Here is a 57671-nt window from a genome sequence, read left to right on the forward strand (position 1 = left end):
CTGTCATATTTTTGATGGTGAGACAGAACAAAACCTAACCCTATAAGAGACAAGCCGCCTTAACCAAGGTGGCTTTTTTAATAATGAAAACAGTCATTTCGCTCTGCGGAAAGGACTCTTGCGCCCTGAATTCAGGGATAACAATAACGTGAAGTAGGAAAATAAAAATGAAACACAAGCTCGTGCTGCTGTCGACATTGCTTGCCTCACTGCCTGCCATGGCAGATTGGAACCAAGCGTATTTTCGTGGAACCGCCAATGATTGGCAAGCGGAAGCTATGGTGAAAGTTGGGGCCAACCACTGGCAGATTACTAAGAAATTTAACACTGGTGATGGTACCAACCCACCAAGCTTTAAAGTGGATAGGTTCGGCGATTGGTCGGAGAACTACCCACTCAGCAACTATTTGGTTGATCCGAACAAGTCTTACGAAATCAACTTCTATGACGATACCAACACGGTCGTTGTCCATGAGAAGCTGGGCTTCGACATGCGTGACGAAACCATGTACTTCGTCTTTTTGGACCGCTTTGCCGATGGTGACTCATCAAACAACATTGGCAACAACGCCAGCACTTACTCTGCTGATAAGTCAGACTTCAAAAAATACTTTGGTGGTGACATCAAAGGATTACTAGGCAAGTTAGATTACCTAAAAGAGATGGGCATTACTGCTATCTGGATTACGCCACCAGTCAACAACGTAGATCAGCTTAACAAAGATGGTTCTGCAGGCTACCACGGATACTGGGGAAGAGACTTTTTCCAAGTTGATGAACACTTAGGCACCATTGAAGAGTTTCGTGCGCTGAGTACCAAAATGGAAGAGTACGGCATGAAGCTAGTCTTAGACTACGCACCAAACCACTCAAATCCGAACGATGAAAACGAATATGGCGCGCTGTACAAAAATGGCGTTTTCCAAACCGACTTTAACAGCGATACAGAAAACTGGTATCACCACAATGGCGGCGTGACCAATTGGGACGACTACTATCAGGTACGAAACCACAATCTATTTAACCTTTCTGATTTCGACCAAAGCAATGAAAAAACTTATCAATATCTTGCAGAGGGCGCTAAGTTTTGGATCGATCTAGGTGTTGATGCGATTCGCATTGACGCGATTAAACACATGGATAAGTCGTTTATTCAGCGTTGGACATCAGAGTTGTACAGCTACGCGAAATCAAAGGGCAAACCGGGTTTCTACTTCTTTGGCGAATGGATGGATGCGGGCGCTGGCGCGACGGGTATCAATGGCTTGTCTGTCGATTTTGCCAATACCTCTGGCTCGGCACTGCTTGATTTTGGTTTAAGAAACATCATCGAAGATGCGTTGATTGGCCATCATGGAACGGGCATGTACGCCATCAATAATTACATGAAGTTGCGTGACCAAGAGTTTACCTCAAGCGATTGGCAGGTGGTCTTTTTAGATAACCACGATGCGCCGCGTCTATCGACGGTTCTTCGTTCAGATGCGACCAATTTTGGCCCAGGCAAAGATAAGTGGGGCGGTCGTCAGAGCATTCCATTTGCCCAAGATCGTTTAGAGCTCGGTTTGGCCCTGATCATGACGTCTCGCGGTATTCCTTGTATCTATTACGGCACAGAGCACTATGCAGCGAACTTTACGACGAATGGCTTTGGTCAAGTCGGCAACGATCCGTATAACCGCGAGATGATGCCAAGTTTTGATACGACAACTCCCGCGTTCCAAATCATCAAAAAGCTAAGTAAGTTGCGTAAAGAGAGTTACGCAATCCAGCAGGGCAGTTACATCGAACGTTGGGTCAGCAATGACGTGTTAGTGTATGAACGTAATGCGGGTGACGATGTTGTTGTCGTGGCGATGAACATCGGTGGCAATACTTCTGTCAACGCGATCAACCTTGGTTTGGCGAACGGCACTTATGACAATGTGATTGGGGGCGACCAAGTCGTGGTAGCGAACGGTCGCGCAACCTTTAATCTTGATCAGAATGAAGTGATCGTGATTCGTAGCAAATAATTCGATCTTAGTTACGAACTGAATAAAAATGGCCGACAATCGTCGGCCATTTTCTCTTTTAAACGTTTTGCGTCTTTAACTCCGATTCGTTGGATTTGTCTCCAAGCAAACGACTAGTAATGGTACCCGCTGTCATTGCACCCGAAACGTTTAACGCCGTGCGCGCCATGTCGATCAATGGTTCAATCGAGATAAGCAGAGCCGCGATCGTCACCGGCAGCCCCATTGCAGGAAGAACAATCAGTGCCGCGAATGTTGCTCCGCCACCTACACCGGCAATACCGAATGAGCTGATCACAATCATCGCAACGAGCGACAGAATGAAATTAATTTCCATTGGGTTGATACCCACCGTTGGCGCAACCATTACCGCCAGCATTGCAGGGTAGATACCGGCACAGCCATTTTGACCAATGGTGGCGCCAAAAGATGCGGAAAGGTTAGCGATCGCTGGTGGGACATTGAGTTTGTTAATTTGTGCTTCCACATTGAGAGGAATGGTCGCAGCTGAACTGCGTGAGGTGAAAGCGAACGTCAGTACTGGCCAGATTTTCTGGAAGTACTCTTTTGGATTCACGCCAACGAATGAAACCAATAAACCATGAACAACAAACATAAGTGCGATAGCAACGTACGAAGCGACGATAAAGCCAAGCAAATTAAGAATGTCTGATGCGCTAGAGGTTGCAACCACCTTCGCCATTAAGGCTGCGATGCCATAAGGTGTTAGCGCCATGATCATTTTTACTAAGCGCATCACAATGGATTGAGCAGCTTCAACAAAAGTACGAATCGGTGACTCGAGTTCTTCTTTTTCCGCCATCACTTTGCGCGCAGCGATGCCCGTAAGCACGCCAAAAATCACTACAGCGATAATCGAAGTCGAGCGAGAGCCTGTCAGATCGGCAAATGGATTGGTTGGAATGAAACTGACTAGCATTTGAGGAATGGTAAGATCGCTGACACGATCCGCGCGTGTCTCTAGTGCCGCTAAGCGTGCGGTCTCTCGCGCACCTTCAGTGAGACCTTCAGCGGTTAAACCGAATGCTTGAGTTACCATGATGCCGATAATGGCAGATATCGCCGTGGTTGCGAGCAATACAGAAATCGTCAAACCAGAAATTTTGCCAAGCGACCCGCCTTTTTCAAGTTTAACGACGGCGGCAATCATAGAGACCAAAACTAACGGCATGATGATCATTTTCAATAGACCAACGTAGCCTTTGCCCACGACGTTTACCCATTCTAACGTTTGCGAAATGGCTGCGTTTCCTTCACCAAAAACCAGTTGAAGCGCCAAACCAAATGCACTGCCCAATATGAGTCCTAGCAGAACGAGTCGTGAGAGAGTGTGCTGATTACTTTGCTGTTTGTATAGAAACAGCAAAATACCCGCAAATATTGCCAATGAAGCAATAGAGGCAACTGACATAATCGAAATCCTTATATTTATAGGTGACACATTTCAAGAGTGAATGTGTTACAGAATGTGGTTCGAAGGAACGATAATGATTCCAAAGCCTGCTTTAAAGTGACGATTGGGAATGGATTAGAACGAAAGGTTATTTACGTGAGAAGGTGCTACGAAAACAACCTTATTGAAGAAATTAAACTCAGATTATTGATACTTTTTCAGCAGCTTACGCATCAAAACACTATCAAGGAACTGAACTTTTTTATTTGAGTGAGCAAAAATACTGTACTGCATTGCTCGGGCGACGAGCCCCGCTTTAATTGGAATCAACTTAGCAAGCGGACCAATCATTATCGGGCGTAAGATCGTCGCGATCGCTTGAACGATCCGCTCATCAGTTCGCGGCTGTTCACGCAGGCCAACCAACGGCCCTGGTCGGACAAACGTGACGTGTTCAAATTCGAGGCGCTCGATGGCCATTTCCATTTTGCCTTTGCACCTTAAGTAGTGTGAAAACGAATGAATGGAAGCGCCGACACTTGACACTACACAGAGTCGTTTAACACCAATGACCTGCATTTGCTGAGCGACCTTGCACACCAATTCATAGTCGATTTTCTCTAACGCTTCGTTACTGCCTGCTTGCTTTTTGGTTGTGCCAAGGCAGATAAACCCGTAAAGCGGGACTGGCTTGACATCATCCCAATCGTGGATGTCTAAGGTCTGATTTTTGATGACTTCAAGTTTTGAATGGAAAAATGGCAGATCTTGTCGACTTAAGGCATAAATATGCTCGATTGGCTGCTCGTCTAACATCTGCTTGATGAGTTCGGTACCAATGAGCCCGGAGCTACCGGCGATGATCACAATGGGTCGGTCTGTAATGTACAAGTGGAAGCACCAATTACGTTAAGTGATTGACGGGATTTGAACGAGAGCATCGCTTAAATGCCATAAAAAGTCTGTGATCAACGCTTTACTTGTCAAATGGCTTGTTTTCATAAATGGCATCTCTAGTTGAATCGACTAACTTTATAAAAAGGTCATCAACGAAAGCATAAGGCGCTGAGTTATGAAAATTAAACAAAAATTACTACTAGGGCTTGTTGCTGCAACTTTGCTGCCAGTGGCGATCATTTCATATGTCGTGATATCAAGCTCCAGAAGTGAGGCGGTAACCGACTTTATCGAACGAAGTCGCGGAGAAATTAGTCAGGTCGACAACGCGATTCGAATCTACTTTGACGCCATAGAAGATAATGTTCGCATGTTGTCCGAACACCCTGCTATCAAAGCAGCCAATGAGTCCATAACCACATACACAGATAAGCCTTCAGTACAGATGACACCAGACCAAAATAGTCCGGTTGAGCAGCAGATCTATCAATTGCTGGCTCAATTGGGTAACTCGCATTCTGGTTACTCCTACGTCTACATGGGAACTCAAAAGGGTGGATACATTCAATGGCCTAAGGGGAAAACCACCGCAGGCTACGATCCAAGAAGTCGTCCATGGTTTACAACTGCCCAGTCTTCCCCCGGTAGTGTGGGTAGAACCTCCGCTTACTATTGGGCAGCAGACGATGCCACCATAGTTGGCACAGTAAAGTCGTTCACCGCCAATGACACTTCGGCGTCTGGGGTGGTGGCGATTGACGTATCACTCAAGAATCTGACTGATATTGTGAAACAGATAAAACTGGGTGAGACCGGGTATTTGATGATGATTGAGGACTCAGGCAATGTGCTGGTCGATGCCAACAATCCAGACAACAATTTCAAGGACGTGAATTCTCTTGGTCAAGCATATCAACAGATCGGTCAGACTCGCGAAGGGGTGTTAGATGTCACCCTAAACGGCGAACACTACATGGCGAACGTGTATCACTCAGAGAAACTGGGGTGGAAGTTTGTGGGTTTGATTACCTATGACGAGGTGATGGAAGATAGCCAGAGTCTTCTAAGCTACATTTCAGTCATCGTCATTGTTTTGGTGGTGATATTCATTGCGGGAGCCATTTTCCTTGCGAACTTGATCGCTAAGCCTCTTACGCTTGTTTCTACAGGCTTAAAGGAAATCTCTGAAGGGGAAGGAGATTTAACCAAAGAGCTGCAAGTTCGATCTAGTGACGAAACGGGTGAGTTAGCGGGTTACTTTAATGCGTTCCTGAAAGCGATCAGACAACTGATCCAACAGATATCACAAGCGGGTCATGCGATGGGTGAATCAGCTTCCCGTGCTTTGACCGTGTCTGAAGATCTTGCGCAGGTGTCCGAACGTCAAAACCAAGCGGTAGAAATGGTGTCGACCGCGTTTAACGAAATGGTTGCCACGGCTAACGAAGTCGCGACATTGTGTACTACCGCTGCCCAAGCCGCAGACAGCAGCCAAGCGCTTGTTACTCAGGGACAAAAGGACATTAACCAAGCGGTCTCAAGCGTGAATGAGTTGGCACAACTTATCTCGGCATCTTCTGAAACCATTGCAGAGTTAGAGCAAGACAGCCAAGGCATCACCGCGATTTTGGATACGATTCGAGGTATAGCAGAACAAACCAACTTGCTAGCATTGAACGCAGCCATCGAAGCGGCAAGGGCGGGCGATCAAGGGCGCGGTTTTGCGGTTGTGGCTGATGAAGTGAGAGCGCTTGCTAAGCGTACCCAAGACTCCACCGAAGAGATCAACGAGTTGGTCATGCGCTTGCAAAACCGAACCAAAGAGGTCACACAGCAGATGTCTGTCAGCTTAAATGCCTCAAACGAAACGGTTGAAATGACCGAGTCAGTCAACACCAGCTTCAGTGGCATTTCCGAGTCAGTCTCTTCGATTCACGATATGAACACTCAGATCGCGACTGCAGCGGAAGAGCAGCATTTAGTGGCAGAAGAGATCAATCGCAACATTCAGCAAGTGCACGAGGACACACAAAAAGTCGATGACGTAGCGGGTCGAGCTCAGTTGAACTCGCAGTCGATGCAGCAATCGGCAGATGAGCTTAACGCCTTAGTTACCAAGTTTAAAACCGACTAATTCCCCCCAAACAACAAAGACCTCGCCTGTTAGCGAGGTCTTTTTCTATGAGAGAAAGTGATTAAACGTTAAGTGAGAGACAATGGCACGCGCTTTTGAGTTTTTTGGCCATTCTTAACTGGTTTTTGTTTTTTGGAACGTTGATTGGCAAACATAACTACCTCCTTTGCTATCAACTTGAGCGCACATTACGCGTCAACATTTCTCCCTTGCACTTTTGGTGCCATGGGGTGTTAGGCTCTGTATTAAGTAAGGTTTATGAGCCATAGGAGAACGTCAATACTTATAAGGATAGTATCAATTTTGGATTTCTTTCATATTGATTATCAAAATGAAACGTCTTACTAGGGTCTGTTGATCTTTCGAGCTGATTTTTGCAGCAGTTTGTGGGAAATTTATACAAGGAAGAGGCTTTGAAGTGTAGCTAGCCTACATGAAAAGCCGATAACACAGTAGAAATGAACCACAAATGCTGCCCGAAGGGTTCGGCTAAAATCGTTTTATGCTTTGTTAAGGGGTATTTACTTAGAATGACTAGGCTACACACCCCTTGCCGCGCCTAAAACGATTTTATCTCGAACAAAACTTAACCGCGAAAGGTCAACAGACCCTAACAAACGTACGGGTTTCATGTTTAGGAAAAGTAAAAGTGGATGTCTAGGCTAAGATTTCGCGATACACTCATATCCAATCAAGGACTTAGCCACTAAGGAAAGACAATGAATCTCGAGATGAGTACCCTTTCGCCGACTCAAATCTATCATTTGATGACCCAAACGATCATTCCGCGTCCCATCGCTTGGGTACTCACAGATTCAGGGGAAGCAAACTATAACCTTGCACCTTTTTCCTATTTCAGCCCAGTTTCAAGCAATCCGCCATTAATGATGTTCTCCGTTGGGAAAAAGCCCTCGGGAGAAATCAAAGACACGACACGCAATGTGTTAGAAACCGGAAAAATGGTAATTCACATCGCCAACGTTGATTTGGCGCAGCAAGTGACACAGAGCGCGGCAACACTAGAGCATGGCGTCTCCGAAGTTAAAGCGAGTGACATTGAGTTGGTGGAATTTGAGGGCTTTTCATTGCCGAGAGTGAAAGCGTGTCCAGTCGCGTTTGGGTGCTCACTATTCGAGGTGAAAGAGATCGGCAATACACCGCAAAGCCTGATCTTTGCCGAGATCGAGACCATGTATATTGACCCGTCAGTCATCGGTGAGCGAAGTGATCGAGTTGTGGTCGATGCTCTAAGTATCAACCCTTTGTCACGCTTAGGAGGCTCGGAATACGCTGTGCTTGAGAAAACCTTTTCTGTCGCGAGACCACAATAATGAGCTTAAACACCCAACACTCTGAAGCAATCTGGCATCGCATCAATAACAAAACCAAACCTTTGGGCTCGTTAGGTCAGCTTGAAGCGTTAGCGCACCAACTTGCTCTTATCCAAAGCCAATCGAAACCAGAAGCGGCTGAACACATTGATATCAAAACGCCGACCGTGGTGGTTTTTGCTGGCGATCACGGGATCGCGGAAGAAGGTGTCAGCATTGCCCCAAGCGTGGTGACCCAGCAAATGGTAATGAACTTTCTAGCGGGTGGTGCCGCGATCAACTGTTTCTGCCGAGCGAATGAGATTGCACTCAAAGTGGTCGATTGTGGGATCTTGTGTCCAGTCAATCAGCAACGCGAAGACTTTATTATTCAGCGATTGGGCGAACGCACCAACAACCTTGCCAACGAAGCCGCGATGAGCATGGCGCAAGTCAATGAAGGGATAGCATTCGGGCGCCGAGTCGTTCAGCAACTGACAGAGCAGGGCAGCAATTTGCTTATGTTTGGTGAAATGGGCATAGGGAACACTTCAAGTGCGGCTGCGATACTGGCGGCGATTTCTCAGCGTCCTGTTGAAACGTGTGTTGGTTTGGGCACGGGAATTAGCCAAGAGCAGCTAGAGAAGAAAATCACCCTCATAGCAAAAGGTGTTGAGCGCTGTGTTGGTCAAGATGTTCATACCATTCTTTCCCATGTGGGCGGTTTCGAAATTGTGCAAATGGTCGGCGCGTTTCTTGAGTGTGCCGAGACAAAAACGCCCGTGCTTGTCGATGGTTTTATCGCGACAGCCGCTGCGTATGCCGCGTACCAAATCAATCCAGATTGTCGAGCATTGATGATTTTTGCGCATAAGTCGCATGAAGCTGGGCATCAATATCTACTGCAAGAGCTTGATGCAACGCCTCTTTTGGATTTGTCATTGCGCCTTGGTGAAGGCACAGGTGCAGCGTTGGCTGTCCCTTTAATTCGAGCTGCGGCCGAGTTTTATAACAACATGGCGAGCTTTGAAGAAGCAGGAGTGGAGGTTGAATGACCGCCAAAGCTAGATACCAAGCAGAGCTCTTTTTGTTAGCGCTGGGCTTTTTCTCCCGTCTCCCAATCCCGAAAGAGACGCCATACAGCGAAGAGCGGATGAATCAAGCTGGGCGCTACTTTGCCTTGGTTGGGTTGTTACTTGGCGTGCTGTGTGCAGGCGTTTATACACTCTCGTATCTTCTGTTTAGTGCCGAGGTGTCGCTTTTTCTCACCATGGCTTTTAGTTTGTTGCTCACAGGGGCTTTCCATGAAGATGGATTGACCGACATGGCGGATGGTATTGGTGGAGGGATGACGCAGCAAAAACGTCTGACCATCATGAAAGACAGCCGTATCGGCACCTACGGAGCAACGGCTCTGATGATGGCACTGCTAGGCAAGTACCTGTTTTTGTCTGAGTTGGCTCAACATGCTGTCTTAATCCCAACCTTGATCGCGGGCTACGTGGTGAGCCGCGCGCTCGCTGCGTCACTGATCTACGACATGCCCTATGTTACGGACTCCGACACAAGTAAGAGCAAGCCGTTGGCAAACAAGCAAAGTAAGGTTGAACTGGGCATCTTGATACTGTCTGGACTTATCCCAGCGCTATGGTTAGGCGTTCCCTTGATGCTCGCTGTGTTGTTGGTGTTATTGCTGTTTCGTTTTCTGTTTAAGCGTTGGTTGATAAAACGCATCGGTGGTTTTACTGGTGATTGTTTAGGCGCCGCTCAGCAAATCAGTGAATTGCTCGCTTATTTGGTCGTACTTTGTTGGTTGGGAGCTCATTGATATGACTGTGCATTTGATTCTTGGAGGCGCTCGCTCGGGTAAATCGAGCTATGCTGAGACGCTTCTTCTCAACGAACAAGGCAACCGACATCGGCATTATGTCGCAACCGCGCAGGTCTTTGATGAAGAAATGAGTCGCCGAGTCGCTCATCATCGGCAGCGGCGCAGAAATAACTGGCAAGAACACGAATGTCCCTACGACCTGCCTTCATTGTTGGCGCGTTTTACCCATAACGATATTGTGCTGGTGGATTGTTTGACCTTGTGGATGAACAACGTCATATACAACCACGGAGAGACGGCAAGTGAAGCGCAAATTCGATCGCAAGTTTCACAGTTGGTCGATGCGTTGAACAAATCCACAGCGACTTTTGTGATAGTGTCCAACGAGGTCGGTTTAGGCGTTATCCCAATGGGCGAAGTCACTCGGCTGTTTGTCGATCACGCAGGGTGGATGAACCAAGCGGTGGCGAAAGTTGCAGAGAACGTTACTTTTATCGCCGCAGGTTTACCTATGCAACTGAAGGGCGCACATGGATAAGGTTGTTAATATTTATCTTCTGCGCCATGGTAAGACCGTCGGAGCGCCTGCCTTGTATGGTCATACCGATGTGGCGGTAGACGATCAAACGCAGCAACAGATATACGAGCGTATCAAGGCAAGCGCAATGAACATTGAGCGGGTGATTTCGTCACCACTAAAACGCTGCGCACAATTAGCTCAGTTCTTTGACGCGTCACCAGCCAATATTGACGTTGCCATATGGCCTGCGCTAAAAGAAATGCACTTTGGCGAGCTAGATGGGGTACCATTTGACGCTGCCAAATCTTTTTGGTCAGAGCTAGAACAATTTTGGCGCTCTCCCGCAGAGAATACGCTTCCTGGGGCTGAGAACCTGGGCGACTTTTATACAAGAATAACCAAGAGCTGGGAGCAGCTTGTAACAGATGTCGAACAAGACACATTAGTCATTTGTCATGGTGGAACTATCAGGATGATTCTCGCGTCGCTACTGCCACTTGATTGGCAAGACTGCCGCTTGTATTCAACGTTACAAATAGGGCACCAGACAATCAGTCACATTCAGATCATTAAAGCCGATGCGATTTATGATCGTGTGTGCTCTATTGGCGCACCCATCGAATCATCGTGAGGGCAAGGAATATAACAATGACGACACCAAATTGGGATTTGTCGATCGCTTACCAAGGATTAAGCGACAGCAAAATCACTCAAGATATTGAACTAATCCAACAATGTATCCAGACGTTAATTATTCACGCTGACTCAAGGACCTCTGTGTCTGTCGTGCAAAACGCGATTCAAACCAGCGAAGCGGCAGGTAAGCTTCTCGCCACGATCAACACCTTCGCTAACTGTCACGCATCAACAGACGCGACCAACAGTGAGGCAAAAGCGCTGATTGGTCGAGTTGCCAAACTGAGCTCAGAGTTGAGCCAAGCGTTTACTCCGTTCCAAGATATTTTGGTAACGTCACCGGATAGTTTTGTTGAACAGGTACTTAGCCACGAGAGTACGGACGTTTCAGGACAAAGCTTCCAAATAGAGTCGATGCGCAAACTGGCTGATACCAAGCTAAGTATTGCTGAAGAGCAATTGCTGTCGGCGATGGAAGTAGACGGCAAAGATGCGTGGGGCCGCCTTTACGATAACATCACCGGTTCACTGCAAGTCACCTTGGAAGATGGCATCAAGACTCAAGTGGGCTTTTCTCACGCAGCGAGCACCTTGTATGGCACCGAGTTTAATGCTCAGGAGCCAGCGTGGCGTGGTATCCAGAATGCGATGCGACAAAATCAAGAGTCGTTCGCTGCGATCTTAAATGCCTTGGCGGGATGGCGTTTAACCGAATACCAAAAACGCTCTAAAGTTCGCGATGTCCATTTTCTAGAACCAAGCCTGCACGATAGCCGTATCCAAGCCGAAACCTTGGATGCCATGATGAGCACTGCCAAGGCCAATCGTCATGTTGGGCAGAAGGCGGGTAAGCTAATGGCTCGCGTTCATGGCTTAGCGCAGATGGCACCTTGGAATCACTTGGCAGGAATGCCTAGCCTCACAGACGCAGAACCTAAAACTTACCCATTTGACGAAGCGATAGAAATCATTCGTTCGGCTTTTGCCACTGTGGACAATGAGATGGCTGAGTTTGTCACGCTGATGGTTAAAAATGGTTGGATTGACGCCGCGCCGAGTGAGAATCGACGCTTAGGCGCCTACTGTACTAAATTTGCTGCAACACGTACGCCGTTGGTATTTATGACTTGGGGTGGCAGTCGCTCTGACTTGCTGACACTTGCCCATGAGATTGGTCATGCGTTCCACAACTGGGTGATGCGTGATATGCCGTTGTGCCAAACCCGTTATCCAATGACGTTGGCGGAAACCGCCTCGATATTTGCCGAAAATATCGTACGTGATTATCTGCTTGAACAAGTTGAGAGCCGTGAAGAAAAGCTCGAAATGCTGTGGGAAGAGCTGTCTAGCTGCTATGCCTTGATGGTCAATATCCCAGTTCGCTACGAGTTCGAAAAACAGTTTTACGAGCAGCGTCAGGGCGGTGAGCTTGATGCGTCTCAGCTTTGTGATTTGATGGGCGAAACGTGGCAGGAGTGGTACGGGGATTCTATGTCTGAACCAGACCGCTATTTTTGGGCGAGCAAACTGCATTTCTCAATTTCTCAAGTGAGTTTCTACAACTACCCGTATTTGTTTGGCTATCTATTTAGTATCGGCGTGTATGCGCAAAGAGAAAGCAAAGGTGAACAATTCTACCAAGATTACGTCAGCTTGCTGCGAGATACGGGTTCAATGATGGCTGAAGACGTTGTTAACAAGCATCTCGGTATGGATCTGACGACAGCTGATTTTTGGCAGCAAAGTATTGATAGAGTTGCAACTAAAATAGATGAGTTCGAATCGTTGCTAGATCAAAAATAGCCGATTCTTGTTTATGATATGATCATCAAGCCGAGCGAGCGCTCGGCTGTTTTGCATTGCGAGTGCTTTCCGTTTACACCCCTGTGTAGCAATTTGACAATTTACGATGCGGCACACGATTTGTGTCGATAAGTGGGATCGCTCCTACATAATTTGTCAGAACAATTCATTAACATACTCGCTGTGCAATAAAGGAGTAGCGCATGACGAAAAACCTCTTTCGCCAATCTTTTCTTTTTGACAGCTTAGACTTAGAACAAGAAATGCCAGCTGGAGAGATCACAGTAGCTGGTGGAGCGGTCTTTAAATTACACCAACGTGGTGTACTTGAAGTTATTCCTGCAACCGTCACGCAGGAAACAAAACATATAATCTTCTCTTGTGGAATCCATGGTGACGAAACAGCGCCCATGGAGATCGTTGATAAAATTGTGGCCGATATTCAGTCGGGATTTCAGTCTGTTACTGAACGTTTGTTATTTATTATCGCTCATCCGGCAGCGACCAACGCTCATACCCGCTTTTTAGATGTGAACTTAAATCGTCTATTTGATGAGAAAGAGTATGAGCCATCTATTGAGCTGGATATCGCAAGCAACCTAAAACGTGTCGTCACGGACTTTTATCAAGACACGCCTCAAGAGCAGCGTTGGCATCTGGATCTTCACTGTGCGATTCGTTTATCTAAACACTATTCATTTGTCGTTAGCCCGAAAACACGACATGCAGTGCGCAGTAAAGCCTTAATGGATTTTGTCTCGAGTGCTCATTTGGAAGCGGTGATGTTCTCCAATGCGCCATCGAGTACATTTAGCTGGTTCAGTGCCGAGAATTTTGGCGCTCAAGCACTCACCATTGAACTGGGTCGAGTGGCACGCATCGGTGAAAATGAGCTCGACAAACTGGTCGCTTTTGATTTAGCAATGCGTGATTTGCTGAGCGCGTCTAAACCAGAGCACTTACCGCGTCCGCCTGTGATGTACCGAGTGAGCCGAACCATTGTTCGCTTACACGATGATTTTGACTTTATGTTTGATGACAATGTGGAAAACTTCACGGCATTCAAACATGGCGAAGTGTTCGGTCATGATGGAGATAAGCCGCTGATGGCGAAAAATGAAGGCGAAGCGATTGTATTCCCAAATCGTCATGTCGCCATTGGGCAACGAGCTGCGCTTATGGTTTGTCCGGTCAAGACAAGGTATGAAGAAGGGCAGGTTGTTTACGATTAACACGCTCGATGAGTAAACTTCGTCTTCAGACTTCCTATTTCAATGGCTTAACGGTATCGTTAAGCCATTATTTTTACCCACAGGGAATCGGCCTCACCAGCGTTTAATCATCCATGGAATTTAGTCAATTACTCTTTCGTAAGCAAAGGCGCTGGAATCTGTTTGCTTTCTTCATGACCACGTTACTCCTTGTCTTGAGTACTATTTATCTTGCGGTCGGTGAGCTTACGATCTCCCCATTCTCCGAAATTACCCCTTTGATGGAGCAGTTGGTCATGCAACTGCGATTTCCACGTCTGCTAACTGCGATAGTTATTGGTGCGTCGCTCGCCTTGTCTGGCGCTGTACTTCAGGTGCTCCTTGGCAATGTATTGGCAGAGCCTGGTGTTATTGGCATCTCAGGTGGCGCAAGTGTGATGATGGTGTTGGTGCTGTTCTTTTTGCCCGCAATGGCGACGCCAATTGGTTTTATGTCTGCGGCCGTGTGTGGCGCCTTGCTGTTTACTGGACTACTTGTTGCTTTTGCGCGAATGGCTAGGCTTACCACAACGCGCTTGCTGCTCGTTGGTGTTGCATTAGGTATCTTGAGCGGCGCAGTGGTGACATGGGCATTTTATTTCAGTGATGACTTGAGCCTGCGTCAACTGATGTACTGGTTGATGGGTAGCATTGGGGGCGCAAGTTGGGGGCATCATATTCTCAGCTTAGTTTTACTTCCTGTGATGATTTGGCTTTGTTTTAAAGGGCAATTGCTCGACAAGCTCATGATGGGCGAGCTTCATGCCAAGCAGTTGGGCATTGATGTAGACGCGGTGCGTTGGAAGCTCATTTTGGCGGTGTCAATCTTAGTGGGTGGCGCGGTTGCGTTGGGCGGCATTATTGGTTTTGTAGGTTTAGTGGTGCCTCATCTACTTAGGCTCTCTTTGGGCAGTGAAAATCGCTACCTGCTGCCGATGTCAGCCCTAAGCGGGGCGACCTTGTTGGTGCTCGCGGATATTGTCGCAAGAACGGCCCTTGATTCGGCAGAGTTACCTTTGGGGGTGGTGACCACAACGATCGGCGCGCCTGTGTTTATTTGGATGTTGGTGAAAAATCATGATTCGCGTTAGCCATTTATCCGTCGGTAAGCGTTTGCTGCCGTTCTCTTTGCAGGTCGAATCCGGTGAGGTTCTACACGTTGTCGGACCAAATGGCAGCGGGAAAAGTACGTTTCTCAATGCGTTAGCAGGAATGATTGAATATCAGGGCGAGGTATATTATGACCAGACTGAGATTCGCCATTACTCCTTTGAACGTTTAGCCAATGATCGCGCCTTACTGTCACAATCGGATCGACCCGCCTTCAACTTGGTTGTAGCTCATTATCTTGCGCTGTCTATCCCTAGTGCCAAAACTCACCCGACAACGCTCATTGATGTGACAGTCAATGAACTGGCCGACATTTTACAGCTTACCGACAAGCTTCATCGTCCTATTCATCACCTTTCCGGCGGAGAGTGGCAACGCGTTCGCCTGTGTGCCATTTGCTTGCAAATCTGGCCAACATTAAACCCGACTGCGAAGCTGCTCATTTTGGATGAACCCGCAGCGCCTTTGGATATTGGTCAAGAGAGCATGTTGTATCGCCTAATCCGCAGAGTGGCTTCCATGGGGTTGTCGGTCGTTATGTCTAACCACGACCTGAATCGGACTTTGAACTACGCTGATCGCGTGGTGCTATTTGATAAGGGGGTGATGCAGCAGTTTGGATCGCCACAAGAGGTATTGACCGAAGAGCAACTGGCAAACGTATTCAGCACTCAAGTGACAAAGGCGGTTGTCAATCAAAAGCCAGTGTTGCTGTTTGATTAGTTGGACAAGCGCTAACCCAGCAATTTTGCTCAGCCAGATGAACCATATTTGGGTGCAGTCTGCACCACGGCAGCGCAGGGTATTCATTAGCTTAGGCTGAGTATTGACTTCTTTTTGTTTAAAATCAATGACTTGTGTGAAATTTAAAAACTGGCATGCCAATCGCAATAGAGAGAGTGATACATTCTCGTTCTTGTTTGACTCTACTGGGATGTGAAAGGGTGGGAACGTTTTTCTCGTCTTAGATGAAATGGAGTCGTAATTTTCGATATGGCAGCTTCCGCCACCTAGGTTTTACCTCAGGTGGCGGCTTTTTATTATTTGGTCAGTGGCGCTAAATCTGCCGGACGGTAGTACACCGATTTTAACACCTTGCCTTGACGAATGGTCTTGCCTTCAGACACAAAATCTTCAGCACATTTTGCAATAATGTAATCGCCTTTTTGCACGGCCATCAGCTTGATGCCTTGCTCTGCGTAGTGAGATTCTGTCTCTGCGTACTCTTTCTCACTGCGGCACACTTTACTCATGTTGCTTGAGTGCACTTCATCCCAACATGGAACGAAATCAATGCCACGGTTTACTGCCACATTCAAAAGCAGGTCAATCAAATAGTTAATCGCTAGATTGTCTTCGATTTTGTCATGGCCAAGGTGGACCAAACGACCCATCAAGACATAGACGCTATCAACAATCGCATCAGCCTGCTCTGTTTTACAATCTGCTTCCGCTAGCTCGGTAAGCTCCTCAATGGCAAGAGAAGTATGCAGGGTGTCTGCTTTCTCGTCTAAGCTTTCAGGAGAGGCGACGGGAAGGTCAAACGTGCTTCGAAATTCAGAAATGTCGCGGTACAGGTGGTCAAAAATGTCGTTGGTGAGTTTAGAAAGGTGCATATCCATTAACCCGGATGTCTTTAAGATTGGCCAATACTACCAAAGCCATTTCGCTGCGGCTATCTGGGGAGCAAAATTAATGGAGTGAGCGGCAAATAATTGAACGCCATTTTGAAAAATACGTTGCATTGTTTGGTTGGCTAACTCTATCTTTAATATACAGTTTATAAATTGGTGGGAAGAGTATGGTCGTAGAGAGTGAAAGTGAGAAAGTGATTCGCCGCTTGTATCAAATCACCAATGACTATCAAAAAGGGTTTGATATCCAAGTAAGCCAACTGATCATGATGGGCTTAGAACGTTTTGATTTGGATATCGGTATTTTGTCCCACATTGAGGGTGATAAATACACCGTGCTGCATTGCGTAACACCTGAAGGGATTGAATTAAACATCGGTGATACGTTTGAGTTTGATAAAACCTATTGCCAAATCACCTGCGGTTCGTTTGGACCGGTGATGATTGAAAACATGGGAGAAAGTGATAAATACGCGACTCACCCAGCCTATCAAGCCTTTGGACTCGAGTCGTACATCGGTGTGCCGATTTTCATTGATGATGAAATATTTGGTACGTTGAACTTCTCGTCTGCCATCCCTTACCCAAGAAAGTTCAGAGAGATCGATGTCGATGCGTTGAAGCTGATGGCTTCTTGGATAGAGGTTGAACTGATTCGCCGTAAGCAGGAAGAGCGACTACAGCAGCTAAATGCGAGGCTTGAATACCAAGCCTACCACGACACACTAACAGGCGTGGCGAATCGAAGAAGTTTGTTTAAAACCGTTCATCTGGATATTGAACGAATGAAACGCGCAGGCGGAAAAGGGACATTAGCCATCGTGGATATTGACCACTTTAAACTGGTCAATGATAACCACGGCCACCAAATCGGCGATGACGTACTAAAGAAAGTCGCCACAGCCATCCAAGCCCAATTGGTTGAGAGCGATTTTATCGCTCGTTTTGGTGGCGAGGAGTTTGTGGTTTGGTTACCTGAGCGAGTACTCGAAGAGAGACGAAGCATCATTGAGAAAGTGCGCACCTGTGTGAACAGCATTTTGGTTGATGGTCAGCCGATTACGGTGTCTGTCGGAGCGTGTGAGTTTGATTTTTCCAGCCTGGTGAACCAGCAGTGCAACAAAGCCACCTTGGATGAAATTATTCATATTGCTGACGATAATCTCTACCGCGCGAAAGATGCAGGAAGGAATACAACCGTTCGATCATGTTTGAGCGAGCCAATCTAATCCCTTTAGTCTCACCCATAGAAAAAGCGCCGTTTGGCGCTTTTTGGGATTGTGCAGACCGTGTTAACTGAATAAATACGGGAACAGTTTTTTACGCTCTTCTGGCGTGAGGGATTCGACACGGGCGATGTTAGTGTCAGGAATCGCTTCAGGGTTGGGATAGTGTTTGAGGACTTTTTCCATGCTCTCTTCGCGAATCAAGTGAAATACGGGATAAGGAGAGCGGTTGGTTAAGTTTTCTGCGTCTTCAGGCTCAGTTCCACCGAAACAATAGTCAGGGTGGAAGGTGGCCAACTGGAAAACTCCTTCCCAATCTTGCTGTTTAATAAGCGCTTCGACCCAATCAATAAACAAGTTGTAGTCATAAAAATCGGCCAGCATATTTGGCGCCACAACCAGCGTAGTTTCAAGCTCTTCGGCCGGCGTTGCGTCAAGCTCAAGCAGTTGAGTCAAGATATCTTCAAGCAGAGTTTCTTCTGTGTTTGCTTCGCTGACAAAGATCTTAATCTGCTTATTGCGCTGTGGCTTTGCGGCGAACGGGCACAAATTGAGCCCGATCACGACGTCGTTGAGCCATTGTTCGACTTGCTGAGCAATTTCGTTGTTAGAGCGTGTTGTTATCATTTTGCTTCCAAGTTTGAATTTGCCGCTAGAATAGCAGATTTCCCTCCTTGCGGCTTGTCTTGCGATAAGCGTTTGTCGTGCTTGGCGAGGCGATAGCTCAAGAAAAATAGGCCGAGATAGAGTGCGCTTCCGCCTTGCATAACCCCATACCAACCTGCGTGTTGCCAGCAGTAGATTAGGAAGAAGCCGCCCAGGCTGCCACCGATATAGTAGTGAACTAAGTACAAAGCAGTTGCCGTCGCTTTAGCCTGCGTAGCTTTTCGGCTGACCCATGAATAAGCCAAAGTATGAGTGAAAAAAGCGCCAAAGCTGATGCACATTAAGCCCAATATCATGGCCCACAATGAATCGATATAGGCAATGCACATGCCCAAAAGACTGATTATCGAGCTAGCGATGATGCCTGAGATGGGGGAGTAGCGCTTGCTCCAAGTTGAGGTCAGTTTCGAGCTAAGCGTTCCCGCCAGATAGCAAAGAAAGATCAAGGATGCTAAACCAATCGGCAAATTATGCGGTGCGGCAACCAGCCTAAATCCCATCACGGAGTAGAGGTTAACGAACAAAGCAAAGTTAATACCACCAATCAACATAGCCAGCCACAATGTTGGGTTTTGTACATGTTTAATCAGCGCTTTATTGTGATAACGAAGCATGCCGCGCTGTGGAGTAAAGTTACGTTGTGCAGGCAGTAGACGAACCACAAGTAGCGCGCCTGCGAAAGTAAAGAGGGCAATCGCGAGCACAGCATATTGCCAACCAAGGTGTTCGGTGAGCATGCCCCCTGCAATACGACCGAAAATTCCGCCTAAAGAGTTTGCAGCAATGTAAGTACCAATTGCGCGGGCAAATGCGGTTTCTGATAACTCTTCCACCATGTAGGCAACCGCCACCGACGCAAAAGCAGCGAGTGCGACGCCGAGTAACGCTCGAAGGGCAACAATGGTAATCAATGATTCGCTGACAAGCATGGCGACGTTGATGAAAGGAATCGCAATAAGGCCGATCAACATGATACGACGGCGGCCAAAGGACTCCGATGCCACAGCCCAAGGCACCAAACAAATTGACAGTGCCAGCGTTGATGCCGCGAACACCCAGTTGATCTGAGTTTCACTGACGGAAAAGTGCTGAGCCATAAATGGCAGCATGGGTTGAAAGAGGTACAGATTGCAAAAAATCAGAAATGACGCCAGTGCTAAGCCCCAGGTGACATGGTGATATTGCTTGGTGCCGATTTGGATCATGGTTTTAGGCTGCTAAAGAGTAATTAATGTGATCAAAGTATCAGTGAGATGAAGATTGATAAAATATATTAAAAATATCATCTCAATATATTTTTAATATCATGGAATCGAAGCAGCTTAAGCACTTTCTGGCCGTCGCAGAGTATCAACACTTTACGTTGGCGGCGAAAGCGCTACACATTGCTCAGCCTGCGTTGAGTATCTCTATCAAGAAGTTTGAACAGCAGTTGGGCGTGGATTTGTTTCGGCGCGAAGATCGTCAAGTCATGTTAACCGATGAAGGTAAAGTCTTGCTTGAGCACGCCAAGCGAGTTCAGCAGCAAATAGACGATGCACAGCTGGCGATTGATGAGCTAAAAGGCCTCGAGAAAGGGGAAGTTAGGTTAGGGGCGCCAAGCATGATGGGCTCGTACTTTTTTCCTCAAGTCTTGATGGCATTTAAGCTGCGCTATCCCAACCTAAAATTAACCTTGGTGGATGCCGGAACTGAATCGATTCGACAAATGCTCCTTGATGGAGAGCTTGATATTGGGGTGATTAACAACGACCACGTCCCGGACGATCTCGAAGTGGACCACCTATTTGATACCGAAATGGTCGCCGTTGTGGGTAAAGAGCATGAGCTCGCAGGTCAAAAAAGTCTCTCATTTGAGCAATTTTTCCAGCACGAGCTGATCATGTTTAAACCCGGTTACTTTCACCGAGAGTACATCGAGAAGAAAGCGGCCCAACATGGAACGGAAATGCGCTTTTCTTTCGAAACGAACTTGTTACCCATGATCCTTAGTATTGTTCAGCACGAGTTTGCGATTACCGCGTTACTTAAATTGGTCACTGAACATGAACCTTCGGTGGTCGGCATTCCATTTGATGAGCCCGTGAAGCTTAGCCTCGCGTTGGCATGGCGAAAAGATGGCTACCTTTCGATCGCGGATCGCACCTTTATCGATTTTGTGAAGCAGTACGCTTAACTTCGCGGCTCGGTCTTGCGCTTCACACTTTCAAGAATCGCTATCGCATCCATTCAAATCATCAAGTAACGTTCTACATCAGGAAGTGAAGGAAAGGATATCCAATAATGCAGATTGCGTTTAACAATCTAGAGCTCGAGACAAAAACGAGCCATCTTTCAATCGAACACTGGCACATCCAGCCGGGTGAGTCTTGGGGGGTATTTAGCACCGAAGGCGACATCGGCTCTGCGTTAGGCTGCCTTTTGTGCGGCGAGTTTGATGTCGACGCTGAAAGCCTGGCCAAGACCGCGGGATCAATTGCTCAAGTTTCACTGGTGGAGCAACAGCGTTTATTGGAAGAAGAAATAGCAAAAGACGAGACCGACTTTCTCGATAAGATCGATAAGGGAACCAACGTCTTTACCCTGATTTATGAGCAATGTGATGACGGCGTGCTAACGGAGAAGTTACTCCATGATCTCGATTTGTACCATTTGAAAGAGAGTGGCTTTCGCGTTTTGTCTACGGGGGAAACTCGCCGCGTTATGTTAGCAAGAGCGCTAGCAACCAAGCCGGATTTGATCGTATTGGATAACCCGTTTACTGGACTTGATATGGAGCACCGCGCGTCTTTAGCGAACTACTTGGCGGAACTTGCTCGTCAGATTCAGATGATAGTGACGTTTAACCGCGAAGAAGATATACCGAGCTGGATTGATCAAGTCGCGTTGTTTAATCATGGTAAGCTCGAAAGCATAATGGGACGAGATGAGTGGGAATCTCACCCTGTGATTAGCCAAATCAAAGCGCAATCGCAGCTGCAAAGCGACGAGATGCTCGCACTCATTAGACGCCATCAGCACAATGCTGTGTTTGCCAGTCCCGTATTCGAAATCACTAATGGGCAGGTGGCATACACCGATAAAACCATTTTTACAGGATTGAACTGGCGGATTGACAACGGACAGCATTGGCAAGTTAAAGGCCCAAATGGGTGCGGAAAAAGCACCTTGCTTGGTTTGATTTTTGGTGACCATCCACAGTGCTATTCAAACGATATTCAGATTTTTGGTAAACAGCGTGGCAGTGGCGAATCGATTTGGGAAATCAAAAAGAACATTGGCATGGTCTCGTCTGCACTTCATTTACAGTACCGAGTCAGTTGCAGTGCTTTGGACGTGATTTTATCGGGTTTTTATGACTCGATTGGTCTTTATCATCAGCCGAGTAAAAAAGAAGTGCAGTTGGCACAGGAATGGCTCGAAATTTTGCATATGAGTGACTACGCGAAGACCTCATTCAAATCGTTAGAATATGGCCAGCAGCGGTTACTTTTGATTGCAAGAGCCATTGTTAAGCAGCCGGCGCTATTAATTTTGGATGAGCCGTATCAAGGTTTGGATTACCTAGGGCGCCGGTTGGTGAAAAACACGCTAGAGCTGATCGCAAAAGAAAATTTGAGCCAGCTGCTCTATGTTTCTCACTATCAAAAGGATAAGCTTGCCAGCATTAGAAATGAACTCGAGTTTGTCTTCTCCCCCGAACTCAACTGTTATCAAGCGGAGTTGACGACCAACTAATTCAAAAAAGTACGTATGGATTTAAGAAGTACCATTAAGTTTGCCATCATTGGCAATATCGTCGCCTTCTCCGTGGTGTTTGCCCTTGAATCAAGCACCCACTTTTTCGGCATTAAATACGTCTCGGATTACGCATTTTTCGTGTTGATGTTGTTATGGGGTAGTGCGGCGCTGCTTTATATGTACCCGCCGGGTACGGTTGCCGCCCTGAACACGAAACCTGAACCAAGCGAAGAGGCAGAGAGTTCTGAAGAGGAAAAGGGGACCGATAACCCAACGAAGCGCCTAGATTCCAACAGTATCACTTGCCTTAAACTGCTTGTGTCAGGGGCGCCAGCTCTCGTTTATTGCGTTATCGCCCAGCTCATAAACTAAAAAGAGTGGCTCAAGCCACTCTTTTATTCGTTATTTGCTGTTGTACATTCGTTCGAAATTACCCGGATTCCAGCCAATCATATAGCGGTCACCAATCTTTAACACAGGCAATGAGCGCGCACCAATGGCGTCTAGCTCTTTGCGGCCGCGCTGCATTTTTGCGTTGGTTAACCTGTACTTATAACCCTTAGAATCTAAGTAGCGCTGCGCATCTTTGCAGTGTGGGCATTTATCTTTTACATACAGTACAAGTCGTTTCATGGTCTGTTCCTACGATTATTTCTTGCGCTGAGTTTAACGAAAAGGCCGTGAATGGCAAGGGTGAATAAGGTAGACTGTCGCCCCTTTGTTGTTCGACCTACACCAGCGCACTACCTGTTATTGTTGATTATGAACCCTTTAATTCGTTACATCCAAGGCTACCCTCAGCACATTCTTGACCCCGTAAATCAGATGCTTGAATCTGGGCGCTTCAATGCTTGGTTTGAAAAGCGTTACCCAAACAATCACGACATCAAAAGTGAAAAGGCGCTATTTGACTATACGATGGCGATTAAAAATCGCTATATGAAGAAAACGTCTCCATTGAGTAAGGTGATTTACGACAGCAAGATCCACTTGATCAACAATGCATTGGGTTTACACACTTACGTTGCAAAAGTGCATGGCGGAAAAATTAAGTCGAAGAACGAGATTCGAATTGCGAGTGTATTTAAAAACGCCCCCGAACCCTTACTGCGTATGCTGGTGGTTCACGAGTTGGCTCACCTAAAAGAGAAAGAGCACAACAAAGCGTTTTATCAGCTTTGTTGCCATATGGAGCCGGATTACCATCAACTGGAACTCGATGCGCGTCTATTTATGATTTACCAAGAAACATCAAAACAAAAGTAATCGGTATGACAAAGCCAAAAAGTAAGCCTGCACGCAACAATGAAAAAGCGTCAAACATGAAAGTAGTCAAGGTGAAAGGCAAAGCCGGATTGCACAAAAACAACCTGCATCATGGTCGATATGACTTCACCAAGCTTATTGCCGCATTGCCAGAGCTTAAGAAGTACGTTATCAAAACGCCAAAAGGGGAGCAGAGTATTGCCTTCTCGGATCCGGTGGCGGTAACTCTTCTCAACAAAGCGCTGCTTGCTTACCATTACAACGTCACGTCGTGGGACATTCCTCAAGGCTATCTATGTCCACCAATTCCCGGGCGTGCTGACTATGTTCACCGACTTGCTGAGTTATTAAGTACCGATTCTGGCGATGCTACACAGCAGCAAATTAACGCCTTAGACATTGGTGTGGGTGCAAACTGCATTTATCCTATTGTTGGGGTAACGCAATACGGCTGGCATTATGTGGGCTCAGACGTCGATCCGGTTTCCGTTGAGAATGCCAACAACATCGCCAAGCGCAATCGCGTGCTAAATGATCGGATAGAGTGTCGGTTACAAAAAGAGAGCCGTCACTTTTTCAAAGGCATCATTAAGCCTGGCGAGCGTTATCACGTGACAACGTGTAATCCGCCTTTTCATAAGTCATTGCAAGAGGCTCAGCAGGGGACAGAAAGGAAAATCAACAACCTGTCGGCCAATAAGTCCAAGCGTGGTCAAGCCGTAAATCGCGCTCAATCTAAGCCCTCTCCTATACTTAACTTTGGAGGCCAAAAAGCGGAGCTATGGTGCCCAGGTGGTGAAGCGGCCTTTATCAAGAACATGGCGTTTGAGAGTAAAGCGTTCGCGGATCAAGTACTGTGGTTTTCAACGCTGATTTCCAAAAAAGAGAACGTTCGTTGGATGCGAAAAAACCTTGAAAAGGCTGGGGCGAGCGAAGTTAGGATTGTCGAGATGAGCCAAGGGCAGAAGATTAGTCGCTTTATGGCTTGGACCTTTAAAACGGACGCTGAGCGCAAAGCTTGGTTTCAATAGTCAGTTAACGTGAGGAGGGCATATGGAATTTGAAATTTATATGCCCTGTGAGCCCGCGTGGATCTGCACCAGTTTTCTATGGCTTTTTGTTATGCTGTTTCTGCTCGGTCTGATTGGCTTTGTCTACATTCTTTACAACGAGTACCAAAAAATACAACGTGCAAGTCGAGTTAGAAAACGGCGCCAAACCCATCATACTAAACGTAAACCCCGTTAACCCATTTTATCCAATTTAGCCTGATATTGTTGTTGCAATGAGGGGTTTCCTGCCTGCTCTTCAAGATTGATCAGTAATTTGAGCGACGGCTTTTGCAGTCCATAAGATTGGTGGAACTTCATCAATCGGATGCGAGCCTGAGTATATTCCCCATCTTCAATCTCTAGTTTTGCAAGGTGCAAAATTGAGTTCGCGCGATACGGGTCATGATCGAGTGTGCGGGTAAAGTAGTATTTGGCTTGTTCGCTGTTTCCCGCTTTTAAGGCGCACATCGCAGCGTTTTCGTAACTACCAGAAATCAAATAGTAATAAGGTTGGTCGATGGCTGCATTAAAGTATTTGTCGGCGCTGCTGTAGTCACCTTGTTTGCAAAGAAAGGTACCAAAGTTATTCAGCACGTTTCCGTTTCTTGGATGTTGCTTTAGCGCCGTTTTGTACATTCGTTCGGCAGATTGCGTTTCGCCTACTTTTTCAAAATAGTGTGCCATTGAAAGTTGGGCGCGATAGTAATTGGGCGAGTGATCGAGTGCTTTCTCGAGGTTTTCACGCGCTTTTACCATGTTTCCTTGTTCAAGATAACCAATACCCAGTGCGATACGGGCTTCAGCACGTTCGGTCGGGTTGAAGGAGAGATCAGACTGATTGGTGGCGTCAACGGTGACGCAACCAACGAGCATTAAGCTAAGAATGAAAGAAAGTGAACGCATAAGCTGTGTCTTTTTAAGGGTTTAACAGCATGTATAACGTAAAGCGCGAAAGAGTTTGATGGGCTCAGATTCACTATGCGACAGACACGGCACTATTGACTGTCTAAGTTGCATATATGCTGATCAAAGGAAGAAAGGGTTCAAACGAACCCTTTCATTTGCCTTAGTCATCTTTGGTAAAGTTAGCTTCGCTAAAGTGGTCAAGATCGTACGGCGTTTGTTGGTAAACGCCGTAGTTTAACCAGTTGGCAAACAGCAGATGCCCGTGGCTTCGCCAACTAGCGATAGGTTTGTTGTCTGGATTGTTGTTCGGGTAGTAGTTAACTGGAATTGCGGGCTCCATGCCTTCACCAAGGTCGCGAATGTACTCGTGATGTAAAGTGAGGGAGTCATATTCAGGGTGGCCGGTCACAAACACATTTCGCTTATCTTTGGTGGCGGCAAGGTAAACACCTGCGACATCGGATGTAGCGAGGATATCGAGATCGGTATGTTCCTCTAAATACTCTGCGGAGAAATCTGCGTAGCGAGAATGAGGTGCTAAGAAACTGTCGTCAAACCCTCGCAAGATAGGGTGGTAAGGATGGTGAATTTGATGGTGATAAACACCAGAGAGCTTCTCTTTGCGTGTTCGTTTGGGCAAATCATATAACAATTTGAGACCCGCTTGCGCCGCCCAACAGACGTATAAGGTCGAAGTGACATGCTCTTTAGCCCATTCCATGATTGTCTTCAAATGGTCCCAATAGATTACGTCTTCAAACTGAACCAAGCCAAGAGGTGCCCCCGTGATAATGAGTCCGTCGAAATTGCGTTCTTTGACCATTTCAAATTGGCGATAGAAGTTATCGAGGTGTTCAGTCGGTGTATTTTTGCTTGGGCGGTTATCAATACGCAGCAGCTCAATGTCTACTTGAAGCGGGCTGTTCGACAGTAGACGTAAGAACTGGGTTTCCGTCTCGATTTTCTTCGGCATAAGATTGAGGATCAGAACCTTTAGCGGACGGATTTCCTGAGTCGAAGCGCGAGACTCAGGCATAATGAAAATGTTTTCCTGTCGCAGTACGTCAGATGCAGGTAATTGATCGGGGATCTTAATTGGCACAGCTTACTCCCTAAGCATGGTTATGGACGTCTATACATCCAAACTTAGCGCAATCAGAATGAGATGTCGATAGCAAATGTGTGCCAATTTCTAATACACTTGCGCTTGGATATTCGTTTCAGCAGCAGAAAGCGACATCTGATATTCAGAAGAACTGTCATCATTACCGGAGTCAATCATGGCAAAGCGTTCACCCATCGTAGAAATCACGTCGTATGGCATCTATCAAGATTGGGACTCAAAATCTAAACACCTTCCGAAAATACAAGAGTTTACGACCAAGGTACCCGCGCAAGAGGAGATAGAGTTTGGTTTCATCGTCAATATCAAAAAAGCCAAGGGGGCTGTGATTGAGTACTGTATTGACCACCCAGGGGTAAAAGGGAAAAAAGGGCAGGTTTTGGAGCCCTTTACTGGGGAGCTTCACATTGGCAGTAATGATTGGGACTTTTACCTTGGTGATACCATCCAGCTGCTAGACCCAATTGATGGCTATGACTCTAATATTGGTAAGTGGGTGATGAGTATTCGCTTAAAAGGTGAAGTCATTGCAAGTAAAACGTTTGAGGTGTTTGCAAAAGATGAAGGCGAATTTTGGCGCAAGCGAGGACTTTAAATGCTGAATTTCGGCATTAAGTGAATCTGTTTCACATCTCTATCAATTAAATTAGACGCATATCAAGTCGAGCGGGCGGTTATTTCTATAATATTGATAATGACTTGTAAAATTATAACAAAATCATATGAATCGATTGCGCTTGTTTAACCTTAAGCTGGAAACTAAAACCGCCCTCTATTTTATCTTTGGTCTTCTTGGCATCACCCTCAGCTGTCTTTACATTACCCGATACTTTTTTTTGCTCAGCTTAGACAGCTTAGAAACCATGGAATCCAATCGCGCCAGTGCACAGGCGCAAAGCTTAATCACGACCATGGTTCAAGAGCTAGAGGTTCGCTCTTATGATTGGGCATACTGGGACGAGACGCATGAATTGCTGTTAGGTGCGAGCTTAAGTGACTATCGGGAAAGAAACCTTGTCCAAGAGTCCCTTGACGCGCTGAGTTTAGACCTGATGATTTTTACTGATCTGCAAGGGCAAGTTATCGATTCTATCGAGCGTCGTGACGGAGACAGCGAACCAATCACCTTACCAGCCAAAATCATGTCTGAGCCTGCGGTCTTGGAGCACATTTCCAAGATGAACAAGGTACTGGATTCATTTCGAGAAAGTTTTAGTGGCTTGCTCACCGTTGATGACCAAGTATGGATTATCACGCTTTCCCCAGTAAGAAACAGTGATGGTACGTCTGCATCCTCTGGCTGGCTGATCTGGGGTCAAAACTTAACGGCACGTTTTCCCGGCAACTACAATTCGATCTTGATTGCTGATAATAAAATTGAGTGCGTTTCTGATTCCCATCAAGGTTCATTGGTGCCAGAGATCGAAAAAACGCGGCGAACCTTAATTCAGACCATCGATCTCGCGGGGATGTCCGGCGAACCTGTCGCACACCTCACGACGGTGGTTGAGCGCGTTCACTATTTAAAGGGCAGTGTGCTTTTTAGCTATTTGTTTGTGGCTGTCGCGATTGTTGCTGTGGTTATCTCATTGGCAACGTTTTTGATGTTTCGACGCCGAGTTGCCGTTCGCTTTTCCGATCTCGAGAAAGACATTGATGAGCTGTTTTCATCCTATCAACTGGAAGGGTTAAACCAGCCAAACAAGGATGAACTCGATCGTTTGATTAAATTGGTCAAAACCCTAGCGAGCAATACGTCCAATGCTCAAGAGCTGCTTCTCGATACCCAACAAAAATTTGATGCCCTGTATCAAAGCCAAACCATTGCTATGGTTTTGGTGAGAGAGCGAGAGATTGTAGACATCAATCAGACCGCATTGTCCCTTCTTGATTATCAACATGATGAAGTCGTCCACCAACCGCTGGATTTGTTGTGCCCAGACAGCGATCAACCTGAATGTCAGATTGACCGCATGTATCGCATGTACCATCAGGGGCAGACTCAGTTTGAGGCGCAAATGCTCACTAAAAATGGCGACAAAATTGATTGTCATATCGAAGTGCGCTCGATTCAGTACCAAGGTAGCGATGCAGTGATGCTCTCAATAAGGGATGTTCGCGAGAACAAGCAACAAGCAAAACTTATCGAAGATTTAGTAGAAAGGGATAACCTCTCAGGGCTGTGGAACCGTAAAGCGATCATGGAGAAGGCGAGAAACTTCGTTGAGGTTGCTCCAAACCAATTTAGCTTTTTCTATGTGACGATACCAAGCCTAATGCATGCTTCTGAAGTGTACGGACACCAAGTCTATGATGAGTCGTTAGAGGCCATTGCAAACCTATTTGGTTCTGAACTGGGAGCGTTTCCTGTTGGTCGAATCAGCTCGCACGAGTTTTTAGTGTTAATTGAAGAACGAAAAGATTGTCACAAAGCGAAACGCGGCGCGATTCGTTTTAAAGAGGCCTTATCGCGCAAGTTGCAGATCCAAGATGTCACCATGGATTTGCAGTGTCAGATCGCTATGATTGCGCCTGACATTACGCATCACTCATTGGATACCTTAATCCACGCAGCTATTCATGCAATTGAACTGGATGGCAACAAAGCCCACAACGGTGACCCCATTTATGTTGGTGAACAAACGTTTAATATTGCTCAAGCCTCCGCCGCCATTCTTAGAGATTTGAAGGGCGCGATTGAGTCTCAAGAGATTCACGCAAACTACCAACCGATTGTCGAGAGTAAAACGGGAGACATTGTAGGTTTTGAAGCTTTGGCCCGTTGGCAACATAGTGCTCATGGGGTTGTGTCACCTGGTGTTTTCATTCCTTTGGCTGAGCGACATCATCACATTATCTCCCTGGGTGAGAGCATCTTGGAGCAATCGTGCGAGTTTATCCAACGGGTAAACTTAATAAGGCGTCAACAAGGGAAAACACCATTAACCATTCACGTTAATCTAAGTGCCGCGCATTTTTACCATCAAGATCTTGCTCAGTTTTTGCAACGGGTCATCGAGGACTACGCTGTACAACCGGGGCAGTTGGTGATTGAGGTGACGGAAAGTATGCTGATGGGGATTGAAGAAGAAGTCATCAACCGAATGGAGATGATCAAATCTTTAGGGGTTTTGTTTGCGCTCGATGATTTTGGTACAGGGTACTCTTCTTTCACAACCTTGTGCTGCTTCCCACTGGATATCGTTAAACTTGATAAGTCTTATATTGATCAAGTAGAAAGCAACGATAGAGCAAAAAGCTTGGTGAGAAACATTGCCAACATGGCGCAAGAATTGGGTTTAACAACCGTTGCTGAAGGGGTAGAAACCGCATCGCAAGCGAGAAAACTGAAAAACTGGAATATTGAAGAGATCCAAGGATTCTATTTTTACAAACCTATGCCAGAGGGTGAGGTTTTAGCGCTTTTGGGTGATTGAATTAGGTAACAATCAAACACGCATAAAGATAAAAACGCTTCTTGTAGAAGCGTTTTTTTGTTAGTGAAGCTGAAAAAGCTGGTAGGCATCGTGCACGCCTTGAATCAGCATTTGCATGCCAATCACGGTGAGTATTAACCCCATTAATCGAGTGACGATACTAATGCCACTTTCACCTAACTTGTCGACTAACTTGGGACCAAATAGGAAGCAGACAAGAGTAATGGCACATAAAATGGCAAAGGCAGTAATCGTCACAGTAATGCTCAGCATATCGCCAGATGCCGAGTAGTTCATTGCGGTGGCTATGGTGCCAGGCCCAGCGAGAATCGGCAGCGCGAGAGGCGAAATTGCGACGTCTTTATGTTCATTCTGCTCATTTTCTGAGTGTGAATGAAGCTTAGATGAGCTGCCTTGTAGCATGTGATAGCCCACCAAAAAGACCAATACACCGCCCGCTAAACGAAGTGCAGGCAACGTGATGCCAAACAACTCGAAGATCCCTTTACCCAGTAGGCAAAATGCTGAGACGATGAAAAACGCGGTGACCAGCGCCTTGATTGCCGTCGCTCTGCGTTCGGTTGGTGTTTGCTCTCCTGTCATACCAACAAATACCGCTGTATTGGCTATCGGATTCATCATGGCGAAAAAGCCCATAAAAACGGTGACCGCGGTCGTAGTGATGTCATGCATTGTGCCGTTATCCTAAAAACTGAGTGATCGTTTGCACGGTAACATGGTTTATAGCCATGCTCTACTATCTAACTTGAGCTTATCGTCTGACTCTCTTTAACGAAAGCCAAGCCACTCCAAACCAGCCAATAGATTGAAGCCATAAAAGGGTGTACTCCCATCGTATATCTGCCCAATTACCGCTCATCTGATTTAGCGTTAAGAAACTCTTAATGGCGGCTGTACTCGGAAACAGTTGCGATGCCCAAACAATGGGCTGCGGGATTGACTCTACAGGCCAAATAAACCCGGCACTAAAGATGAGCGGCATGGAGCTAATCAACACGACTAAGGTGACCAACTCACGACGCGGTGTAACCGCGCCAAGCCAAAGACCAATCGCGCAAGAGGCCAGTAAAAAGGGCAGCAGTAAACTGAGTAACTCTCCTGCGTGGGCAAGTTGGTTGACGCCGTGCATTGAAAAGCTCGCACCGAAGTAATACATGCTTAGCAGGTAATAAATAACGGTTAGAACCGTGACTCGAACAAGCATCAGCTTGCCGACCGAAGCTCGGCTCCAATAACCACGACCTTGCTTTTGGGTACCAACCATCAGGCCAGACGCCATCGCCATCGTTTGCTGGAGAATCAACACAAACACCGCCGGTACCACATAGTCCACGTAACCCATACGCGGGTTAAATGTCGGCTTAAGGTTTAGTTTCGTGGCAGCGTAGTGGTTCTCTGCCTGTGACAACGGTTCGCCATCAAGCACTAACTTGGCGACTTTGGTCTGCGCGGCCAACGTTCCGCCTGCTTGTGCTAGCCCTTCGACAATCGTGCCGTAGACCAAAAAGTAAGATGCGTCGCCTGCATAAGAAAGGGTAGGGCTTTTACCCAGTAGCAGCTCTTTGTAGAAGTGCGCAGGAATGACGAGAATACCGCTGACTTCGCCGTTCAAGAAGGCTTGGTGGGCAGCGGCAATGGTGTGATCTCTTCGAACAACCTGCACTTGAGGCGTTGCGTCTACCATGCGTTCAAGCTTAAAGCTGGTTTGACTCATGTCGAGATTGACGACGCTTATCTTTTGTTCCCTCGGAGTTTGGTGGCTGTAGGGCAACGGATAGAGGAATGAGTAGAAAATCACGCCGCCGAATACCGTCAGCAGGACAACAGGGTTTTGCAACAAGGCTTTGAGCTCTGCTTTGAAAAGTAGGGGAAGTTTCACGCATGCTCCTTATTATTCATTGCCTGACGTCGTTGCTCGGTAGCCAAGTGTTTTTGGATTAATGCTAGGCAGAGCAAAATCACAGCGCCGTACCCCAACATCGGAATGAGGTGTTGCAATGACGCTACCCAAGCCTGCCCATAACTCACTTGGCTAACTTGCACCTCAATATAGTGACTGATTGGTAACAGCCCTCGCCAAAACTGAGCAAGTGAACTCATGTCGCTGACCGGAAAGGTGATGCCCATAAATGCAAAGCTTGGCGCGGTGAACGCCCCCGCAAAGCTCATAGCTCGGGCAGGGTCGAGGGTCAAAAAGAAAAACGCACTGCCCATGATCATACACGCGACAATGGTAAACGCTTGCGCAATCACCAGAACCACCAAACTGCCGTGCATTGGCCATTTAAAGCCTAAATAGAACCAACATAAAAAGGCAAAGCCTTGCAACACAAAGATAAGAAAGTAGGGGGCAAGCGTTGAGACCCAGTCAACAAGGGGGCGCTGACCAAGCCAAGGGATCAAACCTCTATCTCGATGGTTGGCGGCGAGGACGAGGATGGTGCTGACCACAACCACGATTTGCCATAGCGCAGGCACCACCGCAGAAACCAAAAATTGTGCGTAGTTGGAGTTTTTATTAAATAGTGGTGTAATTTGAGTTCTTACTGGAACGGCTTTGCCCATCGCGGAGAGCATTGCTGTATCACCCTTGACCAAACCAAACCCCGTGCTGACTTCGGCGTTAAACGTACCTTGAGCTTGAAGAAACGCGGAGTTTACCAGTTTACCCACTAATATCATCTGGCTGTTGTAGAACACGCTTACTTGCGGGGCGAGTTGCTTGAGCGTATTTTGCTCAAACTGAGTCGGGATAATCGCATACCCATAGATATCTCCCACAGTAAGCGCCTGTTTCGCCTCTTCAACACTGGCAAAATGATGTGTTACCTTCATTGCGGAGGTGGCATCGTAATACCTAACGAGCTTTTGAGAGAGCGAACCGTTGTCAAAGTTAACAACGCCAATGGGTAAGTCCCTCGCAATGCCTTGCGAGAAAATCGCCCAAATGGTTACCGCCAACACGATTGGGACCCAAGTTAAGCTAGATAAAAGCCATCGGTCGCGAAGAACAACGGACAATTGTGAAACCTTAGACGTAGTCATGGTGAAGGTCTTAATTCAGTTCAACGACGAGGCTCATACCCATTCGTAGACCTTGCTCTGGCTCTACTGGGTGAGCTTCTACTTCGAAGGTGCGCAGATCAAAACCTTGGGACGCATCGGTCGAGCGCCACGTCGCAAAGTCACCCATAACGGCAACGTGCGTCACTTTGAACTCAATCGATTTGTCGAGTGCTGGCAGATAGGCGTTGAAGGTATCGCCTTTGTTAAAGTGTTTGAGCCAATCTTCACGAACGTTCAATACCGCCCATGAATCGTCACTATCGATAACCGTAACCACAGGGAAGCCTTGCGGGGCAAGCTCGCCACTTTGCAATAATACCTGTGACACTTCGCCATCAAACCAGCTTTCAATCGCGGTATCTTTTGCATAGGCTTCGACTTCCGCGACGGCTCCCGCTGCCATGCGCGCTTTTTCCGCTGCTGCGACTTTGGTTTCACTGCGAACGCCTTCTTTCGCCATTTGATACATTTGGAATGCTGCGCTTTCAGTGTATTTTGCTGCGTCCCACTGCGTTTTGGCTTCATCACGTTTTTGCTCTGCAACCACACCATCGCTGTAGAGGTTATTCACGCGTAGGTAGGTTTTCTCCATCAATGCAGCCGCCGCTTTTGCTTTCAGCCATTGATCTTTTGCCGCTTGAATCTGTTGGGTGCGTGCGCCTTTTTCCGCTTCAAGAGCGAGGGCACCTGCGGCTTTTTCACCCGCTTTAGCTTGCTCAAGTTTGGCAGCAATTTCTGGGCTATGTAGAGTAAAGATCAGGTCGCCTTTTTCGACTTTGTCTCCTTTGCGAACCAGAACTTGATCAATACGTCCCGGCACTTTCGAAGAAATGCTGTACTGCTGAGACTCGATTTGTCCCTGCAAACGCACAGGTTTTGGTTGGTACGCTTGGTAAAAACTGTACCCAACCCAAGATGCTAGGGCCAACGCTGCTGCGGTCAGTACCAATGGTTTTGCTTTTTTCATCTTGGATCCTTAAAAATTTGAAACTGGGGTAGAGGTTTGTTGATATTGGCCAAAAGCGCTCATTTCATTTGAAAGCGCGAGCAATTTAGACAGAGAGAGTAAGTAGTTAAAGCTCGCAGCGGCTTTTTGAGTTTGTACGCTTGCAAGATAGAGCTGCGCGTCGACCACGTCTGTCGAGGTGGACAAGCCTTGCGAAAACGCTTTGTCACGCAGCTTGAGGTTTTCTTTCGCTAGCTCAATGCTTGACTCTAGACCTTGCACTTCTTCTTGAGCTTGTTGTGCTTCTAAATAGGTTTTCTGCACCAAAACAGAGAGGTCTTGTTTAGCCTGAGCTTTTAGGAATTTCACTTGAGCGACAGCGCTCTTCGCCGCTTGCACGTGATCACTTCTGCCGTGGGAATCAATCAGTGGAATATTGACGCCGATGCCCACTAGCCAATCTGGTTTCATCTGGCTTGCAAGAGAGTCATCCTCATACAAGCTGTAATCACCGTATAAATAAACTTCAGGGTAGTATTTGCCTTTCTCTGCCTTAATCAAGCTGTCTGCTTGTTTTTGCTTGGCATCAAGTAAGTCTAATCCGGGATACGTGTCTAAGGTACGTTCAACAAACGCATTTAACGGTGGCAAAGAGGTGTTAATAAACAATGAGTCTGAGGGTTCAACTGCTGCCGTTTGATTGAGGATCTGAGTCAATGCAGCTTGGACGATATCTAACGACTTTTGCGCCTTTTTCCGTTCTATGATCGCCTTGTCCAGCGCGGATTCGGCTTGAAGTCGCTCGACACGTGCAATCTGACCTTGTTGTTCGAGCTTCAATGCGTTGTCACGGTGCTTGGTTAACCCTTGCTCAACCAGTTGGCGAGTGTGGAGAACATCTTGAGCGAGCAACACAGAGAAGTAGTACTTACTCAGGTCTTCAAAGCGCGCTTGTGTTTCCATTGCTAGCTCACTTTGCGCTTGCTCTTTCTTACCTTCGGCGGCAGATTGCGCGGCGTTGATGCGGCCACCAGTAAAAATCGGCCATACCGCTCGGATTGATGAGCTGAAAATATCGCGCTCTGTGATGGTGGATGTGATGCCACCAACGCCAGCAAGTAGCGGATTTAAAGGACCTAGGTTGGGTAGCGGTTGACCTGTACTCTCGAACAGTTGTTCACCTGATACGGTTACGTCGGTATCAAGGCGAGTATAGTTGGCTCCAAGGGTCACAGAAGGAAGATTCAAACTGTCTGTTGCGTTTTGTAAGTGTTCGTAGCGATCCACGTTAGAGCGCTGGGCGGCGAGTGAGTTGTTCTCTTGCTGTAAAACTTGCCATGCTTGTTCAAAACTGATGGCAGCAGCATTCGAGACCGCAGAATAAGAAAGGCCAAGGCAACCAATAATGAGCGCTAACGGACGCAACGACATAGTAAATCTACTCTTGCTGTTAAAAATTAGAGTTTATACTCTAGAGGAAAATGGGGCAATGAGTTTAGGGTAGCAGAGAGAAGTGATTCGAAGATAAGAAGTGCACCAAGAATTGGCGTATAAAAAAAGGGACACCGAAGTGTCCCTAAAGGGTTAAATGGCCAATGTTTATTGCTCAACCTTTTTTGGTGAGGCTTTTAGTTTTTGGAACAGCTTGACAAAAATTGGGCTAAACAGCACTAGCACAGAAAGTACAGTGAAGGTCATCGTGATTGGGCGCTCCCATAAGAAGCTCAGTTCACCGTCGCTAATCATCAACGCTCTACGCAAGTTTTCTTCCATCAAGCCGCCAAGAATAAAGCCGAGAAGCAGCGGGGCGAGTGGGAAGTTTGCCAACCTAAGTGCAATAGCAGCCATCGCTATTAACAACATGATAAACACATCCATGGTGTTGAAGGATACAAGGTAAACACCAGTGATAGAGAAGAACAAAATCATTGGTAGCAATACCGTTCTTGGCACAGCGAGAAGCTTAGAAATGTAAGGGATCAACGGCAAGTTCAAAATGACCAGCACGATGTTGCCAAAGTACATAGAGATGATCACTGACCAGAAGACATCTGGGTGCTCAACAAACAGGCGTGGACCTGGCTGAATGCCGTAAGCGATTAAAGCGCCAAGCATGATAGCTGTGGTACCAGAGCCCGGGATACCCAGCGTAAGCAGAGGAACGAACGAGCCACTCGACGCTGCGTTGTTTGCCGATTCTGGCGCAACCAAACCACGGATGCTGCCTTTACCAAACTCAGCTTTTTTCTCTTTCGGCGCGAGGTTCCGCTCCATACCATAGCTTAGGAAAGCCGCGATGGTTGCCCCTGCACCCGGAAGTACACCGGTGAAGAAGCCCAAGATTGATGAGCGAATCGAAACGGGCGCGACATCTTTGATCTCTTCTTTGGTGACTTTCATGCTACCAATGTTGCTGAGCTTACTTTGCTCGTCATCACGTGTGTCTTGCTCTGGCTTTAAGATACCCATTAAGGTTTCGCCCAGTGCGAACGTTGCCATGGCAAGCAGCAAGAAGCTAAAGCCATCCATTAAGTCTGTTAAACCAAAGGTGAAGCGCTCAACGCCAACGCCTTTGTCGATACCGACGGTAGACAACATCAAACCAAGGACTGTCATCATCCATGCTTTAATCACTTGACCAGGGCCTGCAAACGCTGCCACAGCAGACAGGCCTAGCAACATCAGCGCGAAGTAGTCTGACGATTGGAAGCTCAGCGAAACGCTAGCCAATGCTGGTGCAGCGACCAACAGCATGATGGCGGAAAGCGTGCCACCCGTAAAAGAAGAGTAGGCCGCCAAAGCGAGGGCTTTACCTGCTTGGCCTTTTTGCGCCATTGGGTAGCCGTCAAACGCGGTAACCACGGTTGAAGAACAGCCCGGAGCGTTGATCAAAATTGATGATGTTGAACCACCAAAAACGGCGCCGTAGTACACACCAGCCATCAAGATAAGACCAGAAGAGGGGTCCAAGCCGTAGGTGATAGGGATCATCAGCGCAATCGCTGAGATAGGGCCCAGTCCGGGAAGCATTCCGATAAAGGTACCCACGAAACATCCAACGATCACCATCATGATGTTCATTGGCATAACTGCGGTCGAAAGACCTTGTAAGATTCCATCTAACATTACGATTTCCCTATTAAATTACGACCACATAGTGAAAATAACGCCAGGCTCTAGGTAGATGTCTAGGCCTTGGGTAAGCAGTAGATAAAACGCCATCACAAACGGGAATGATGCCCCGAATAGAATCTTTTTACGTCGCTCACCGAGTAGGTAAAAGCCAGCAAGCAAGAAGACGCTCGTCGCGATAACGAAGCCTAAATAGGTAAGCCCAACGCCGTAAAACGCCATCAAGACCAGAAAACCGATCAGCAATTTCCAGTTAAAGTCCATCACCGCGCCGCTTTGCTTGTCTGGTTGCCCTGTCACAAGCAGCATTAAAGACAACCCAATGCCCGCGAAAGTCAGGAGTGTTGGAAGTGTCCTTGCGGTAAAGGGTTCGTACTCATCTCCGGGAAAGAGGGGGATTTGTGTGGTTTGATAGCCGTAACAAAGGCAGACGAGAAGAAATATCATCGCACCAACACGATCACGGCAGAGAAGGTTTTCTTTGCTAAAGAAATTTCCGTTGTTGAAAGAGTTCGTTGGCAAATCCGACATATCCAACTCCATTTGTATTTAGGGAAGAAAAAAGCCGTACATAAGAGCTAATGAGCATGATTTCATTAACAAATTAAGCGTCATTGCTGCTAGTCAACTCGGCCTAAATGTTTACAACAACTATAAACAAGGAGATTGAAAGTATTCTTATGTACGGCGAAGAGGGTCAGGGCAGCGTTGCGCCGCCCTACAGGATTACTTCAAGAAACCAAGCTCGCGCATTAGGTCACCCATTTGCTTCTCTTGATCTTCAAGGAAGGCATAGAAGTCTTTGTCTGCTTTGTAGTTGTCGATCCAACCGTTACGGTCACGTACAACTTGCCATTGGTCGGTTTTGTACATCTTAGTCAGTGCGGCATTCCACTCGTCGATCTTCGCTTGCGAGGTACCTGGAGCGGCGAAGAAGCCACGCCAGTTCGCAAATACCGTTTCATTGCCGTATTCTGTTAGCGTTGGAATGTTTGGTGCTGCGTCTAGACGTTTTGGTGCCGTCACTGCTAGTACTTTAACTTGGCCTGATTTTGACATTTCTAATACTTCGCCAAGGCCAGTAGACAGTAGCTGAGTCTCACCAGAAAGTAGCGCCGCCATCGCTTTACCGCCTGCGTCGTAGGCGATGTAGCGCACTTTCTTCGCGTCAAAACCTTCGCCTTTGAATGCCGCTGCAACGACTAGGTGATCCATACTGCCTCGAGCTGAGCCACCTGCAACTTTTACTTTACGCGGGTTGGACTCAAAGTCTTTTACCACGTCTTCCCAAGTGTTGTACTTGGAATCTGCGGAAGCGACGATCGCACCATAGTCAGCGATGGTTGCTGCTACAGGCGTCAGATCGCGGAATGATTGTGGGAAAATCCCCGTTAGCGAGCGCACTACGATTGGTGTTGAGTTCACCATGAGTGTGTCTTCTTGACGCTCTGCTGTCTCGATGAGGTGAGCAATCGCTTTACCGCCGCCGCCGCCCGATAGATTTTGGAATGAGACGTTTTCAACGATGTCTGATTTGACCAGAACATCACCTGTGCCACGAGCGGTCATATCCCAACCACCACCAGCACCACCAGGAATCAAAAAGTGGATTTTTTCTACATCTGCTGCAAAAGCGTTGAATGAAAAAGACGCAGCGATGATCGAAGCCGCTAGGGTTGGTTTTAGTACCTTAAACATGATTCACGTTCCTTATGTCGTGTGCGCTTCTCTTTGGAAGCACACTTATCGTTATCAAGAATCTATCAACAAGGGAGGGAGACTTGTTAATAGATGGGTTTAAGGTTAATAGAGTGTTAAAACTCTGTCTGCAATGCGTTGATAAAAACAATAAAGGTCATTTAGGCGGTTCTGTTCATAAAGTTCACGCGAGAAAAGAGGGAGAAATCAATTTGCGAAAAATGGCACTTTCTCTTTAAAGATGAGTGAGCTAGCACTAAAAGTTCGCATGTAGCGAATGAAAATAAAAAGAAAGTCATATGCAACTTCTACACTAATAGTGCTAGGTGACAACAACACAGTTTCGATTAGGAAGCCATGGAGGGTTCGCAGTTGGTCGGCTTAACACAAAAAAAGAAGAAGTTCTCGATACGATTTACGGTCGGAACCTTGTTTATCATCGCGACGATTGCGACGTCGCTGTTTGCGATTGCGCTTCAGTACATGTTTACCAAACAGATGTCTGAAGAGCATGTGCTTAATAAACTTGTCATGGCAACGAGCGATGTGAGTGAACACATTCAGCAGGTTGACCAGAATGCGAAAAGTAGTGCGCGAATCTTGAGCAGCGTGTCTAATACGCTCAACCACACCTTCAGTGAACAAGAAATTCGTACCTTATTGGTGCAAGTGCTTAAAGATAATCCCCTGTTCTACAGCATCTATTTTGGCAACGAACAAGATGACTTTTACCAAATCATCAATTTAGAGTCATCGCCTATTGTCCGGCAACGTATTGAAGCGGCACCACAAGATCGTTGGGTATTGATTAAGATTTCAGGGCAAGAGCAAAACCGAGTTCGCCAGACGTTGTATTTCTCGGATACGTTTACGTTGACTCAAGAACGCACAGAAACGAGCAATTATTTTCCCACGCGACGTCCTTGGTATGTGGGAGCCAGTGTTGAGCAAGTTTTTAAGACCGAGCCTTATCTCTTCAAGCATCTAAAGATTACCGGACAGACCTATTCGATCCGTGCAAAGCAGTCAGTCATCGGCATCGATATTGTCCTGTCATCCATCAGTTCCAAATTGACACCTGCGGCATTAGGCTTACCGGAAGACTCAGGTGTTGAAGCGTATGTATTCCATCAATCGGGTGAAGTGATTGCGTCCAATCGAGTTATCCAGGCAAGCAAAACGTCAGTCGACACTTCACGGATTTTACTCAGTGAACAGGAACAAGCCCTTATTGATGCGACACCCGCGTTGCTTACCTCCAATCAGCTTGACTGGCGACCTTACGACTACGCGAAAGCAGGTGAGCCACAAGGTTACGCCATCGATTTGTTGCAATTAATGGCTGCCAAACTAGGTATCACTTTAGAGTTTGTGAATGGGTTTGATAGCCAGTCATTGCTGAATAAGTTAGAGAGCGACGAGCTGGATATTGTCCACTCATTGACGGACCTTTCTGCCGGTGCCTATCAATTGAAATTGTTTGAAACACCATTAGCGCTGGCGACGCGCTCCGAGCAGTTGCCGAGTAAACCGGAGCGGGTGTTTGGTGTATTGGCAGGTCATGACTTTTCTAAGCAGTTGAGACGAGTAGTCCCGGATGCCAACATCATTCAATTTGAAGAGAGTCAAGATGCTCGGCAAGCGCTAGTCCGTGGTGAAATTACAGTTTTGGTCGATGCGCAGCAAGCACTCGAGCAACTGCAAAAAACAACCTCTTTACCGATCCATTTGCATCCATTTTTTGACGAAACTCAGATACCGTTTTACCTTGCCGTTAGCGCGCCGCATCGTCAGCTTATTCCGTTGTTTTCCAAAGCGCTTCAGAGCATTACGCCCTCTGAATACGCACAGTTGACCAACAAATGGTATCAGCAAGTTCGTGATAATCGTGTTCCCCATCATGAGTTGTTTGAATTGAGCCAATCAAGTTCGAAACAGAACAGGATTCAAAAACGTGAACTCGATGGAGAGCAAGCGTTTTTGTACGTCAGCGCGCTCAACGGACAAGCGGGCGAGCAATCTGAGTACTTAGCCGTGGTTGTGCCTCAAGCATTAGTGATGGCCGAAGTCTATCAGCGATTATATACAACGGTTGGCGTGACCATGCTCGTGATGGCGGCACTACTGCCAGTATCCTGGATATTTGGTTCACCAATAGTGAATCCTATTCGTCAACTCACTCAGCAAACGAAAAAGATAAAACAGCGGGACTTTGATCACGTCGAGCTGATCGACTCGCAGATTAAAGAAGTTTGGCATCTATCAAAGTCCATTCAAGAGATGGCAAATGAAATCAAACAGCGTGAACAGCAGCAACAAGCGTTTGTGGACGCCTTTATTCAGTTAATTGCGCAGGCGATAGATGACAAATCTCCTTACACCGCAGGGCACTGTAATCGTGTGCCTGAACTGGGCATGATGCTGGCAAACGCTGCTGAAGAAGCCTCTTCTGGCAAGTTTAAAACCTTCCGCTTTGAAAACGATAATCAGCGCCGAGAGTTTAAGATTGCAGCGTGGCTACACGACTGTGGAAAGATCACCACTCCCGAGCATATTGTCGACAAAGGGACCAAACTTGAAGCGAATTACAATCGAATTCATGAAGTCCGAATGCGCTTTGAAGTGCTCTGGCGCGATGCGGAAATCACTTTTTTGCAGAGCCAATTAGCGCAATCTATGGACAAGGATGAAGCGCTCGAGCAATTGCGTAACACTAAGCGTCAGCTGCAAGAAGACTTCGAATTTGTGGCGGCGGCGAATGTAGGAGGTGAGTTTATGAGTGAAGAGAAAGTGTCGCGCATCAAGCAGATAGCCACGCAAACTTGGCAGCGGCACTTTGATGATCGGCTGGGCTTGTCACCGTTTGAAGAATTAAATCGGACCCAGAGTCAAACTCGCCTTCCTGTTACAGAGAATTTACTCAGTGACCGACCTGAGCACATCATCAAACGCATCCGACCATTGGTGTTTGACCCGAGCTTCGGCATCAATGTCGATATTCCTGAGCATCAATACAATTTAGGAGAGATTTATAACTTGTCCATAAGCCGTGGCACGTTAACCGCTGAAGATAGGTTCAAAATTAACGAACACATGATCAGTGGCATTAAGATGCTCGAAGCGCTGCCTTTCCCTGCGGAGCTTAGCAAGGTACCGCGTTATGCTTCTACTCACCATGAAACCCTTAAAGGGACAGGGTATCCGCGTAAGCTATCGGCAGAGGACCTCTCGATTCCTGAACGCATTCTGGTGATTGCCGATATATTTGAAGCCTTAACGGCCGCTGATAGACCCTATAAGAAAGCTAAGCCCGTCAGTGTTGCCATTGATATCTTGCACAAAATGGCCATTGATGAACACGTCGATATGGACTTGTTTAAACTGTTTCTTGAAAGCGGCGTGTATCGAGACTATGCCGAACAATTCCTGCCTGAAGCGCAAATCGACGAAGTAGACATCAGCAAGTACTTTACGGAGCAAAAAGTCGCGTAGGAAGCAAACTGACCGAGCAAACCTTGGGCGATTTACAAGGTGCACCATGAACTCGATAGTCAAAGTTGGCTAAGACCTTAGTCTAAATTGTCGACAATCTTCTTGATTGTCGACAATCTTATAGTCTATTTTATATTCAAGTTAAGAAATTGTTGACACATTGCTAAAGTGTCTCATCGAGTTTGAGTATGAATGTAGAGCTAAAACCACACCACAAATCGGTCACGGGTGATAAAGAAAACACCAAGTCTGAATCGCTTACCGAATCCTTGGTTGAGGCGATTGTCAATGGTGACATCGAGCCCGGAAGTAAGATCTCAGAGCCAGAGCTGGCAAAGCGTTACCAAGTGAGTCGTGGGCCGCTTCGAGAAGCCATTATGCGCTTGGAAGGACTCGGGCTGATCGAGCGAATTCCCCACGTAGGGGCGCGCGTGATCACCTTGTCGCCAGAGAAGTTGATTGAGCTATACGCTGTTCGAGAAGCACTTGAAGGCATGGCGGCTCGATTGGCGGCTCGTTATATCTCTCAAGAAGAACTGCTCAGTTTAGAAACCTTATTGTCGACCCATTCTCGACATATTGAAGAAGTCGAGGGATCGTCATATTTCCACCAGCATGGCGACTTTGATTTCCACTATCGAATCATTAAAGCCAGTCGAAACAGCAAGCTTATCGGTTTGCTCTGCAATGAGCTTTATCACTTGCTGAGAATGTATCGTTACCAATCGCCAAGAGCTCAATCAAGACCGGTTGAGGCATTAAACGAACATAAATTTATTCTTCAAGCGATACGTAATCGCGATGAGGAACTCGCTGAAATGTTAATGCGTCGCCATATTTCAGGCAGTCGCAAGTTAATTGAACAACAAATACTAACGGACTAGAGGATAACGTCATGAGTTTATCTCCGGGGGCGAAGTTTAGACTCGCTGTAGAGCAAAATGATCCACTGCAAATTGTTGGCACCATCAACCCTTACTGCGCCATGATGGCAAAGAACCTAGGTCATCAAGCGATCTATCTTTCTGGTGGTGGTATTGCCAATGCGTCTTACGGTTTGCCGGATCTCGGTATCACAACGCTAAACGATGTGCTGGTTGATGTAGACCGAATCACCAATGCGTGTGATTTGCCGTTACTTGTCGACATCGACACCGGTTTTGGCGGCGCATTCAATATTGCTCGTACCATTAAAACGATGGAAAAAGCAGGCGCTGCAGCGGTGCATATGGAAGATCAAGTGGCGCAAAAGCGCTGCGGTCACAGACCCAATAAAGCCATTGTTAGCCAACAAGAGATGGTGGACCGAGTCAAAGCGGCGGTTGATGCACGTAATGATGAAAGCTTTGTGATTATGGCGCGAACCGATGCATTGGCAGTAGAAGGGATGGATAGCGCCATTGAGCGAGCCATCGCGTGTGTTGAAGCGGGCGCCGACATGATTTTCCCAGAAGCAATGATCGAACTTGAACAATACCAGCAGTTCTCGACGGCGTTGTCTGAAGCAACGGGCAAGCATGTGCCTATCTTGGCGAACATCACTGAATTTGGTCAAACCCCTCTTTACGGCGGAGAAGAGCTGGCGAAATCCAATGTTGATATGGTGCTTTACCCACTGAGTGCATTCCGAGCGATGAACAAAGCAGCGGAGATGGTCTACAAGCATTTGCTCGAGGTGGGTAACCAAGAGGCCTTACTTAATTCGATGCAAACAAGAAAAGAGCTATATCAGCACCTTAACTACCACGATTACGAAGATAAGCTCGACCAGCTTTTCTCTGAAGGAAAATAATCCCAAGCGGAAGTCCAAGAAAACGCTAATAACTTAATCCAACAACGTGAAACGCCTGATAAAAATCACCCCATCCAAGAGGGGAATCTCAGGCAGAAAAGGAGTTCTATCATGCCTAATGAACTAGGTGGAGCAGGCCTACGTGGTCAAAGCGCTGGAAGCACAGCTTTATGTACTGTCGGGAAAACGGGGACAGGTTTAACCTACCGAGGTTATGACATTACCGATCTGGCTAACAACGCCCAGTTTGAAGAAGTAGCGCATTTACTGTTGCGTGGCCACTTACCGAATCAACAAGAGCTTGATGCCTACAAGACTCGTTTGCTCAGCTTAAGAGGGCTACCCCAAGCGCTGAAAGACGCATTGGAGCTGATTCCGGCGCAAGCACACCCAATGGATGTGATGCGAACAGGGTGTTCTGTGCTGGGTAACTTGGAGCAAGAGCAAGACTTCTCGCAACAACTTGATGCCACAGAACGCATGCTAGCGTTATTTCCAGCGATCATCTGTTACTGGTACCGCTTTAGCCATGACGGCGTTCGCATCGATACCGAAGATCAATCGCAAGACTGCTTAGGCGGTTACTTCTTAAAGATGCTCACGGACAAAGCGCCGAGCGAGCTACATAAACAGGTCATGCACTGTTCACTGATCTTATACGCAGAGCATGAATTTAATGCGTCAACATTCGCTGCCCGAGTATGTGCCTCAACCCTGTCAGATATCCACTCATGTGTGACGGGAGCCATAGGGACTTTGCGCGGTCCTCTTCATGGCGGCGCCAATGAAGCTGCGATGGAAATGATTGAAAACTGGATGACGCCAGAAGAGGCGGAAGCCAATATCATGAAGATGCTTGCTAACAAAGATAAGATTATGGGTTTTGGTCATGCGATTTACCGCGAAAGCGACCCGCGTAATGCACTGATCAAACGTTGGTCAAAAGAGTTGTCTCAAGCGGTGGGCGATACTCATCTTTACGCAGTCTCGGAGCGGGTGGAATTAGTGATGAAGCGCGAAAAGGGACTATTCTGTAATGCGGATTTCTTCCACGCATCGGCCTATCACTTTATGGATATTCCAACCAAGTTGTTTACGCCAATTTTTGTCATGAGTCGACTGACCGGATGGGCTGCGCACGTCTATGAGCAACGTGCCAACAACCGAATTATCCGCCCAAGTGCCGATTACACAGGTCCAGATCATCAAGATTGGGTGCCAATCGACCAGCGTTAAAGACAGATGCGACCTCTCTTATCCAAGAGTCGATAAGAGAGGCGCCGCCCACATTGCATTGGAAGCATCACATGACTATAAACACGCAATACCGAAAGCCGCTAGAAGGTACGCAGCTCGATTATTTTGATGCGCGCGAAGCGGTAAATGATATTTCCCCAGGTGCTTACGACACCTTGCCATACACTTCCCGAGTACTGGCTGAGCAATTGGTTCGCCGCTGTGCCCCTGAGTCACTGAAAGATAGCCTTATACAAATCATTGAGCGAAAGCGTGATCTTGATTTTCCTTGGTACCCTGCGCGAGTGGTGTGTCACGACATTTTAGGTCAAACCGCGTTGGTGGATTTGGCTGGTCTGCGCGATGCGATTGCAGAGCAGGGCGGTGATCCATCTAAAGTGAACCCAGTGGTCGAGACACAGCTGATCGTCGATCATTCACTTGCTGTTGAGCATGCTGGCTTTGAACCGGACGCGTTCGAGAAAAACCGCGCTATAGAAGAAAGACGCAACGAAGACCGTTTTCACTTTATTGAGTGGTGTAAAACCGCGTTTGAAAATGTCAGCGTGATACCAGCTGGCAACGGCATCATGCACCAAATCAACTTGGAGAAAATGTCGCCCGTCGTTCAAGCGAAACAAGGCATTGCTTATCCAGATACTTGTGTCGGCACAGATAGCCACACCCCCCATGTTGATGCGCTCGGCGTCATTGCTATCGGTGTCGGTGGACTAGAAGCGGAAACCGTCATGCTTGGTCGCCCGTCGATGATGAGGCTGCCGGATATTGTCGGTGTTCACTTAACTGGAAAGCGCCAACCGGGCATCACCGCGACAGACATCGTCTTGGCGATTACTGAGTTCCTACGCCAAGAGCGGGTGGTTTCCTCTTACTTGGAATTTTATGGCGAGGGCGCTCGAGACCTGACTATTGGAGACCGCGCGACTATTTCCAATATGACACCGGAATATGGTGCGACGGCGGGTATGTTCTACATTGATGAGCAGACCATCAACTACTTAAAACTCACTGGGCGAGACGAACAGCAAGTCGCGCTTGTTGAGCAATACGCCAAACAGACCGGTTTGTGGGCCGATGATTTAGAAAGTGCTCAGTATGAACGTGTGCTTGAGTTTGACTTGTCGTCAGTCACCCGCAACATGGCTGGGCCATCCAACCCTCATCGTCGTTTACCAACGTCAGAGCTGCAAGCACGCGGTATTTCCGGTGAGTGGCAAGAAAAACAAGGCGAACTGCCAGATGGTGCGGTGATCATCGCAGCCATTACCTCATGCACCAACACCAGCAATCCACGCAATGTTGTGGCGGCGGGCTTAGTGGCGAAAAAAGCCAATGAACTCGGTTTGGTTCGTAAACCTTGGGTCAAATCATCGTTTGCCCCAGGTTCAAAAGTCGCCAAGTTGTATCTTGAAGAGGCAGGCTTGTTGCCAGAACTCGAGAAGCTAGGCTTCGGTATTGTTGCTTATGCTTGTACAACCTGTAACGGTATGAGCGGCGCGTTAGACCCGAAAATTCAACAAGAAATCATCGACAGAGATCTGTACTCGACTGCGGTTCTTTCGGGCAACCGCAACTTTGATGGTCGAATCCACCCTTATGCCAAACAAGCGTTTTTAGCTTCTCCGCCTTTAGTGGTGGCCTACGCGTTGGCAGGAACGATTCGATTTGATATTGAGCGCGATGCACTTGGGCATGATGCTACTGGCAACCCCATCTATCTTAATGATCTCTGGCCCAGTGACGAAGAGATCGATGCGGTGGTTGGCAAGCACGTTAAGCCTGAACAGTTCAAGCAAGTCTATATTCAGATGTTTAAGCTTGACGAAAGTGAACGCAGTCAAAGCCCACTTTACGAATGGCGTCCAAAGAGTACGTACATTCGCCGTCCACCTTATTGGGAAGGCGCGCTTGCGGGTGAGCGTTCCTTATCTGGAATGCGACCATTAGCGGTATTAGGTGACAACATCACTACTGATCACCTTTCTCCGTCAAACGCGATCTTAGCCAGTAGCGCAGCGGGTGAGTACCTAGCAAGTATGGGCGTCCCTGAAGAAGATTTTAACTCTTACGCGACGCATCGCGGCGATCACTTAACGGCGCAGCGCGCAACGTTTGCTAACCCGAAACTGTTCAATGAGATGGTGAAACAGGACGGTGAAGTTGTGCAAGGCTCTCTTGCTCGAGTCGAGCCCGAAGGCGAAGTGACCCGAATGTGGGAAGCGATCGAAACTTACATGAACCGCAAACAGCCACTGATCGTTGTTGCTGGAGCGGATTATGGACAAGGTTCATCGCGTGACTGGGCAGCCAAAGGCGTCAGACTCGCAGGGGTTGAAGCGATCGTTGCCGAAGGGTTTGAACGTATCCACCGAACCAATTTGGTTGGCATGGGGGTACTACCGCTGCAATTTAAATCGGGCGTCAACCGTAAAACGCTTGAACTAGATGGCAGCGAAACTTACGACGTGTTAGGTGATATCCAACCCGGTACCGATTTAGCGTTAGTAATTACTCGCGCAAACGGCGAACGTGTCGATGTGCCAGTGACATGCCGTTTGGACACGGCAGATGAAGTCTCTGTGTATCAGGCTGGTGGCGTATTACAGCGCTTTGCTCAAGACTTTTTAGCTCAATAACGGCTTGGGAGGCGACGAAATGAATAGATCGACACCAAGCCAAATCAAAGTGCCAGCAACCTACATGCGTGGCGGCACGAGCAAAGGCGTCTTTTTTAACTTGGCTGACTTGCCGATTGAGGCTCAACAGCCCGGAAAACTGAGAGATGACTTGCTGCTGCGCGTGATAGGTAGCCCAGATCCCTATGCGAAGCAGATTGATGGTATGGGCGGGGCGACCTCTAGCACCAGTAAAACGGTGATTGTCAGTAAGAGTGCAACACCAGGCCATGATGTAGATTACCTGTTCGGACAGGTTTCGATTGATAAGCCGTTTGTCGATTGGAGTGGCAACTGCGGCAATCTGTCTGCTGCTGTCGGGCCATTTGCCATTCATGCAGGGCTTATTGAACCTGAGCGACTACCAGACAATGGCATTGCTGAGATCCGTATTTGGCAGGTAAACATCCAGAAAACCATTATTGCTCATGTGCCAATTGTGAATGGGTTGGTTCAAGAAACGGGTGACTTCGAACTTGATGGCGTGACCTTTCCCGCGGCGGAAATTCAGGTGGACTTTGTCAAACCTGCGGACGGTGAGGGCAGTATGTTTCCAACTGGCAATATCACCGATGAGTTTGATGTCCCGGGGATTGGGGCATTCAAGGCCACGTTTATAAGCGCTGGTATCCCGACCATTTTTATTGACGCAGAAGCCCTTGGTTATAGCGGAGCCGAGCTTCAAGATGATATCAACAATGACGTAGATGCCTTAGCTAAGTTTGAAACTATTCGAGCTCATGGCGCGTTAAAAATGGGCTTGATTGGTACGCTCGAAGAAGCTGAAAGTCGCCAACATACCCCTAAAATTGCGTTTGTTTCACCGCCAAAAACCTATCTTGCGTCTAGCGGTAGTGAAGTGAATTCAGGTGAGGTGGACGTGTTGGTTCGTGCTCTTTCTATGGGCAAGCTACATCACGCGATGATGGGAACGGCCGCTGTTGCGATTGCATCCGCCGCCTGCGTTCCCGGTACGGTGGTCAACCTTGCTGCTGGAGGCGGAGAAAAGCAGTCTGTGACATTTGGACATCCTTCGGGGACGTTGAAGGTGGGAGCGGCTGCGACACAAACTGAGTCAGGTTGGGTGGTCGACAAAGCCACAATGAGTCGAAGTGCTCGTATTATCATGGAGGGCTTTGTGCGTGTTCCCTCCACTATTTTTGAATAATTCACTTGCTGTAAAAGTGCAATGTCAGGACATACTGGAGGAAGCAATATGTCTGCATATCAACAACAATATCAATGGGCGCAAAACGAGCCGGAACAGTTTTGGCAAGCTCAAGCTCAACACATCGACTGGTTTGAGAAGCCGAGCACCATCTTAAACACCGATGAAAATGGTATCGAGCGCTGGTTTCCAGATGGCTTGCTCAATACCTGCTGGTTGGCTCTGGACTATCATTGTGAGCAAGGACGGGGCGACAATACCGCGTTAATCTATGATTCACCGGTTACTGGTCAGAAGATTCGATACAGCTACCATGAAATGCGCGATCAAGTGGCGAAAATAGCCGGCATGTTGGCAGCGCAAGGTGTCGAAAAAGGTGATCGCGTGGTTATCTATATGCCAATGATTCCTGAAGCGGCGATGGCGATGTTGGCTTGCGCGCGATTGGGCGCGATTCACTCTGTTGTCTTTGGCGGGTTTGCTCCGAATGAGTTGGCGGTACGTATCGAAGACGCAGAGCCTAAAGTTATCATGACGGCCTCTTGTGGTATCGAAGTCAATAAAGTGATCCCCTATAAGCCAATGGTGGATAAAGCGATTATGGATAGCCGCTGGAAGCCAGAAAGCGTATTTGTCCTTCAGCGTCCTCAACTAAAAGCTGAACTAGGAAGCGAGCGCGACATTGACTGGCAGCAAGCCTATCAAAATGCGCTGCCTCATGCCTGTGTACCAGTGCTTTCGACAGATCCTCTTTACATTCTCTATACCTCTGGCACCACGGGTAAACCGAAAGGCGTTGTTCGAGACAATGGCGGCCATGCGGTTGCAATGAAATATTCGATGAGTGCTATCTACAATATGCCGCAAGATGGCGTGTTCTGGGCAGCATCGGATGTCGGTTGGGTTGTTGGTCACTCATACATTGTTTATGCGCCGTTGATTCATGGCTGCACTACCATTTTATTTGAGGGCAAACCAGTAAGAACGCCAGATCCAGGCGCGTTCTGGAGAGTGTGTGAAGAATACAACGTGGACGTGCTCTTTTCTGCGCCGACGGCTTTTCGTGCGATTAAGAAAGAAGATCCAGAGGGTAAGTTCCTTGAGCAGTACGATCTAACGGCACTTAAAACCATTTTTATGGCAGGCGAACGACTCGATCCACCAACCTTAGAGTGGGTAGAGTCCAAATCGCACAAACCGGTTGTGGATCACTGGTGGCAAACAGAGACAGGTTGGGCTATCGCAGGAAATCCGACAGGGATTGAATCTATGCCTGTCAAAGCAGGTTCGGCAACCAAACCCATTCCTGGATACCAAGTGGAAATTCTCAATGAGCTAGGTGAAGCTTGCGCGCCAAACCAACAAGGCTTTGTGGCTCTTAAACGGCCATTGCCACCGAGTTGCTTGCCGACAGTATGGCGTAACCACGACCGATTTGAATCAGGTTATCTAAGCCAGTTCCCGGGCTATTATGTGTCGGGTGACGGTGGTTATCTCGATGATGATGGTTATCTGTTCATTATGGGGCGGATTGACGATGTGATTAATGTCGCTGGCCATCGTCTGTCAACCGGAGAGATGGAAGAGATTGTTGGTGGTCACCCTGCGATTGCTGAGTGTGCGGTTGTTGGCGTTCACGATGAGCTAAAAGGGCAGCTGCCGCTTGGGTTTGTGGTCTTGAAAGATGGTGTGAAAGTGGACGATCTTCAACTTGAGGGAGAGCTTGTTGGAAAAGTGCGTGACGAGATCGGCGCGGTAGCCTGTTTCAAACATGCACTTGTGGTCGAACGGCTACCTAAAACACGCTCGGGTAAAATTCTGCGTCGTACCATTCGCCAAATTGCAGATGGAGAGCAATACACGGTTCCTTCAACAATCGATGATCCAACCAGCTTGGATGAAATTTCCAAAGCGCTGTACAGTGAATCATAGTCAAATAACCTTATACAGCGCCCGTGGCTCCAATAGCTCCCAGCGAGTGGAGTGGGCGCTGAACTATAAAAATATCGATTTTCAACGAGTGGATGTTCTCTCTGAAGAGCTCACTTCATCCTACCTTGAGATTAATCCATTCGGTATATATGAGATAGACCTCTACACTGAACACTTGCAATACCTTCGTTCTCACTCGTCGATTGCTGATGCTGAACCACTTTAGGCATTTGTAGGCAAGTGCGAGGAAGATTTGAATCGCAACATTGCCATCCAAGAGTTGGAACATGGTCGAAAATAGGCATCATGGCGATTGAGCAGTTTGCATAGAAAGTAGGTCAGTAGGAAGGGCAGTAGAAATGATATTGAATCATATTTCATTGGGTACTAATCACGTAGAGCGTGCGATTACGTTTTATGATTCGATACTCAAAACCTTGGGTGTGCACAGAGCACATACGATTGAAGGTGTGGCCGCAGCTTACGGAGAACAGTTTGAGTTCTGGATTGGTACGCCTTGTGATAGTCAACAAGCAACACATGGCTGCGGTACTCATGTTGCGTTCAATGCGCCAAGTCGTGAGGCGGTCGACGCTTTCTATCAAAGCGCCATCGAACTCGGTGCGCAGTGTCAGGGAAAGCCAGGGCTAAGACCAGAATATGGCGACACCTATTATGCGGCTTACGTAAAAGACTTGGATGGCAACAAGATTGAGGCGGTACATTTCTCATAATCCAACTGCGATTTATTAAATCCAAGTCGAGCGTCATAAACGAGAATAGACCCCGATTTCAACCGTGCCCTCTCGCATCAGAGGGCATTTTTGTTGATAATTTTCCGATAAATGCTCACACTGTCACTTTATTCGCTTCTCAAAAATATCTATGCAACGCCTATCAATAAGAGCTGCCAATCAAAACGACCTCGAACAACTCAACGAGCTTATGTATCTACTTCATGATGAGCATCATCAGCAATCTCCCGAGCTTTTCAAAACTGCAGACGATATTGAGCAAGAAAAGAGCATTGCGCGTTACCTTGATAATCCTGAATGCCTCGTGTTTGTCGCTGTTCAAGAGGCGAACATCGTTGGATTTATTACGGGTCACTTTTGTGAATTGGTATCAACAGTCAGCAAGCCCGTTCAAATGGGCAGTATTGATGAGCTGTATGTTGTGCAGTCGCAGCGTCAAAATGGCGTTGCACGGGCGCTGTGCCAAACCATTGAGAAGCGATTTGAGGAGTATGGGGTGAGAGAGATGTTTGTAGAGGTTTGGGATTTCAATCGCCCTGCGAACAGACTTTACCAAGAACTGGGTTTTGTAAACCACATCAATTGGCTTCGAAAACCTTTAGGAAGATAAAACTAGAATGAATAATCGTTTCAACGGGCTGAGTTACTTTTTTTTAATTATTTTAAGCGTTATGGCGTTCTCGTCGTATGCGCAGAGTGAAGTGGGCAACGTGAAAGGCGCGGCGTGTATTATTCGCGCTGACAACAAACTCGTGATGGTACACGAGATCATCACCAAAAAACTCTCCCTCCCCGCAGGTCGAGTTGAGCCTGGCGAAGATCCCGCGATCGCGGCTCAACGTGAAACATGGGAAGAGACAGGTCTGGTTGTAAAGGTTGACGGCGTATTAGGTCGCACTAAAGATGCGGTTTTTTATGACTGTGTGTCTGAATCTGACATTGTGTCTTTCCAGTTCAACAATATCTACGATGGCTATGAGCTACCAATATGGTTTGCTCCGCATTATGGTGTCGAGATCGCTTCAGCAATGCTTGTTAACCCAGACAATATTCCTGCGAGCGATTACCGCTATCCGGAGCAAATGGAGTGGGTATCGCAGTTAACCAAGAAGGCGACAGATCAATCGGTTGTGTATGTGGGGAACTTGGTTGAGGCAGCCCCCGGCTTTAACCAGATTGAATTGGCTTGGATGCTTAAATTCCAGCACCTTGTATTGTCTTTGCCACAGAGTATCAAGGAGATGGTGCGTGGCGTCATCATGAGTGGCAATATGCTGTCAGAGCCCTTCCTGCTGATCATTTTGCTGCCGCTGGTCTTTTTGCGATATGGCAGAGCGTTTACCTATAAGATCTTTTTTGCTGTTACGGTGACTTCTCTGATGAGTCTTGTCGCCCAGCAAGGCTTTGCGTTTCCAAGGCCGCACGTGTATCTCCCAGCCGTTGAGTTGGTGCAGACCTACGGTTACAGTTTTCCAAGCACGCCAGCCGCTATTTGGCTTTGTATTGGCGTTCTCATACTGAACGAAGAGAAGAAGCTCTCTTTGAATCCGACATCGTTGGGCTTTGCCGCGTTGATGGTTTGGTTAGGAATGGCTAAGTTCTACACCGGCTCTGCGTTTATGATCGATATCGTAAGTGGTGCTTTGCTCGGATTCTTGTGCGCTTGGCATATCATTCGCTTGGAAGGCAAACAGGAAGTCAACGCTATTGAATTACTTTCTTCGAAAGTAGTTTGGTTTATGCTTCTTGGAATTTGTACCGTGATGGGGCTATTCTGGCCAAGTCCAATTGTCGTCTATTGGTTGGCGATTATCGTTACGGTGTTGGCATTGATTTTTGGTTTGAAAGAGGGAGAAGGCGCCAGACAGAGTAGGACAGTCTATTTGTTGATCTTCGCTCTTTTGGCGGTCAACGTGGTTATCTCACTTGCGGCGAGCATGCTCTCCTTTAACACTATGCTTGCATTAAGCGTCGAGGCAGCAAGATACCCAGTGTTAATTCTGATGTTTGTTTTCGCTGTCGGGAAGTTCAAACAGGCTGCGTAGTGCAGCCTGATCTTGTTCAATTAACACTTAAATTGAGAAACCAGCTCATCCAAGCGTTGGCATTGCGCCCCGAGTGAATCCAATGAGCGCTCAGCAGTGTCAACCGTTGTCACCATGCTATTGCTGTTTTGGGCAATTTTCTGGATGTTTGCATTGAGATCTTCACTGACGGCATTTTGCTGCGCTGCTGCCGCTGCAATCTGAGCATTCATCTCATTCATTCTACTGATTGCAGACAGAATCTCATGGAGTGAGTGAGTCGCGCTACTCGCAGAGGCGATGGTCTCTTCACTGCTCGCTTTACTTGCTTGCATCACTTTTACGGCTTGTTCTGCACCGGTCTGAAGTCGTTCAATCATTGCCTGAATCTGACCAGTACTTTGCTGCGTGCGGCTTGCTAGAGATCGTACTTCATCAGCAACAACAGCGAAGCCTCTTCCTTGTTCACCCGCACGCGCCGCTTCGATCGCTGCATTCAATGCGAGCAAGTTCGTTTGTTCTGCAATTCCACAAATGACATCAAGTATTGACGCGATGTTTGCCACATCTTGATCAAGTGTGTGAATCACTGAGCTAGCGTTGTCTACGTCATCAGCCAGCCCTTGGATAGAGATAACCGTTGATTCCAATACTTGGTTCGTACTTTGAACTTCATCTACCGCGTTGCTGCTTGCTCCCGCAGCATCTGTCGCGTTGTCACTGACAGAAAGGCTTGTTGCTTGCATTTCATTGACCGCAGCCGCAACGAGTTCGCTTTCCTGTTGCTGCTGATTGGTTGATTCAGAAATCGACTGAGTTACGCTTGCCAAGTGAAGCATTTCACTACGAATGGATGCTGTGGTTTCAATAACTTGTTGGATTGTAGTTTGAATCTTAGTTGCGAAGAGGTTAAACGCTTCGCCAAGTTGACCGATCTCATCATTAGATTGGCTGACAATGCGTTGGCTTAAATCGCCGTCACCTGATGAAATCTCTCGCATCGCGCTGGTGATGTGCTCAATCGGTTTAACGATGACTCGAATCAGCAGCCAGCAGGTGACTACCGCGAGTATGATCACCAGTAGCGTGCCGATCCCCAAAGTCAGTTCAGCTTTTTGTTGGGCTAAGGTATTTTCTGTTTGTGTTTTTGCACGTGCTTCTTCAATAAGGTCTTTGACGACATTGAGCTGTTTGCGTACGGCAATAAACTGCTGTTCAAAGGTCTCTTTGTTTCTATCATATTGAAGTGACCAGTCCGCTCTAGGGAGAGTGATGAACTGCTCATAGCTTGCAAGCCAATCCTCGCCTAAGGAGACGAGCTTCTCGACTTCTCGCGCCGCTGATTTTGGCAGAAGGCCTAACTCGATGAGTGAGTTGGCATGTCTCATCCTTGGTAGCGCTTTGTAGGCGTTGTCTTTGTATTCAAATAGGTGATGCTCGACTTCGTCATTGGATGACGCAAGCACCAAACCTTGCACTGCAGAGGTCGCTTGATAAAGATCGCGATAAGCATCTTCAATCGTGAACAATGCAGGTAGATAATGTTGTTGGATGGAATCGGAAATCTTCGCTTGCTGCTGCGATGTCAGCACATTGAGCATAGAGCTAACGCTGAAAAGTAAGATGAGAAGAGAGAGCGGTAACACAATCTTCTTTTTGATAGATAAATTGGAAAACATAGTAATAGCCTGTAACAATAGGAACAGACTTTATACTAACAATGCCTTTAGCGTATGTCGTTTAAGGTTATGATTCTTAACAATAAAAATTTCTATCGTAAGGATAAAAGGCAATAAAATTTATCTTATTTATTGCCTTTTGGTTAATCAGTTGAGTACAAACTCTTCGATGACTTTAGCGACGCCATCTTCATTATTGCTGGTGGTTATGTAATCGGCGATTTGCTTGGTTTGTGGCATGGCATTACTCATTGCAACTCCAAGTCTCGCATACTGGATCATATGGTGATCGTTTTCCGCATCCCCAACACAAATCACTTCGCTTTGGTTAATACCGAGAAACTCTGCAATCGCACTGACACCGACACCTTTATTACTATCTAGGTTGAGAAACTCGAGAAAAAACGGCGCGCTTTGTACGATGGTAAACTCGTTATGCAAATGGGCAGGGATTTGCTCTATTGCACGAGTGAGCTTGGTCGGCTCGCCAACGATCATCGCTTTGATGATTGGATGGTCATCTGTAAGAGTGTCGAAGGCCATTTCTGTTACAGGTACGCCATTAATCGTCGATTCGATATCTGTGTATTCGTTTTGTCTGGGTGTGATCAGACCATGTTCGACAGAGAATGCGTGGCAATCTAACCCTAAACTCTCGGCGAGCTTAGCGACCTGTTTAGCTTGTCGACCGTCAATCGTTGCTTGGTGAATAACTTTTCCAGAGCCGATTTCTTGCACGACAGAGCCGTTGAAGTAAACAACAAATTCGCCTTGTTCAGTTAGCCCCAATTCACGCAATGAACCTTTCATTCCGTCAAGTGGTCTTCCTGATGCCAACACGACTTTTACGCCTTGTTTTCGAGCGGCTGCGATGGCGTCTTTTGTTTTACTACTGATGGTTTTGTCGCTGGTTAACAGTGTCCCATCCATATCAAGTGCGATCAGTTTATACATAACTTACCTAAAATAAATACATCAAAGAGTCGCAGGATAAAGGTTAGTAAAGTAATGATCAATTTATGAAGAGGTTGACCTTCTAACCTAGGTCATTTAAGGTCTCCGTCCTGCAAAATTTTGCGATTAAGTTAGACTGAGAGTAAGTTGTATAAAGTTAACGAGATGTTTGAAACCATTCAGGGGGAAGGGGTCTTTACAGGTGTCCCTTCTGTATTTGTTCGTCTTCAGGAATGTCCTGTGGGATGTGCTTGGTGTGATACCAAGCAAACGTGGGATGCGACACCACAAGATGAAACAAGCTTCTCTGAAATTATGAAAAAAACACAAGACTCGCCAACTTGGTGCCAATCATCAGCGCAAGGCATCGTAGACGAGTACCGTAATCAAGAGTATACCGCTAAACATATCGTGATTACGGGCGGAGAGCCTTGTATCTATGATTTAACACCGCTAACTGAAGCCTTCGAAGCGATTGGCTGCCAATGCCAAATTGAAACCAGTGGTACTTCTGAAGTACGAGCGACAGATAATACTTGGGTGACAGTGTCACCAAAGGTGGCGATGAAAGGAAAGCTGCCAGTTCTCGATTCCGCACTTGTTCGCGCCAATGAGATAAAGCATCCCGTCGCAACGCAAAAAGACATCGATCAACTCGATGTGCTGATCGAGCGCGCTAAGCTCCCAGATACCACTGTGGTTGCTTTGCAGCCGATCAGCCAGAAGCCAAGAGCCACTCAGCTCTGTATTGATGTATGTGTAAAGCGTAATTGGCGCTTATCCATTCAAACTCATAAATATCTCAGCATCGCGTAAAGGATAATCAAGATGAAAAAAGCAGTCGTCGTGTTTAGTGGGGGTCAGGACTCAACTACGTGTTTAGTTAAAGCGCTAAAAGAGTTTGATGAAGTTCATGCCATTACCTTTGATTATGGCCAACGTCATAAATTAGAAATTGAAGTGGCAGAGCAACTGGCAACCAAGCTGGGTGTGAAGGCGCACAAAGTAATGGATGTGGGTCTGCTCAATGAACTTGCGATCAGTTCTTTGACTCGCGATGACATCCCAGTTTCACACGAGTTGCAAGATAATGGATTACCAAACTCATT

The 57671-nt window shown here is 47.1% G+C and carries 52 protein-coding genes (2 of these 52 cut by a window edge); 34 read left to right on the plus strand and 18 right to left on the minus strand.

The window, feature by feature from the left end; all coding sequences use genetic code 11:
- Together OH458_RS07300 and OH458_RS07305 are read left to right on the plus strand one after the other, a co-directional pair.
- On the plus strand, positions 1-46 hold the 3' end of the coding sequence (locus OH458_RS07300; RefSeq protein ID WP_269977790.1) for an ABC transporter ATP-binding protein. The gene continues 1076 nt to the left of window position 1, outside the view; 46 of the gene's 1122 nt are visible here — the last part of the coding sequence; its start codon lies beyond the left edge, outside the window; its stop codon occupies positions 44-46.
- 121 nt (positions 47-167) lie between these two features.
- Complete coding sequence (locus OH458_RS07305; RefSeq protein WP_269977791.1) at positions 168-2015, plus strand: alpha-amylase family glycosyl hydrolase; 1848 nt, start codon at positions 168-170, stop codon at positions 2013-2015.
- Between the two features lie 58 nt (positions 2016-2073).
- On the opposite strand, the gene OH458_RS07310 is transcribed toward OH458_RS07305, so the two are convergent.
- Both OH458_RS07310 and OH458_RS07315 read right to left on the minus strand, forming a co-directional pair.
- A complete protein-coding gene (locus OH458_RS07310) occupies positions 2074-3447 on the minus strand; it encodes an L-cystine transporter (RefSeq protein WP_269977792.1) in 1374 nt (457 codons plus the stop codon).
- Positions 3448-3633: 186 nt separating this feature from the next.
- On the minus strand, positions 3634-4314 hold the full coding sequence (locus tag OH458_RS07315; protein ID WP_269977850.1) for an NAD(P)H-binding protein: 681 nt from the start codon (positions 4312-4314) through the stop codon (positions 3634-3636).
- Positions 4315-4501: 187 nt separating this feature from the next.
- Between OH458_RS07315 and OH458_RS07320 the strand changes: the two genes are divergently transcribed.
- The 10 genes from OH458_RS07320 to btuD all read left to right on the plus strand — a co-directional run bounded on the left by OH458_RS07320 (position 4502) and on the right by btuD (position 15643).
- Entirely contained in the window at positions 4502-6460 is a 1959-nt protein-coding gene (locus OH458_RS07320; protein WP_269977793.1) for a methyl-accepting chemotaxis protein, read from the plus strand.
- 719 nt (positions 6461-7179) lie between these two features.
- Entirely contained in the window at positions 7180-7791 is a 612-nt protein-coding gene (locus tag OH458_RS07325) for a flavin reductase family protein (protein ID WP_269977794.1), read from the plus strand.
- Positions 7791-8825, plus strand: coding sequence for a nicotinate-nucleotide--dimethylbenzimidazole phosphoribosyltransferase (cobT, locus tag OH458_RS07330; protein ID WP_269977795.1), 1035 nt, complete (start codon positions 7791-7793; stop codon positions 8823-8825). The genes OH458_RS07325 and cobT overlap by 1 nt, the downstream gene beginning before the upstream one ends.
- The gene (locus OH458_RS07335) at positions 8822-9598 is read left to right on the plus strand and encodes an adenosylcobinamide-GDP ribazoletransferase (RefSeq protein ID WP_269977796.1); all 777 of its coding nucleotides are present in this window, start codon (positions 8822-8824) and stop codon (positions 9596-9598) included. Before cobT ends, OH458_RS07335 begins: the two co-directional genes overlap by 4 nt.
- A 1-nt stretch (position 9599) precedes the next feature.
- Positions 9600-10139, plus strand: coding sequence for a bifunctional adenosylcobinamide kinase/adenosylcobinamide-phosphate guanylyltransferase (gene cobU / locus OH458_RS07340; RefSeq protein WP_269977797.1), 540 nt, complete (start codon positions 9600-9602; stop codon positions 10137-10139).
- Positions 10132-10752 carry a histidine phosphatase family protein gene (locus OH458_RS07345; RefSeq protein ID WP_269977798.1) on the plus strand — a complete coding sequence of 207 codons (621 nt, stop codon included), beginning with the start codon at positions 10132-10134 and terminating at the stop codon, positions 10750-10752. Before cobU ends, OH458_RS07345 begins: the two co-directional genes overlap by 8 nt.
- A gap of 17 nt (positions 10753-10769) precedes the next feature.
- Positions 10770-12560 carry a M3 family oligoendopeptidase gene (locus OH458_RS07350; RefSeq protein WP_269977799.1) on the plus strand — a complete coding sequence of 597 codons (1791 nt, stop codon included), beginning with the start codon at positions 10770-10772 and terminating at the stop codon, positions 12558-12560.
- A gap of 203 nt (positions 12561-12763) precedes the next feature.
- The gene (locus OH458_RS07355; RefSeq protein ID WP_269977800.1) at positions 12764-13792 is read left to right on the plus strand and encodes a succinylglutamate desuccinylase; all 1029 of its coding nucleotides are present in this window, start codon (positions 12764-12766) and stop codon (positions 13790-13792) included.
- Between the two features lie 113 nt (positions 13793-13905).
- Complete coding sequence (btuC, locus tag OH458_RS07360) at positions 13906-14901, plus strand: vitamin B12 ABC transporter permease BtuC (protein ID WP_038138229.1); 996 nt, start codon at positions 13906-13908, stop codon at positions 14899-14901.
- The gene (gene btuD / locus OH458_RS07365) at positions 14888-15643 is read left to right on the plus strand and encodes a vitamin B12 ABC transporter ATP-binding protein BtuD (protein ID WP_269977801.1); all 756 of its coding nucleotides are present in this window, start codon (positions 14888-14890) and stop codon (positions 15641-15643) included. The genes btuC and btuD overlap by 14 nt, the downstream gene beginning before the upstream one ends.
- 317 nt (positions 15644-15960) lie before the next feature.
- Here btuD and OH458_RS07370 read toward each other — a convergent pair whose 3' ends face one another.
- On the minus strand, positions 15961-16536 hold the full coding sequence (locus OH458_RS07370; protein ID WP_038139055.1) for a nucleoside triphosphate pyrophosphohydrolase family protein: 576 nt from the start codon (positions 16534-16536) through the stop codon (positions 15961-15963).
- Positions 16537-16721: 185 nt separating this feature from the next.
- Between OH458_RS07370 and OH458_RS07375 the strand changes: the two genes are divergently transcribed.
- The gene (locus tag OH458_RS07375; RefSeq protein ID WP_269977802.1) at positions 16722-17783 is read left to right on the plus strand and encodes a sensor domain-containing diguanylate cyclase; all 1062 of its coding nucleotides are present in this window, start codon (positions 16722-16724) and stop codon (positions 17781-17783) included.
- Positions 17784-17846: 63 nt separating this feature from the next.
- Here OH458_RS07375 and OH458_RS07380 read toward each other — a convergent pair whose 3' ends face one another.
- Both OH458_RS07380 and OH458_RS07385 read right to left on the minus strand, forming a co-directional pair.
- On the minus strand, positions 17847-18407 hold the full coding sequence (locus tag OH458_RS07380; RefSeq protein ID WP_269977803.1) for a DUF1415 domain-containing protein: 561 nt from the start codon (positions 18405-18407) through the stop codon (positions 17847-17849).
- Entirely contained in the window at positions 18404-19651 is a 1248-nt protein-coding gene (locus OH458_RS07385; RefSeq protein WP_269977804.1) for an MFS transporter, read from the minus strand. Before OH458_RS07385 ends, OH458_RS07380 begins: the two co-directional genes overlap by 4 nt.
- A 101-nt stretch (positions 19652-19752) precedes the next feature.
- Between OH458_RS07385 and OH458_RS07390 the strand changes: the two genes are divergently transcribed.
- The 3 genes from OH458_RS07390 (at position 19753) to OH458_RS07400 (ending at position 22559) form a co-directional block, all read left to right on the plus strand.
- Positions 19753-20622 (plus strand): LysR family transcriptional regulator, encoded by an 870-nt coding sequence (locus OH458_RS07390; RefSeq protein WP_269977805.1) that lies wholly within the window; start codon positions 19753-19755, stop codon positions 20620-20622.
- Positions 20623-20729: 107 nt separating this feature from the next.
- On the plus strand, positions 20730-22184 hold the full coding sequence (gene modF / locus OH458_RS07395; protein ID WP_269977806.1) for a molybdate ABC transporter ATP-binding protein ModF: 1455 nt from the start codon (positions 20730-20732) through the stop codon (positions 22182-22184).
- A 15-nt stretch (positions 22185-22199) separates the two neighbouring features.
- Entirely contained in the window at positions 22200-22559 is a 360-nt protein-coding gene (locus tag OH458_RS07400; protein ID WP_269977807.1) for a hypothetical protein, read from the plus strand.
- Positions 22560-22589: 30 nt separating this feature from the next.
- Here OH458_RS07400 and OH458_RS07405 read toward each other — a convergent pair whose 3' ends face one another.
- Positions 22590-22820: a glutaredoxin family protein gene (locus OH458_RS07405; RefSeq protein WP_038138206.1), complete on the minus strand. Its 231-nt coding sequence runs from the start codon at positions 22818-22820 to the stop codon at positions 22590-22592.
- Positions 22821-22949: 129 nt separating this feature from the next.
- On the opposite strand from OH458_RS07405, the gene OH458_RS07410 reads away from it, so the two are divergent.
- The 3 genes from OH458_RS07410 to OH458_RS07420 are packed head-to-tail and all read left to right on the plus strand — an operon-like array spanning position 22950 to position 24701.
- The gene (locus OH458_RS07410; RefSeq protein ID WP_005470726.1) at positions 22950-23453 is read left to right on the plus strand and encodes a M48 metallopeptidase family protein; all 504 of its coding nucleotides are present in this window, start codon (positions 22950-22952) and stop codon (positions 23451-23453) included.
- Between the two features lie 5 nt (positions 23454-23458).
- Entirely contained in the window at positions 23459-24484 is a 1026-nt protein-coding gene (gene rlmF, locus OH458_RS07415) for a 23S rRNA (adenine(1618)-N(6))-methyltransferase RlmF (protein ID WP_269977808.1), read from the plus strand.
- Between the two features lie 22 nt (positions 24485-24506).
- Positions 24507-24701 carry a hypothetical protein gene (locus tag OH458_RS07420; protein ID WP_269977809.1) on the plus strand — a complete coding sequence of 65 codons (195 nt, stop codon included), beginning with the start codon at positions 24507-24509 and terminating at the stop codon, positions 24699-24701.
- On the opposite strand, the gene pilW is transcribed toward OH458_RS07420, so the two are convergent.
- Positions 24698-25408, minus strand: coding sequence for a type IV pilus biogenesis/stability protein PilW (gene pilW / locus OH458_RS07425; RefSeq protein WP_269977810.1), 711 nt, complete (start codon positions 25406-25408; stop codon positions 24698-24700). The two genes, OH458_RS07420 and pilW, sit on opposite strands and share 4 nt — an antisense overlap.
- 163 nt (positions 25409-25571) lie before the next feature.
- Entirely contained in the window at positions 25572-26513 is a 942-nt protein-coding gene (gene metA, locus OH458_RS07430) for a homoserine O-acetyltransferase MetA (RefSeq protein ID WP_269977811.1), read from the minus strand.
- Between the two features lie 178 nt (positions 26514-26691).
- On the opposite strand from metA, the gene OH458_RS07435 reads away from it, so the two are divergent.
- Positions 26692-27129 (plus strand): DUF3859 domain-containing protein, encoded by a 438-nt coding sequence (locus OH458_RS07435; RefSeq protein WP_269977812.1) that lies wholly within the window; start codon positions 26692-26694, stop codon positions 27127-27129.
- Between the two features lie 127 nt (positions 27130-27256).
- The gene (locus OH458_RS07440; protein ID WP_269977813.1) at positions 27257-29971 is read left to right on the plus strand and encodes a bifunctional diguanylate cyclase/phosphodiesterase; all 2715 of its coding nucleotides are present in this window, start codon (positions 27257-27259) and stop codon (positions 29969-29971) included.
- A 60-nt stretch (positions 29972-30031) separates the two neighbouring features.
- On the opposite strand, the gene OH458_RS07445 is transcribed toward OH458_RS07440, so the two are convergent.
- The 8 genes from OH458_RS07445 to OH458_RS07480 form a co-directional block, all read right to left on the minus strand.
- Positions 30032-30664 (minus strand): MarC family protein, encoded by a 633-nt coding sequence (locus OH458_RS07445; protein ID WP_269977814.1) that lies wholly within the window; start codon positions 30662-30664, stop codon positions 30032-30034.
- Positions 30665-30743: 79 nt separating this feature from the next.
- Entirely contained in the window at positions 30744-31871 is a 1128-nt protein-coding gene (locus OH458_RS07450; protein ID WP_269977815.1) for an ABC transporter permease, read from the minus strand.
- Positions 31868-33037 carry an ABC transporter permease gene (locus tag OH458_RS07455; RefSeq protein ID WP_269977816.1) on the minus strand — a complete coding sequence of 390 codons (1170 nt, stop codon included), beginning with the start codon at positions 33035-33037 and terminating at the stop codon, positions 31868-31870. The genes OH458_RS07450 and OH458_RS07455 overlap by 4 nt, the downstream gene beginning before the upstream one ends.
- 10 nt (positions 33038-33047) lie before the next feature.
- Positions 33048-34025 carry an HlyD family secretion protein gene (locus OH458_RS07460; RefSeq protein WP_005470833.1) on the minus strand — a complete coding sequence of 326 codons (978 nt, stop codon included), beginning with the start codon at positions 34023-34025 and terminating at the stop codon, positions 33048-33050.
- Positions 34026-34034: 9 nt separating this feature from the next.
- Positions 34035-35435, minus strand: a complete 1401-nt coding sequence (locus OH458_RS07465; RefSeq protein ID WP_038192107.1) for a TolC family protein — start codon at positions 35433-35435, stop codon at positions 34035-34037.
- A 168-nt stretch (positions 35436-35603) separates the two neighbouring features.
- Positions 35604-37130 (minus strand): tripartite tricarboxylate transporter permease, encoded by a 1527-nt coding sequence (locus OH458_RS07470; RefSeq protein WP_269977817.1) that lies wholly within the window; start codon positions 37128-37130, stop codon positions 35604-35606.
- An 18-nt stretch (positions 37131-37148) separates the two neighbouring features.
- Positions 37149-37667, minus strand: coding sequence for a tripartite tricarboxylate transporter TctB family protein (locus OH458_RS07475; protein WP_038192109.1), 519 nt, complete (start codon positions 37665-37667; stop codon positions 37149-37151).
- Positions 37668-37862: 195 nt separating this feature from the next.
- Complete coding sequence (locus OH458_RS07480; RefSeq protein ID WP_269977818.1) at positions 37863-38834, minus strand: tripartite tricarboxylate transporter substrate binding protein; 972 nt, start codon at positions 38832-38834, stop codon at positions 37863-37865.
- Between the two features lie 357 nt (positions 38835-39191).
- On the opposite strand from OH458_RS07480, the gene OH458_RS07485 reads away from it, so the two are divergent.
- From OH458_RS07485 to OH458_RS07535, 11 genes are all read left to right on the plus strand, one after another.
- Positions 39192-42326 carry an HD domain-containing phosphohydrolase gene (locus tag OH458_RS07485; RefSeq protein ID WP_269977819.1) on the plus strand — a complete coding sequence of 1045 codons (3135 nt, stop codon included), beginning with the start codon at positions 39192-39194 and terminating at the stop codon, positions 42324-42326.
- Between the two features lie 188 nt (positions 42327-42514).
- Positions 42515-43210, plus strand: a complete 696-nt coding sequence (locus OH458_RS07490) for a GntR family transcriptional regulator (RefSeq protein WP_038138162.1) — start codon at positions 42515-42517, stop codon at positions 43208-43210.
- A gap of 11 nt (positions 43211-43221) precedes the next feature.
- Positions 43222-44118 (plus strand): methylisocitrate lyase, encoded by an 897-nt coding sequence (gene prpB / locus OH458_RS07495; protein WP_269977820.1) that lies wholly within the window; start codon positions 43222-43224, stop codon positions 44116-44118.
- A 111-nt stretch (positions 44119-44229) separates the two neighbouring features.
- A complete protein-coding gene (prpC, locus tag OH458_RS07500) occupies positions 44230-45354 on the plus strand; it encodes a bifunctional 2-methylcitrate synthase/citrate synthase (RefSeq protein WP_269977821.1) in 1125 nt (374 codons plus the stop codon).
- 71 nt (positions 45355-45425) lie between these two features.
- On the plus strand, positions 45426-48011 hold the full coding sequence (acnD, locus tag OH458_RS07505; protein ID WP_269977822.1) for a Fe/S-dependent 2-methylisocitrate dehydratase AcnD: 2586 nt from the start codon (positions 45426-45428) through the stop codon (positions 48009-48011).
- A 19-nt stretch (positions 48012-48030) separates the two neighbouring features.
- The gene (gene prpF, locus OH458_RS07510) at positions 48031-49218 is read left to right on the plus strand and encodes a 2-methylaconitate cis-trans isomerase PrpF (RefSeq protein WP_269977823.1); all 1188 of its coding nucleotides are present in this window, start codon (positions 48031-48033) and stop codon (positions 49216-49218) included.
- A 48-nt stretch (positions 49219-49266) separates the two neighbouring features.
- Positions 49267-51150 (plus strand): propionyl-CoA synthetase, encoded by a 1884-nt coding sequence (locus OH458_RS07515; protein WP_269977824.1) that lies wholly within the window; start codon positions 49267-49269, stop codon positions 51148-51150.
- Positions 51140-51376 (plus strand): glutathione S-transferase N-terminal domain-containing protein, encoded by a 237-nt coding sequence (locus OH458_RS07520; RefSeq protein WP_269977825.1) that lies wholly within the window; start codon positions 51140-51142, stop codon positions 51374-51376. Before OH458_RS07515 ends, OH458_RS07520 begins: the two co-directional genes overlap by 11 nt.
- A 133-nt stretch (positions 51377-51509) precedes the next feature.
- Entirely contained in the window at positions 51510-51884 is a 375-nt protein-coding gene (locus OH458_RS07525; RefSeq protein WP_269977826.1) for a VOC family protein, read from the plus strand.
- Positions 51885-52035: 151 nt separating this feature from the next.
- Positions 52036-52515, plus strand: a complete 480-nt coding sequence (locus OH458_RS07530; RefSeq protein ID WP_269977827.1) for a GNAT family N-acetyltransferase — start codon at positions 52036-52038, stop codon at positions 52513-52515.
- 7 nt (positions 52516-52522) lie between these two features.
- Positions 52523-53950 carry a bifunctional NUDIX hydrolase/phosphatase PAP2 family protein gene (locus OH458_RS07535; protein ID WP_269977828.1) on the plus strand — a complete coding sequence of 476 codons (1428 nt, stop codon included), beginning with the start codon at positions 52523-52525 and terminating at the stop codon, positions 53948-53950.
- A 20-nt stretch (positions 53951-53970) separates the two neighbouring features.
- Here OH458_RS07535 and OH458_RS07540 read toward each other — a convergent pair whose 3' ends face one another.
- Positions 53971-55608 (minus strand): methyl-accepting chemotaxis protein, encoded by a 1638-nt coding sequence (locus tag OH458_RS07540; RefSeq protein WP_269977829.1) that lies wholly within the window; start codon positions 55606-55608, stop codon positions 53971-53973.
- A gap of 147 nt (positions 55609-55755) precedes the next feature.
- Positions 55756-56562, minus strand: a complete 807-nt coding sequence (locus tag OH458_RS07545; protein WP_269977830.1) for a Cof-type HAD-IIB family hydrolase — start codon at positions 56560-56562, stop codon at positions 55756-55758.
- Between the two features lie 147 nt (positions 56563-56709).
- On the opposite strand from OH458_RS07545, the gene queE reads away from it, so the two are divergent.
- Positions 56710-57378 carry a 7-carboxy-7-deazaguanine synthase QueE gene (gene queE / locus OH458_RS07550; RefSeq protein WP_269977831.1) on the plus strand — a complete coding sequence of 223 codons (669 nt, stop codon included), beginning with the start codon at positions 56710-56712 and terminating at the stop codon, positions 57376-57378.
- A 12-nt stretch (positions 57379-57390) separates the two neighbouring features.
- Positions 57391-57671: the beginning of a 7-cyano-7-deazaguanine synthase QueC gene (gene queC, locus OH458_RS07555; protein ID WP_269977832.1), read on the plus strand. Its footprint extends 427 nt past the window's final position; the window shows 281 of its 708 coding nt (coding positions 1-281); the start codon lies at positions 57391-57393; the stop codon falls past the right edge of the window.

The organism is Vibrio sp. MarTm2 (genome assembly GCF_027587055.1).
Lineage (GTDB): Bacteria > Pseudomonadota > Gammaproteobacteria > Enterobacterales > Vibrionaceae > Vibrio > Vibrio sinaloensis_D.

Coding starts and splice junctions, on each gene's coding strand:
- OH458_RS07305 (WP_269977791.1), top strand. CDS start 168: ATGAAACACAAGCTCGTGCTGCTGTCGACATTGCTTGCCTCACTGCCT.
- OH458_RS07310 (WP_269977792.1), bottom strand. CDS start 3,447: ATGTCAGTTGCCTCTATTGCTTCATTGGCAATATTTGCGGGTATTTTG.
- OH458_RS07320 (WP_269977793.1), top strand. CDS start 4,502: ATGAAAATTAAACAAAAATTACTACTAGGGCTTGTTGCTGCAACTTTG.
- OH458_RS07325 (WP_269977794.1), top strand. CDS start 7,180: ATGAATCTCGAGATGAGTACCCTTTCGCCGACTCAAATCTATCATTTG.
- cobT (WP_269977795.1), top strand. CDS start 7,791: ATGAGCTTAAACACCCAACACTCTGAAGCAATCTGGCATCGCATCAAT.
- OH458_RS07335 (WP_269977796.1), top strand. CDS start 8,822: ATGACCGCCAAAGCTAGATACCAAGCAGAGCTCTTTTTGTTAGCGCTG.
- cobU (WP_269977797.1), top strand. CDS start 9,600: ATGACTGTGCATTTGATTCTTGGAGGCGCTCGCTCGGGTAAATCGAGC.
- OH458_RS07345 (WP_269977798.1), top strand. CDS start 10,132: ATGGATAAGGTTGTTAATATTTATCTTCTGCGCCATGGTAAGACCGTC.
- OH458_RS07350 (WP_269977799.1), top strand. CDS start 10,770: ATGACGACACCAAATTGGGATTTGTCGATCGCTTACCAAGGATTAAGC.
- OH458_RS07355 (WP_269977800.1), top strand. CDS start 12,764: ATGACGAAAAACCTCTTTCGCCAATCTTTTCTTTTTGACAGCTTAGAC.
- btuC (WP_038138229.1), top strand. CDS start 13,906: ATGGAATTTAGTCAATTACTCTTTCGTAAGCAAAGGCGCTGGAATCTG.
- btuD (WP_269977801.1), top strand. CDS start 14,888: ATGATTCGCGTTAGCCATTTATCCGTCGGTAAGCGTTTGCTGCCGTTC.
- OH458_RS07370 (WP_038139055.1), bottom strand. CDS start 16,536: ATGCACCTTTCTAAACTCACCAACGACATTTTTGACCACCTGTACCGC.
- OH458_RS07375 (WP_269977802.1), top strand. CDS start 16,722: ATGGTCGTAGAGAGTGAAAGTGAGAAAGTGATTCGCCGCTTGTATCAA.
- OH458_RS07380 (WP_269977803.1), bottom strand. CDS start 18,407: ATGATAACAACACGCTCTAACAACGAAATTGCTCAGCAAGTCGAACAA.
- OH458_RS07385 (WP_269977804.1), bottom strand. CDS start 19,651: ATGATCCAAATCGGCACCAAGCAATATCACCATGTCACCTGGGGCTTA.
- OH458_RS07390 (WP_269977805.1), top strand. CDS start 19,753: ATGGAATCGAAGCAGCTTAAGCACTTTCTGGCCGTCGCAGAGTATCAA.
- modF (WP_269977806.1), top strand. CDS start 20,730: ATGCAGATTGCGTTTAACAATCTAGAGCTCGAGACAAAAACGAGCCAT.
- OH458_RS07400 (WP_269977807.1), top strand. CDS start 22,200: ATGGATTTAAGAAGTACCATTAAGTTTGCCATCATTGGCAATATCGTC.
- OH458_RS07405 (WP_038138206.1), bottom strand. CDS start 22,820: ATGAAACGACTTGTACTGTATGTAAAAGATAAATGCCCACACTGCAAA.
- OH458_RS07410 (WP_005470726.1), top strand. CDS start 22,950: ATGAACCCTTTAATTCGTTACATCCAAGGCTACCCTCAGCACATTCTT.
- rlmF (WP_269977808.1), top strand. CDS start 23,459: ATGACAAAGCCAAAAAGTAAGCCTGCACGCAACAATGAAAAAGCGTCA.
- OH458_RS07420 (WP_269977809.1), top strand. CDS start 24,507: ATGGAATTTGAAATTTATATGCCCTGTGAGCCCGCGTGGATCTGCACC.
- pilW (WP_269977810.1), bottom strand. CDS start 25,408: ATGCGTTCACTTTCTTTCATTCTTAGCTTAATGCTCGTTGGTTGCGTC.
- OH458_RS07435 (WP_269977812.1), top strand. CDS start 26,692: ATGGCAAAGCGTTCACCCATCGTAGAAATCACGTCGTATGGCATCTAT.
- OH458_RS07440 (WP_269977813.1), top strand. CDS start 27,257: ATGAATCGATTGCGCTTGTTTAACCTTAAGCTGGAAACTAAAACCGCC.
- OH458_RS07445 (WP_269977814.1), bottom strand. CDS start 30,664: ATGCATGACATCACTACGACCGCGGTCACCGTTTTTATGGGCTTTTTC.
- OH458_RS07455 (WP_269977816.1), bottom strand. CDS start 33,037: ATGACTACGTCTAAGGTTTCACAATTGTCCGTTGTTCTTCGCGACCGA.
- OH458_RS07460 (WP_005470833.1), bottom strand. CDS start 34,025: ATGAAAAAAGCAAAACCATTGGTACTGACCGCAGCAGCGTTGGCCCTA.
- OH458_RS07465 (WP_038192107.1), bottom strand. CDS start 35,435: ATGTCGTTGCGTCCGTTAGCGCTCATTATTGGTTGCCTTGGCCTTTCT.
- OH458_RS07470 (WP_269977817.1), bottom strand. CDS start 37,130: ATGTTAGATGGAATCTTACAAGGTCTTTCGACCGCAGTTATGCCAATG.
- OH458_RS07475 (WP_038192109.1), bottom strand. CDS start 37,667: ATGTCGGATTTGCCAACGAACTCTTTCAACAACGGAAATTTCTTTAGC.
- OH458_RS07480 (WP_269977818.1), bottom strand. CDS start 38,834: ATGTTTAAGGTACTAAAACCAACCCTAGCGGCTTCGATCATCGCTGCG.
- OH458_RS07485 (WP_269977819.1), top strand. CDS start 39,192: ATGGAGGGTTCGCAGTTGGTCGGCTTAACACAAAAAAAGAAGAAGTTC.
- OH458_RS07490 (WP_038138162.1), top strand. CDS start 42,515: ATGAATGTAGAGCTAAAACCACACCACAAATCGGTCACGGGTGATAAA.
- prpB (WP_269977820.1), top strand. CDS start 43,222: ATGAGTTTATCTCCGGGGGCGAAGTTTAGACTCGCTGTAGAGCAAAAT.
- prpC (WP_269977821.1), top strand. CDS start 44,230: ATGCCTAATGAACTAGGTGGAGCAGGCCTACGTGGTCAAAGCGCTGGA.
- acnD (WP_269977822.1), top strand. CDS start 45,426: ATGACTATAAACACGCAATACCGAAAGCCGCTAGAAGGTACGCAGCTC.
- prpF (WP_269977823.1), top strand. CDS start 48,031: ATGAATAGATCGACACCAAGCCAAATCAAAGTGCCAGCAACCTACATG.
- OH458_RS07515 (WP_269977824.1), top strand. CDS start 49,267: ATGTCTGCATATCAACAACAATATCAATGGGCGCAAAACGAGCCGGAA.
- OH458_RS07525 (WP_269977826.1), top strand. CDS start 51,510: ATGATATTGAATCATATTTCATTGGGTACTAATCACGTAGAGCGTGCG.
- OH458_RS07530 (WP_269977827.1), top strand. CDS start 52,036: ATGCAACGCCTATCAATAAGAGCTGCCAATCAAAACGACCTCGAACAA.
- OH458_RS07535 (WP_269977828.1), top strand. CDS start 52,523: ATGAATAATCGTTTCAACGGGCTGAGTTACTTTTTTTTAATTATTTTA.
- OH458_RS07540 (WP_269977829.1), bottom strand. CDS start 55,608: ATGTTTTCCAATTTATCTATCAAAAAGAAGATTGTGTTACCGCTCTCT.
- OH458_RS07545 (WP_269977830.1), bottom strand. CDS start 56,562: ATGTATAAACTGATCGCACTTGATATGGATGGGACACTGTTAACCAGC.